General features: G+C 62.3%; 55 protein-coding genes and 2 tRNA genes (1 of these 57 cut by a window edge). 31 read left to right on the plus strand and 26 right to left on the minus strand.

All coding sequences use genetic code 11. From position 1 onward, the window contains the following. Positions 1-244: 244 nt before the first annotated feature. The 3 genes from clpA to icd form a co-directional block, all read right to left on the minus strand. Positions 245-2581, minus strand: coding sequence for an ATP-dependent Clp protease ATP-binding subunit ClpA (gene clpA, locus ACESMT_RS10920; protein ID WP_372826616.1), 2337 nt, complete (start codon positions 2579-2581; stop codon positions 245-247). 82 nt (positions 2582-2663) lie between these two features. Beyond that, complete coding sequence (gene clpS / locus ACESMT_RS10925) at positions 2664-3032, minus strand: ATP-dependent Clp protease adapter ClpS (protein WP_372826617.1); 369 nt, start codon at positions 3030-3032, stop codon at positions 2664-2666. Between the two features lie 179 nt (positions 3033-3211). Continuing rightward, positions 3212-4465, minus strand: coding sequence for an NADP-dependent isocitrate dehydrogenase (icd, locus tag ACESMT_RS10930; RefSeq protein WP_372826618.1), 1254 nt, complete (start codon positions 4463-4465; stop codon positions 3212-3214). Positions 4466-4673: 208 nt separating this feature from the next. On the opposite strand from icd, the gene ACESMT_RS10935 reads away from it, so the two are divergent. Together ACESMT_RS10935 and ACESMT_RS10940 are read left to right on the plus strand one after the other, a co-directional pair. Next, positions 4674-5015 (plus strand): cell envelope biogenesis protein TolA, encoded by a 342-nt coding sequence (locus tag ACESMT_RS10935; RefSeq protein WP_372826619.1) that lies wholly within the window; start codon positions 4674-4676, stop codon positions 5013-5015. Positions 5016-5108: 93 nt separating this feature from the next. Then, positions 5109-5594: a DUF192 domain-containing protein gene (locus tag ACESMT_RS10940; RefSeq protein WP_372826620.1), complete on the plus strand. Its 486-nt coding sequence runs from the start codon at positions 5109-5111 to the stop codon at positions 5592-5594. An 83-nt stretch (positions 5595-5677) separates the two neighbouring features. Here the strand turns inward: ACESMT_RS10940 and ACESMT_RS10945 are convergent, their stop codons facing one another. Both ACESMT_RS10945 and xseA read right to left on the minus strand, forming a co-directional pair. Beyond that, positions 5678-6259 (minus strand): Fe-Mn family superoxide dismutase, encoded by a 582-nt coding sequence (locus ACESMT_RS10945; protein ID WP_372826621.1) that lies wholly within the window; start codon positions 6257-6259, stop codon positions 5678-5680. A gap of 69 nt (positions 6260-6328) precedes the next feature. Beyond that, on the minus strand, positions 6329-7636 hold the full coding sequence (gene xseA, locus ACESMT_RS10950) for an exodeoxyribonuclease VII large subunit (RefSeq protein WP_372826623.1): 1308 nt from the start codon (positions 7634-7636) through the stop codon (positions 6329-6331). 342 nt (positions 7637-7978) lie between these two features. Here xseA and ACESMT_RS10955 point away from each other — a divergent pair, with 342 nt between their 5' ends. The 6 genes from ACESMT_RS10955 (at position 7979) to adk (ending at position 11838) form a co-directional block, all read left to right on the plus strand. Beyond that, positions 7979-8620: a MotA/TolQ/ExbB proton channel family protein gene (locus ACESMT_RS10955; RefSeq protein ID WP_372826624.1), complete on the plus strand. Its 642-nt coding sequence runs from the start codon at positions 7979-7981 to the stop codon at positions 8618-8620. Then, positions 8617-9045: an ExbD/TolR family protein gene (locus tag ACESMT_RS10960; RefSeq protein WP_372826625.1), complete on the plus strand. Its 429-nt coding sequence runs from the start codon at positions 8617-8619 to the stop codon at positions 9043-9045. The genes ACESMT_RS10955 and ACESMT_RS10960 overlap by 4 nt, the downstream gene beginning before the upstream one ends. A 2-nt stretch (positions 9046-9047) precedes the next feature. Further along, positions 9048-10127, plus strand: coding sequence for a tetraacyldisaccharide 4'-kinase (lpxK, locus tag ACESMT_RS10965; protein WP_372826626.1), 1080 nt, complete (start codon positions 9048-9050; stop codon positions 10125-10127). Continuing rightward, a complete protein-coding gene (locus ACESMT_RS10970; protein ID WP_372826627.1) occupies positions 10108-10290 on the plus strand; it encodes a Trm112 family protein in 183 nt (60 codons plus the stop codon). The genes lpxK and ACESMT_RS10970 overlap by 20 nt, the downstream gene beginning before the upstream one ends. A 19-nt stretch (positions 10291-10309) precedes the next feature. Next, entirely contained in the window at positions 10310-11071 is a 762-nt protein-coding gene (gene kdsB / locus ACESMT_RS10975) for a 3-deoxy-manno-octulosonate cytidylyltransferase (protein WP_372826628.1), read from the plus strand. Between the two features lie 110 nt (positions 11072-11181). Beyond that, entirely contained in the window at positions 11182-11838 is a 657-nt protein-coding gene (gene adk, locus ACESMT_RS10980; RefSeq protein WP_372826629.1) for an adenylate kinase, read from the plus strand. A gap of 72 nt (positions 11839-11910) precedes the next feature. On the opposite strand, the gene ACESMT_RS10985 is transcribed toward adk, so the two are convergent. Genes ACESMT_RS10985 through ACESMT_RS10995 form a run of 3 tightly spaced genes read right to left on the minus strand, consistent with a single transcriptional unit; the run spans position 11911 to position 13794 of the window. Next, positions 11911-12390, minus strand: a complete 480-nt coding sequence (locus ACESMT_RS10985; protein ID WP_372826630.1) for a DUF6152 family protein — start codon at positions 12388-12390, stop codon at positions 11911-11913. A gap of 23 nt (positions 12391-12413) precedes the next feature. Then, positions 12414-12833 (minus strand): hypothetical protein, encoded by a 420-nt coding sequence (locus tag ACESMT_RS10990; RefSeq protein ID WP_372826631.1) that lies wholly within the window; start codon positions 12831-12833, stop codon positions 12414-12416. Between the two features lies 1 nt (position 12834). Next, entirely contained in the window at positions 12835-13794 is a 960-nt protein-coding gene (locus ACESMT_RS10995) for an asparaginase (RefSeq protein WP_372826632.1), read from the minus strand. Positions 13795-13924: 130 nt separating this feature from the next. Here ACESMT_RS10995 and lexA point away from each other — a divergent pair, with 130 nt between their 5' ends. The 3 genes from lexA to ACESMT_RS11010 all read left to right on the plus strand — a co-directional run bounded on the left by lexA (position 13925) and on the right by ACESMT_RS11010 (position 16331). Further along, entirely contained in the window at positions 13925-14617 is a 693-nt protein-coding gene (gene lexA, locus ACESMT_RS11000) for a transcriptional repressor LexA (protein WP_372826633.1), read from the plus strand. Between the two features lie 176 nt (positions 14618-14793). Further along, a complete protein-coding gene (locus ACESMT_RS11005; protein WP_372826634.1) occupies positions 14794-15180 on the plus strand; it encodes a hypothetical protein in 387 nt (128 codons plus the stop codon). A 143-nt stretch (positions 15181-15323) separates the two neighbouring features. Beyond that, complete coding sequence (locus ACESMT_RS11010) at positions 15324-16331, plus strand: D-2-hydroxyacid dehydrogenase family protein (RefSeq protein ID WP_372826635.1); 1008 nt, start codon at positions 15324-15326, stop codon at positions 16329-16331. Between the two features lie 65 nt (positions 16332-16396). Here ACESMT_RS11010 and ACESMT_RS11015 read toward each other — a convergent pair whose 3' ends face one another. Continuing rightward, positions 16397-18184: a hypothetical protein gene (locus ACESMT_RS11015; RefSeq protein WP_372826636.1), complete on the minus strand. Its 1788-nt coding sequence runs from the start codon at positions 18182-18184 to the stop codon at positions 16397-16399. Positions 18185-18210: 26 nt separating this feature from the next. Between ACESMT_RS11015 and ACESMT_RS11020 the strand changes: the two genes are divergently transcribed. From ACESMT_RS11020 to ACESMT_RS11040, 5 genes are all read left to right on the plus strand, one after another. Next, positions 18211-19731 (plus strand): 3-hydroxyacyl-CoA dehydrogenase, encoded by a 1521-nt coding sequence (locus ACESMT_RS11020; protein ID WP_372826638.1) that lies wholly within the window; start codon positions 18211-18213, stop codon positions 19729-19731. 159 nt (positions 19732-19890) lie between these two features. Continuing rightward, positions 19891-20670, plus strand: coding sequence for an oxepin-CoA hydrolase, alternative type (locus ACESMT_RS11025; protein ID WP_372826639.1), 780 nt, complete (start codon positions 19891-19893; stop codon positions 20668-20670). 108 nt (positions 20671-20778) lie between these two features. Further along, the gene (locus tag ACESMT_RS11030) at positions 20779-21504 is read left to right on the plus strand and encodes a Crp/Fnr family transcriptional regulator (protein ID WP_372826640.1); all 726 of its coding nucleotides are present in this window, start codon (positions 20779-20781) and stop codon (positions 21502-21504) included. A 3-nt stretch (positions 21505-21507) separates the two neighbouring features. Further along, positions 21508-22620 carry a phosphotransferase family protein gene (locus ACESMT_RS11035; protein ID WP_372826641.1) on the plus strand — a complete coding sequence of 371 codons (1113 nt, stop codon included), beginning with the start codon at positions 21508-21510 and terminating at the stop codon, positions 22618-22620. 27 nt (positions 22621-22647) lie between these two features. After that, positions 22648-23907 (plus strand): acyl-CoA dehydrogenase family protein, encoded by a 1260-nt coding sequence (locus ACESMT_RS11040; protein ID WP_372826642.1) that lies wholly within the window; start codon positions 22648-22650, stop codon positions 23905-23907. A gap of 92 nt (positions 23908-23999) precedes the next feature. Here the strand turns inward: ACESMT_RS11040 and ACESMT_RS11045 are convergent, their stop codons facing one another. After that, positions 24000-24695 (minus strand): hypothetical protein, encoded by a 696-nt coding sequence (locus ACESMT_RS11045; RefSeq protein ID WP_372826643.1) that lies wholly within the window; start codon positions 24693-24695, stop codon positions 24000-24002. A 231-nt stretch (positions 24696-24926) separates the two neighbouring features. On the opposite strand from ACESMT_RS11045, the gene ACESMT_RS11050 reads away from it, so the two are divergent. After that, a tRNA-Pro gene (locus tag ACESMT_RS11050) sits at positions 24927-25003 on the plus strand. A gap of 72 nt (positions 25004-25075) precedes the next feature. Continuing rightward, a tRNA-Arg gene (locus tag ACESMT_RS11055) sits at positions 25076-25152 on the plus strand. A gap of 103 nt (positions 25153-25255) precedes the next feature. On the opposite strand, the gene boxB is transcribed toward ACESMT_RS11055, so the two are convergent. The 3 genes from boxB to ACESMT_RS11070 all read right to left on the minus strand — a co-directional run bounded on the left by boxB (position 25256) and on the right by ACESMT_RS11070 (position 29531). Beyond that, positions 25256-26680, minus strand: coding sequence for a benzoyl-CoA 2,3-epoxidase subunit BoxB (gene boxB, locus ACESMT_RS11060; RefSeq protein ID WP_372826644.1), 1425 nt, complete (start codon positions 26678-26680; stop codon positions 25256-25258). 140 nt (positions 26681-26820) lie between these two features. Beyond that, positions 26821-28524: a 2,3-epoxybenzoyl-CoA dihydrolase gene (boxC, locus tag ACESMT_RS11065; RefSeq protein ID WP_372826696.1), complete on the minus strand. Its 1704-nt coding sequence runs from the start codon at positions 28522-28524 to the stop codon at positions 26821-26823. Between the two features lie 101 nt (positions 28525-28625). Next, complete coding sequence (locus tag ACESMT_RS11070; protein ID WP_372826645.1) at positions 28626-29531, minus strand: helix-turn-helix transcriptional regulator; 906 nt, start codon at positions 29529-29531, stop codon at positions 28626-28628. A 141-nt stretch (positions 29532-29672) separates the two neighbouring features. Here ACESMT_RS11070 and ACESMT_RS11075 point away from each other — a divergent pair, with 141 nt between their 5' ends. From ACESMT_RS11075 to ACESMT_RS11105, 7 genes are all read left to right on the plus strand, one after another. Then, entirely contained in the window at positions 29673-30155 is a 483-nt protein-coding gene (locus ACESMT_RS11075) for a flavodoxin domain-containing protein (protein ID WP_372826646.1), read from the plus strand. Positions 30156-30248: 93 nt separating this feature from the next. Next, positions 30249-31826, plus strand: a complete 1578-nt coding sequence (locus ACESMT_RS11080; protein ID WP_372826647.1) for a benzoate-CoA ligase family protein — start codon at positions 30249-30251, stop codon at positions 31824-31826. A 191-nt stretch (positions 31827-32017) separates the two neighbouring features. Then, a complete protein-coding gene (locus ACESMT_RS11085; protein ID WP_372826648.1) occupies positions 32018-33217 on the plus strand; it encodes an ABC transporter substrate-binding protein in 1200 nt (399 codons plus the stop codon). Positions 33218-33365: 148 nt separating this feature from the next. Next, positions 33366-34229 (plus strand): branched-chain amino acid ABC transporter permease, encoded by an 864-nt coding sequence (locus ACESMT_RS11090; protein WP_372826649.1) that lies wholly within the window; start codon positions 33366-33368, stop codon positions 34227-34229. 115 nt (positions 34230-34344) lie between these two features. Then, positions 34345-35376 (plus strand): branched-chain amino acid ABC transporter permease, encoded by a 1032-nt coding sequence (locus ACESMT_RS11095; RefSeq protein WP_372826650.1) that lies wholly within the window; start codon positions 34345-34347, stop codon positions 35374-35376. Beyond that, the gene (locus ACESMT_RS11100; protein ID WP_372826651.1) at positions 35369-36196 is read left to right on the plus strand and encodes an ABC transporter ATP-binding protein; all 828 of its coding nucleotides are present in this window, start codon (positions 35369-35371) and stop codon (positions 36194-36196) included. The genes ACESMT_RS11095 and ACESMT_RS11100 overlap by 8 nt, the downstream gene beginning before the upstream one ends. 93 nt (positions 36197-36289) lie before the next feature. Next, positions 36290-37003, plus strand: a complete 714-nt coding sequence (locus tag ACESMT_RS11105; protein WP_372826652.1) for an ABC transporter ATP-binding protein — start codon at positions 36290-36292, stop codon at positions 37001-37003. 10 nt (positions 37004-37013) lie between these two features. Here ACESMT_RS11105 and ACESMT_RS11110 read toward each other — a convergent pair whose 3' ends face one another. Beyond that, entirely contained in the window at positions 37014-37853 is an 840-nt protein-coding gene (locus tag ACESMT_RS11110) for an IclR family transcriptional regulator C-terminal domain-containing protein (RefSeq protein ID WP_372826653.1), read from the minus strand. Positions 37854-37986: 133 nt separating this feature from the next. On the opposite strand from ACESMT_RS11110, the gene pobA reads away from it, so the two are divergent. Further along, positions 37987-39153 (plus strand): 4-hydroxybenzoate 3-monooxygenase, encoded by a 1167-nt coding sequence (pobA, locus tag ACESMT_RS11115; protein WP_372826654.1) that lies wholly within the window; start codon positions 37987-37989, stop codon positions 39151-39153. 21 nt (positions 39154-39174) lie between these two features. Here pobA and ACESMT_RS11120 read toward each other — a convergent pair whose 3' ends face one another. Together ACESMT_RS11120 and ACESMT_RS11125 are read right to left on the minus strand one after the other, a co-directional pair. Beyond that, positions 39175-39390, minus strand: a complete 216-nt coding sequence (locus tag ACESMT_RS11120) for a helix-turn-helix domain-containing protein (RefSeq protein ID WP_372826655.1) — start codon at positions 39388-39390, stop codon at positions 39175-39177. 10 nt (positions 39391-39400) lie between these two features. Further along, complete coding sequence (locus tag ACESMT_RS11125; protein WP_372826656.1) at positions 39401-39889, minus strand: DUF2975 domain-containing protein; 489 nt, start codon at positions 39887-39889, stop codon at positions 39401-39403. A gap of 119 nt (positions 39890-40008) precedes the next feature. Between ACESMT_RS11125 and ACESMT_RS11130 the strand changes: the two genes are divergently transcribed. Both ACESMT_RS11130 and ACESMT_RS11135 read left to right on the plus strand, forming a co-directional pair. Further along, positions 40009-40926 carry a CoA transferase gene (locus tag ACESMT_RS11130; RefSeq protein WP_372826657.1) on the plus strand — a complete coding sequence of 306 codons (918 nt, stop codon included), beginning with the start codon at positions 40009-40011 and terminating at the stop codon, positions 40924-40926. 145 nt (positions 40927-41071) lie between these two features. Beyond that, complete coding sequence (locus ACESMT_RS11135) at positions 41072-42556, plus strand: CHAD domain-containing protein (protein WP_372826658.1); 1485 nt, start codon at positions 41072-41074, stop codon at positions 42554-42556. Between the two features lie 113 nt (positions 42557-42669). Here the strand turns inward: ACESMT_RS11135 and ACESMT_RS11140 are convergent, their stop codons facing one another. The 8 genes from ACESMT_RS11140 to ACESMT_RS11175 form a co-directional block, all read right to left on the minus strand. Beyond that, positions 42670-44910: an ATP-binding protein gene (locus ACESMT_RS11140; protein WP_372826659.1), complete on the minus strand. Its 2241-nt coding sequence runs from the start codon at positions 44908-44910 to the stop codon at positions 42670-42672. A 732-nt stretch (positions 44911-45642) separates the two neighbouring features. After that, complete coding sequence (locus tag ACESMT_RS11145) at positions 45643-48039, minus strand: YgiQ family radical SAM protein (protein WP_372826660.1); 2397 nt, start codon at positions 48037-48039, stop codon at positions 45643-45645. A gap of 137 nt (positions 48040-48176) precedes the next feature. Next, a complete protein-coding gene (locus ACESMT_RS11150) occupies positions 48177-48626 on the minus strand; it encodes a MarR family winged helix-turn-helix transcriptional regulator (RefSeq protein ID WP_372826661.1) in 450 nt (149 codons plus the stop codon). Further along, the gene (locus ACESMT_RS11155; RefSeq protein WP_372826662.1) at positions 48616-48813 is read right to left on the minus strand and encodes a hypothetical protein; all 198 of its coding nucleotides are present in this window, start codon (positions 48811-48813) and stop codon (positions 48616-48618) included. The genes ACESMT_RS11150 and ACESMT_RS11155 overlap by 11 nt, the downstream gene beginning before the upstream one ends. Continuing rightward, entirely contained in the window at positions 48810-50393 is a 1584-nt protein-coding gene (locus tag ACESMT_RS11160; RefSeq protein ID WP_372826663.1) for an FAD-dependent monooxygenase, read from the minus strand. The genes ACESMT_RS11155 and ACESMT_RS11160 overlap by 4 nt, the downstream gene beginning before the upstream one ends. 119 nt (positions 50394-50512) lie before the next feature. Beyond that, a complete protein-coding gene (locus tag ACESMT_RS11165; RefSeq protein WP_372826664.1) occupies positions 50513-50806 on the minus strand; it encodes a hypothetical protein in 294 nt (97 codons plus the stop codon). Between the two features lie 59 nt (positions 50807-50865). Next, positions 50866-51069, minus strand: a complete 204-nt coding sequence (locus tag ACESMT_RS11170) for a hypothetical protein (RefSeq protein ID WP_372826665.1) — start codon at positions 51067-51069, stop codon at positions 50866-50868. Between the two features lie 172 nt (positions 51070-51241). Continuing rightward, entirely contained in the window at positions 51242-51697 is a 456-nt protein-coding gene (locus ACESMT_RS11175; RefSeq protein WP_372826666.1) for a CHRD domain-containing protein, read from the minus strand. Between the two features lie 658 nt (positions 51698-52355). Here ACESMT_RS11175 and ACESMT_RS11180 point away from each other — a divergent pair. The 3 genes from ACESMT_RS11180 (at position 52356) to ACESMT_RS11190 (ending at position 53422) form a co-directional block, all read left to right on the plus strand. Next, positions 52356-52493, plus strand: a complete 138-nt coding sequence (locus ACESMT_RS11180; RefSeq protein WP_372826667.1) for a hypothetical protein — start codon at positions 52356-52358, stop codon at positions 52491-52493. Between the two features lie 59 nt (positions 52494-52552). After that, on the plus strand, positions 52553-52831 hold the full coding sequence (locus tag ACESMT_RS11185) for a hypothetical protein (protein WP_372826668.1): 279 nt from the start codon (positions 52553-52555) through the stop codon (positions 52829-52831). Between the two features lie 171 nt (positions 52832-53002). Continuing rightward, the gene (locus ACESMT_RS11190; RefSeq protein ID WP_372826669.1) at positions 53003-53422 is read left to right on the plus strand and encodes a hypothetical protein; all 420 of its coding nucleotides are present in this window, start codon (positions 53003-53005) and stop codon (positions 53420-53422) included. 84 nt (positions 53423-53506) lie between these two features. On the opposite strand, the gene ACESMT_RS11195 is transcribed toward ACESMT_RS11190, so the two are convergent. Together ACESMT_RS11195 and ACESMT_RS11200 are read right to left on the minus strand one after the other, a co-directional pair. Continuing rightward, the gene (locus ACESMT_RS11195; RefSeq protein ID WP_372826670.1) at positions 53507-54466 is read right to left on the minus strand and encodes a PA2169 family four-helix-bundle protein; all 960 of its coding nucleotides are present in this window, start codon (positions 54464-54466) and stop codon (positions 53507-53509) included. Between the two features lie 193 nt (positions 54467-54659). After that, on the minus strand, positions 54660-55111 hold the 3' portion of the coding sequence (locus ACESMT_RS11200; protein WP_372826671.1) for a glutathione S-transferase. It continues 274 nt past the right edge of the window; 452 of the gene's 726 nt are visible here — the last part of the coding sequence; the start codon falls outside the window, past its right edge — the gene reads right to left on this strand; its stop codon occupies positions 54660-54662.

Below are 55111 nucleotides of genomic sequence, written 5' to 3' on the forward strand. Positions count from 1 at the left end.
ATAATGAAATCAGGAAAAACCCTTTGTTTGGGCCGACCGCCTTTAGCAAAAATTCAAATCGTGGACACATCAAAATCCCCTCAAGCCCGCATCAATGCTGGCTTTCCGGGCGATGCGTTCTGAATTAACCGGACACTACTGTGTTTATATAGCAAGTAAAAAAGGCGCGAACAAGCCGGCAAGCAAAAAGGCCGGTAGCGCCATGCTACCGGCCTTTCGGGCCTGCTCCAACCGCCAGGCCGTTTCAGTCAGCTGTCGCCTCTTCAGGCTCGGGTTTGGCCCGGCCTTCCTTCTTGGGCAGGGGCTGGATGTCGAGTTCGACTTCGCCGGTCTCGACGCCTTTTTCGTCCGTCGTGACCTTCATGTCCACGGTCAACCTGCCCCCGTCGATGAGGCGCCCGAACAGCAGCTCGTCGGCCAGTGCGCGGCGGATGGTGTCCTGGATCAGGCGCTGCATCGGACGGGCGCCCATCAGCGGATCGAAACCCTTCTTGCCGAGGTACTTGCGTAGCGTGTCGGTAAACGTCACGTCGACTTTCTTCTCGGCCAGTTGCGTCTCCAACTGCAGCAGGAACTTGTCCACCACGCGCAGGATGACGGTTTCGTCGAGCGCCTTGAAGCTCACGGTCGCGTCGAGGCGGTTGCGGAACTCGGGCGTGAACAGACGCTTGATGTCGGCCATCTCGTCGCCAGCTTCGCGCGGGTTGGTAAAACCAATCGTCGCCTTGTTCATGGTCTCGGCGCCAGCGTTGGTCGTCATGACAATGATCACGTTGCGGAAGTCGGCCTTGCGCCCGTTGTTGTCCGTCAGGGTGCCGTGGTCCATGACCTGGAGCAGCACGTTGAAGATGTCCGGATGCGCCTTTTCGATTTCGTCGAGCAGCAGCACGCAATGCGGCTTCTTGGTCACGGCCTCGGTCAGCAGGCCGCCCTGGTCGAAACCGACGTAGCCGGGAGGCGCACCGATCAGCCGGCTCACGGCATGGCGCTCCATGTACTCCGACATGTCAAAGCGGATCAGCTCGATGCCCATGATGTAGGCCAGCTGCTTGGCCGCTTCCGTCTTGCCGACGCCCGTGGGGCCGGAGAACAGGAAGGAGCCAATCGGCTTGTCGTCCTTGCCCAGACCGGACCGCGCCATCTTGACGGCGGAAGCCAGCACATCGAGCGCCTTGTCCTGGCCAAACACCACACTTTTCAGGTCACGTTCCAGCGTCTTGAGCTTGCCGCGGTCATCGTTGGACACGTTGGCCGGCGGAATGCGCGCGATCTTGGCGACGATCTCCTCGACCTCGGCCTTGGTGATGATTTTCTTGCGCTTGGACGGTGGCAGGATGCGCTGGGCAGCACCCGCCTCATCGATCACGTCAATCGCCTTGTCGGGCAGATGACGGTCGTTGATGTACTTGGCGCTGAGCTCGGCTGCAGCCTGCAGGGCCGCCACCGCGTACTTGACGCTGTGGTGCTCTTCAAAGCGGGACTTCAACCCCTTGAGGATGTCCACCGTTTCCTGCACCGTCGGCTCGACCACGTCCACCTTCTGGAAGCGGCGTGACAGGGCCGCATCTTTCTCGAAGATGCCGCGGTATTCTGTGAACGTCGTTGCGCCTATGCACTTGAGCTGGCCCGAGCTGAGCGCGGGCTTGAGCAGGTTGGACGCGTCCAGCGTGCCGCCCGAGGCTGCACCGGCGCCGATCAGGGTGTGGATCTCGTCAATGAACAGAATGCCGTTGGGCTTGTCCTTCAGCGCCTTGAGCACGCCCTTGAGGCGCTGCTCGAAATCGCCTCGGTACTTGGTGCCGGCAAGCAATGCGCCCATGTCCAACGAGTAAACCTGTGCTTCGCCCAGGATCTCGGGCACGTCCTTTTGCGTGATGCGCCAGGCCAGGCCCTCGGCAATCGCGGTTTTGCCCACGCCGGCTTCACCGACGAGCAGCGGGTTGTTCTTGCGGCGCCGGCAGAGAATCTGGATCACGCGCTCGACCTCGTAGTGGCGACCGATCAACGGATCGATCTTGCCTTCCTTGGCGAGCTGGTTGAGGTTTTGCGTGTACTGCTCCAGCGGCGAGGCCTTTTCGTTCTTCTCGCCGCCCTCTTCGTTCTCGGCAGCGCTCTCGCCGGCCTTGGTCGGCTCGGGCGGGTCGCTCTTCTTGATGCCGTGGGCAATGAAGTTCACCACATCCAGGCGGGTCACGCCCTGCTGGTGCAGGTAATACACGGCGTGTGAGTCCTTCTCGCCAAAAATCGCGACCAGCACGTTGGCGCCGGTGACTTCCTTCTTGCCGTTGCCGGTGGACTGCACATGCATGATGGCGCGCTGAATCACGCGCTGGAAGCCTAGCGTGGGTTGGGTGTCCACGTCGTCGCTGCCGGCCACTTGCGGTGTGTTGTCCTTGATGAAGTTGGCCAGCGACTTGCGCAGGTCATCGATATTGGCGGAGCATGCGCGCAGCACTTCGGCGGCGCTGGGGTTGTCGAGCAGTGCAAGCAACAGGTGTTCCACGGTGATGAACTCGTGGCGCTGCTGCCGGGCCTCGACAAAGGCCATGTGCAAGCTGACTTCTAGTTCCTGGGCAATCATTGCTTTTCCTTTCGGCTTGCGGCTGGGGTATCTGATGGGACCATTGTGTAACTCTTCCAGTCGATATGGGCTGTTTTTGCCATTATTCAATGGGCTCGCACACACACTGCAGGGGATGGCCATTCTTGCGCGCGGCTTCTGTCACCTGATCTACCTTGGTGGTCGCCACATCCTTGGAGAACACGCCGCACACGCCTTTGCCGTCCAGATGGATCTTCAGCATGATCTGTGTAGCCGTCTCCCGGTCCTTGCTGAAGAACTCCTGGATCACCTCGACAACAAACTCCATCGGGGTGTAGTCGTCGTTGAGCAGGACGACCTGGAACATTTGCGGCGGTTGGGTTTTCTGCGGGCGTCGCTCCAGAACGACAGAATCCCCACCGTTGGCGCCGTCCGGCTTGAAGGCTGGTGTCTTGGGCGGTGCGGGAGTCTTGGGGGGTTGGGTTGCCATGGAATTCATTCTAGCGAGCGAAATTGCCCAGCGCGGTGCATAGGGAAATTGGTGGCAGGAACGCGACATTCAAGTACGCGCAAGTGACTTTGACCCGGCCCATGAAAAAACCGCTCCAGCCTGCGCCAGGAGCGGTTTCGCTGTGCGGGCCGCCCGCTTTCGGTGCGGCGGGCTGTTCTTTACATATGGTCGATCATGACCTGACCAAAACCGGAGCAGCTGACCTGGGTCGCGCCTTCCATGAGGCGGGCGAAGTCGTAGGTGACTTTTTTGGACTCGATGGATTTTTCCATCGAGCTGATGATCAGGTCAGCAGCCTTGGTCCAGCCCATGTGGCGCAGCATCATCTCGGCGGACAGGATTTCAGAGCCCGGATTCACGTAGTCCTTGCCGGCGTATTTCGGCGCCGTGCCGTGTGTGGCTTCGAACATGGCAATGGTGTCGCTGAGGTTGGCGCCGGGGGCGATGCCGATGCCGCCAACCTGGGCCGCCAGTGCATCGGAGATATAGTCGCCATTGAGGTTCAGCGTGGCGATCACGGAGTATTCAGCCGGGCGCAGCAGAATTTGCTGCAGGAAGGCGTCGGCAATCGAGTCCTTGACCGTGATTTCCTTGCCGGTTTTCGGGTTCTTGAACTTCATCCACGGGCCACCGTCGACAAGCTCGGCACCGAACTCCTTGGACGCCAGGGCGTAAGCCCAATCGCGGAAGCCACCTTCGGTGAACTTCATGATGTTGCCCTTGTGGACAATCGTCAGGCTCGGCTTGTCGTTGTCAATCGTGTACTGGAGGGCCTTGCGCACCAGGCGCTCCGTGCCTTCGCGCGAGACCGGCTTGATGCCGATGCCCGAGGTATTGGGAAAGCGGATTTTCTTGACACCCAACTCGTCCTGCAGAAACTTGATGAGTTTTTTGGCCTTGTCGCTCTCGGCTTCGAACTCGATGCCTGCATAGATGTCTTCCGAGTTCTCGCGGAAGATCACCATGTGGGTCTTCTCGGGTTCTTTCACTGGCGAAGGCACGCCCTTGAAGTACTGGATAGGCCGCAGGCAGACGTAAAGGTCCAGTTCCTGGCGCAAGGCCACGTTCAGCGAACGGATGCCGCCGCCGACGGGCGTCGTCAGCGGGCCCTTGATGGACACCACATAGTCCTTGACCGCAGCCAGGGTTTCTTCCGGCAACCAGACGTCAGGACCATAGATCTTGGTCGACTTTTCACCGGCATAAACTTCCATCCAGTGGATTTTTTTCTTGCCGCCGTAGGCCTTGGCCACGGCTGCGTCCACCACCTTGAGCATGACCGGCGTGATGTCCGCGCCCGTGCCATCGCCCTCAATGAACGGAATGATCGGCTCGTCCGGCACATTCAGTGAATTGTCGGCATTGACGGTGATTTTCTGACCCTGGGCGGGCACTTTGATGTGCTGGTACATGTAGCGAAGTCTCCGGTAAGCGCTCGAAATAGCAGTCAGGCAAGCTGCAAGCGCGGATTAGGTCATAGCCCCTAAATTCTAGCCGCAAATGATTCTCTGAAAAGTTTTTGCAGACCGCGTGTCAACCGCTTGTGAAGCGGCCTCGTTACGGTAGGGCCTCCGAAAACCTCGGGGTACTTCTTCAATAACGTTCTCAAGGAAATTTCAAATGAATAAGATCCTCGCTGTTTTGATCGCCGGTCTCTTCTCCGCCGGTGCTTTCGCTGCTTCCCACGCGGGCGCTCCCATGGGCGCGGCTTCCAAGCCTGCTGCTGCAACCCCGGCAACGCCTGCTGTCGCAGCAACCCCTGCCATGCCAGCCGCCAAGGCTGACGCCAAGGCCATGAAAGCTGAAAAAGCCGCCGCTGCCAAGAAAGCCAAGGAAGAAAAAGCCGCTGCCGCCAAAGCTGCAAAAGCTGAAAAAGCTGCTGCCGCCAAAAAGGCCAAGGAAGAAAAAGCCGCTGCCGCCAAGAAAGCCAAAGAAGACAAAGCCGCAGCTGCCAAGAAGTAATTCTTCGCGCCGGACCAAAATGCCCGCCATGCGGGCATTTTTTATGGCCGTCGTTTATGCTGCTTTTCCAATTGACCGATCCATGGTGACCTCATGCTCCTGAAATCTGACTCCGGCCGCCGCACCGCCCGCGCCCTGTTCTTCGCGTCGGCTTTCTTGGTCACAGCCTTTGCGCCTGTGATGGCGCAGGAGGCCCCACAAATGAACCTGCCGCGGGTCAAGCTGTCGGCCGGCATGCACCAGATTGACGCGCAAGTGGCCCTTCAGCCCGAGCAGCGGCAGATCGGCCTGATGTTTCGCACGGAAATGCCCGCCAGCGAAGGCATGCTGTTTGTCTTTGACCAGGCCAGCAAACAGTGTTTCTGGATGAAAAACACCTTGATTCCCCTGACGGCGGCATTTGTGGACGACGACGGCACCATCGTGAACCTGGCCGACATGAAGCCGCAGACCACCGACTCGCACTGCTCGGACAAGCCGGTGCGTTTTGTGCTGGAGATGAATATGGGCTGGTTTGCCAAAAAGGGCTTCAAGGCGTGGAGCAAGCTCAAAGGCCCGCCGTTTAACAAGGCGCGCTGAGCCCTCGATCCGACGAGCTCCCGGGGGTCGGGGTCGTAAAAAAGCCGGCTCGAAGCCGGCTTTTTCATGGGTCGCGCCCGGTATCAGGCGAAATTGGCTTCGGCAAACGACCAGTTCACCAGGCCGGACAGAAAGGTCTCGACAAACTTGGGGCGCTGATTGCGGTAGTCGATGTAGTAGGCATGCTCCCACACATCCACCGTCATCAGCGCCTTGTCGGCGGTGGTCAGCGGTGTGCCGGCCGGGCCAGTGTTGACGATGTCCACCGAACCATCGGCCTTTTTGACCAGCCAGGTCCAGCCGGAACCAAAGTTGCCGACGGCCGACTTCACAAAGGCTTCCTTGAAAGCCGCGTAGGAGCCGAACTTGGCGTTGATGGCTGCAGCCAGCGCGCCAGAAGGCTCACCGCCGCCGGCGGGCTTCATGCAGCTCCAGAAAAAGGTGTGGTTCCAGATCTGCGCGGCATTGTTGTACACGCCGCCGCTGGATTTCTTGACGATCTCTTCGAGCGTCATGGCTTCGAACTCGGTGCCCTTTTGCAGGTTGTTCAGGTTCACGACATAGGCGTTGTGGTGCTTGCCGTGGTGGTACTCAAAGGCTTCCTGGCTGTAATGCGGTGCCAGGGCATCGTTGGGGTAAGGGAGCGCGGGCAGTTTGTGTTCCATTTATTTTCCTTGTGGGTGTTGTGACAACTTGCGATGATAAAGGCGACTATGAAAAGCCATTGTAAAAAACTAAATCAGCCGCTGCGCGGAAACGGTCAAATCGACCTCGCCGTCGGCAAGGGTAGCGCGCAGTGCCTGGCCCGGCGCGGTGTCGGCAGCTCGCGTGATGGCCGTGCCCTGCATGTCGGCCAGCCAGGCATAACCGCGCTGCAGCACCAGTTTGGGATCCAGCGGCGCCAGCCGCAACTGGGCCCGTTCCAGCCGGCGGTGCTGGGACTGCAGCGATTGCCCCAGCGCTTGCGGAAACGCCAGACCCAGTGCCTGCAGCCGGCTTTTTTCGCGCTGCAGACCGCTTTGCAGTGCATGGCGCAAGCCTTGCGCATGGCCCGCCAGACGCGCGTGCTGGCGGGTGACCAGGTGCGACGGCCGGCTCACGCGTGACGCCGCCCAGTCGAGCCGCTGGCTGCTGGCCTGCAGCTGGCGCTCCACGCCGTCTCGCAACCGGTCCTGCAAATCATCCAGCTCGCCCAGCCATGCCTTCTGCGGCTGGGCACACAGCTCGGCGGCAGCCGTCGGGGTCGGTGCACGCAGGTCGGCGCAAAAATCGGCAATCGTGAAGTCGGTTTCATGGCCGACCCCGCACACCACCGGTATCGGGGATGCCGCCAGTAAACGCGCCAGTTGCTCGTCGTTGAAGGCCCACAGGTCTTCCATTGCACCACCGCCGCGCACCAGCAGCAGGACATCGACCTCGGCACGCTCATACGACCTGCGCAAAGCCTGGCGCAGCTCCTCGGGCGCCTGCGCGCCCTGCACACTGGCGGGGTAAATCACCACGGGAATGTGCGGCGCCCGGCGCTGCAGCGCCGTCACCACATCGTGCAGGGCCGCCGCGCCCAGCGAGGTCACGACACCAATGGCTTTGGGCAGCAGGGGCAACGCCCTCTTGCGCCCGGCGCCGAACAGGCCTTCGGCTTCGAGCTGGTTCTTGAGCTGGACAAACCGCTCGAACAGCTTGCCTTGCCCGGCCTGCTGCATGGACTCGACGATCAGCTGCAGCTCACCGCGCGGCTCGTACACGCCCAGCCGGCCGCGCACCTCGACCCGCTGCCCGTCGCGCGGTGAAAAATCAAGCAGGCCCGCAGCGCGCCGGAACATCGCGCAGCGGATCTGGCCCTGCTCGTCTTTCAGTGAAAAATAACAATGGCCACTGGCCGCGCGCGAAAAGCCACTGACCTCGCCCTGCACGGCGACGGGGTTGAAACGCGCCTCCAGGCTGTCCGCAATCGCACGCAACAGCGAGCCGACCGGCCAGACACGCACGCCAGGAAGGCTACCGGGCACGCGTCGTTCGGACTCGGGGTCAAGCTCAAACACCATCAAATCCCTTGATTTGCTGCGGGTAATACTCCACAGAAGCCCATGTAGCTTGGATACAACCCGTGGTTTGCTGGGGAGATTCAGACAAGTTCGTGCAAGTCATTGATTTTTAACAAGATTATCAAGCTTACTTTTTCATCATTTTGTCACATCTCCCATTTGGCGCGGCCTGGCGGGCTGTCGCCTGCTACTTGCTCACAAAGTTATCCACATGTTCTGTGAGTTAAGTCCTACAGTCCTGCCACGTCTTTCCGGGGAAGTTGCCATACAACAACGGACGGAGAGTAGCCATCGGGGTGGGCCATAATCCACAGCAATCATCAGCTTGGAGATTTGCCTTTGTTTTCGATCATACAAGCCGCAGGCTGGCCGATCTGGCCGCTCATCGCCTGCTCGATTTTGGCGCTGGCCCTGGTTATCGAGCGGTTTTCCAGCCTGAAGACCGCCCGGATCGCACCGCCCAAACTGCTGGACGAAGCCATCACGGTCTCCCGCGGCGGCGTGCCCAGCACCGACATGGTGTCGCAACTGGCGCAGAACTCCCTGCTCGGCGAGGTACTGGCCAGCGGTTTTCGCGCCCTCAACACCAACCCGCGCATCAGTGAAGGCGACCTGCGCTCGACCCTGGAAGGTTCAGGTCGGCGCGCCGCCCACACGCTGGAGCGCTACCTGGCCGCACTGGCCACCATCGCCTCGGCAGCGCCGCTGCTGGGCCTGCTGGGCACCGTGATCGGCATGATCGAAATTTTTGGCTCCCAGGCGGGCAGCGGTGGGGTGGCCAATGCGGCCGGCGGCAACCCCGCACAACTCGCACAGGGCATTTCCATTGCGCTGTACAACACGGCGTTCGGCCTGATTGTGGCGATTCCTTCGCTGATCTTCTGGCGCTATTTCCGCGCGCGGGTCGATGGCTTCCTGCTCACCATGGAAATCGCGTCCGAGCGTTTTGTGCGGCATCTCAATACCCTGCGCAAGCCATGAATTTCCGCCGCAGCTCCCGGGATGAACCGGAGATCAACCTCATCCCGTTCATCGACGTGCTGCTGGTGGTGCTGATCTTCCTGATGTTATCGACCACCTACAGCAAGTTCACCGAACTGCAGATCAAGCTGCCGGTGGCCGACGCAGACCAGCAGCGCGACTACCCCAAGGAGGTGATCGTGGCCGTCAGCAGCGACGGCCGCTACATGGTCAGCAAGATACCTGTGGACGGGCGCAGCATCGAAGCGCTGAGCGCGGCCCTCACGGCGGCAGCCAAGGCCGGCAAGGACAGCGTGATCATCATCAGCGCCGACGCCAGCGCCACCCACCAGTCGGTCATCACGGTGATGGAGGCGGCCAGGCGCAGCGGCTTGACCCAAATCACCTTCGCGACCCAGAGCGCGGCGCAGGCCGGCGCCAGATAACCGTGAAGCGTCTGCTGCAGCGGGCCTGGCTGCGGCGCAGCGCTCTCGCCTGCGTACTGTGGCCGCCGGCGCAGCTTTTTGGTTTGCTGGTGCGGCTGCGCCTTGCCGCCTACCGGGCAGGCTTTCTCAAATCCCAACGCATCCCGGTGCCCGTGGTGGTGGTGGGCAATGTGGTGGCCGGCGGCGCTGGCAAAACCCCCACCGTCATCGCGCTGGTGCAGCACCTGCAGGCAGCGGGCCTGCGCGTTGGCGTGGTCTCACGCGGCTACGGACGCTTGGGCGAAAACTGCCTGGAAGTGTTGCCTGCGACGCCGCCCGAACAATCCGGCGACGAACCGGCCCTGATCCGCCGGGCCACCGGTGCGCCGGTGGTGGTCGCCGCCCGGCGGCTGGCTGCCGTGCACGCCCTTCTGGCGGCCCATCCGGCCACGCAGGTGATTGTTTGCGACGACGGCCTGCAGCACTACGCCCTGCAGCGCGACATCGAAATTGCGGTGTTTGACGAACGCGGTACGGGCAATGGCTGGCTGCTGCCCGCCGGCCCGCTGCGCGAGCCCTGGCCGGCCCGCCTGCAACGTGGCGCCCGACCGGGACGCGGTATAGACCTGGTGTTGCACACCGGCACTGTCGCCGCCTTTGACGGCTTTGGCTCGACCCGGCGCCTGGCCGACCATGCCGTACGCGCTGACGGCAGCCGTGTGGCGCTGAACAGTCTGGCGGGCGAACGATTGCTGGCGCTGGCCGGCATCGCCAAACCCGAGGCCTTTTTCGAGATGCTCAGGGCGCAGGGCCTGACGCTGGCGGTCACCCGCGCCCTGCCTGATCACTATGATTTTGATAGCTACCCACACCCGGCGGACAAAGGCTACACCCTGATTTGCACTGAAAAAGACGCGGTCAAGCTGTTTCCCCGGCAAGCCGGCGCGCTGGCGGTGCCGCTGGTGTTTGCGCCTGAACCAGCTTTTTTTGCAGCCTTCGACGCGCTGCTGGCGCCGCTGCTTTCAGCTTCCCCGCCTTCCCCGCCTTCCCCGCCTTCTTCTCCTTCTCCTTTACCATCGCCCCATGGACACCAAACTGCTTGAACTGCTGGTCTGCCCTGTGACCAAAGGCCCGCTCGATTACGACCGCGACAAACAGGAACTGGTTTCGCGCAGTGCGCGGCTGGCCTATCCGATTCGCGACGGCCTGCCCGTCATGCTGGAAAACGAAGCGCGGGTGCTCACCGACGAGGAGCTCGGACTGTGACGCCAGTCATGTGTTTGGCATGAGTTTTACCGTCCTCATCCCTGCCCGCCTCGCGTCTACCCGACTGCCCGACAAACCGCTGGCCGACATCGCCGGCACGCCCATGATCGTGCGGGTGGCGCAGCGCGCCTTGCTCAGCGGCGCATCGCGCGTGGTGGTCGCCACCGACAGTCCACGCATCGCCGAGACCTGCGCCAGCTTCGGCGTGACCGCGATGATGACGCAAGCCGACCACCCCAGCGGGAGCGACCGGCTCGCCGAGGCCTGCAGGTTGCTGCAACTGGGCGACGATGAGGTAGTCGTCAATGTGCAGGGGGATGAGCCGCTGATCGACCCCGGCTTGATGGGTGCCGTGGCTGACTTGCTGGCAGAGCGGCCTGACTGCGCCATGGCTACCGCCGCCCATGCGATAGGCACACTGGCGGACCTGCACAACCCGAATGTGGTCAAGGTGGTGCTGGATGCACGCAACACCGCGCTGTATTTCAGCCGCGCGCCCATTCCTGCAGCGCGTGATTTTTCCGGCGCGGCCTGGTGGCAGCAGGTGGGTAACACCCTGCCGCCGCCGCTGCGCCACGTGGGCATTTACGCCTACCGTGCCGGGTTTTTGCAGAAATTTCCTTCGCTGCCGCAGGCACCGCTGGAGCAACTGGAGGCGCTGGAGCAACTGCGCGTGCTCTGGTATGGCCACCACATTGCAGTGCACGTCACCGACCAGGCGCCAGGTCCGGGCGTCGACACGCCCGAAGACCTGGAGCGCGTGCGCCGGCTCTTCGTATAAGCCGCCCACGGGGGTACGCATGCTATCCTTGAGAACAAGAATAATGTGACGCTGGCGCCCTGCATGGGGCCGCCGCGCATCGCCAGATTTATAAAAATCCGAGGACATCCATGAGACTGATTTTGTTGGGCGCGCCGGGCGCGGGCAAGGGAACGCAGGCGACATTCATCTGCCAGAAATACGGTATCCCCCAGATTTCCACTGGCGACATGCTGCGCGCTGCCGTCAAGGCCGGCACGCCGCTGGGCCTTGAAGCCAAAAAAGTCATGGATTCCGGCGCATTGGTCAGCGACGACCTGATCATCAACCTGGTGAAAGACCGCATCGCCCAGCCTGATTGCGCCAACGGCTTTTTGTTTGACGGTTTTCCACGCACCCTGCCCCAGGCCGATGCCATGAAAGTGGCTGGCGTCAAACTCGACCATGTGCTGGAAATCGACGTGCCTTTCGAGGCCATCATCGACCGCATGAGCGGGCGCCGCTCGCACCCGGCGTCAGGCCGCACCTACCATGTCAAGTTCAACCCGCCCAAGGTGGAGGGCAAGGACGACGTCACCGGCGAGCCGCTGATCCAGCGCGAGGACGACAAGGAAGACACCGTGCGCAAGCGGCTCGAGGTCTATAGCGCGCAGACCCGCCCGCTGGTGGACTACTACTCAAGCTGGGCCAAGGCCGACCCGGCTGCCGCGCCCCGATACCGCGCCATCAGCGGCATGGGCGGTGTGGATGAAATCACCTCCCGGGCCTTCAAAGCCCTGTCGGATTGAGCCGCAGCCGGGCTGCATCCAAAAAGGCCGTCTGTTGACGGCCTTTTTTAATCGGTGCCGCTGCCAGCGCCGTCATGCCGGGCTGGACCGCAGCCCATAAGCCTTGCCGCCTGCGAACAGGTACTCGACACGCAGCACGGCGTCACCTTTTTCGCCGGTAAAAGTAAAGCCCAGCAACGCCACCACATCGCCGGCCTCGATCTCCGGCACGCCCCACGCCTGCAGGCGCGTCAGGGGCGCAAGTTCAATCTCCCATCGCCTGTCCTTGCGATTGGGCACCACTGCCCGGGCCAGCAGCGCCTTGCCATCGACCGGGGCGGTTTGGGCCGGCAAGGCGCGTTGCGCGAGGTCGTCCGGCAGCCTGAGGGCAGCGGACACCTCGAGTTCGAGCTCGGCATGCGGGTTGCGCCACTGCGACTTGAGCACCCTGCCTTCGAGATAAATCGGCCGCTCCTGGTCAAAACTGCTCCAGCCGTGGTGGGCCTGGGCCCAGGAGGCGGCGCCTGCCACAGGCAATACCAGGGAAACCCGCAGTACATCACGTCGCTTCATCATCAGCTCCTTGCTTGTTCGTCCTACACGTAAGCTATCCATCGGCCGCAGGCTAGCACCGCCAGCCAGATCAGGGTGGACACGAGCATTTGCGCCCGCGCCACGCTGTCGAGTTTTTCCAGCGAGGCCCGCCCATGAAACCACGCTGCGTTACAACCTGCGGCAAATAACAGCAACATCTTCAGGGTAAACACCCGGTTTGAAAGCAGCTCGGCCGCTTGAGAGGCAAACATCAACAAGCCCGACGCAGCCGCCAGTGAAAAACCGGCCAGGGCGATACCCAGGCTCAGGCGGGCCAACGCCTTGACCGGCAGGTCGGAGCCTGCACCGAACACCCGCAGCTCCAGCAGTGCCAGGTTACCCAGCAGTAGCGCAATGCCGGTGATGTGCACCACCTCCAGCGCCGGGTAGGCCCAGACATGCGAACGCAGCGATTCGAACACCTCAGGCGGCATCCATCAAGGCAAGCATCAGCGCCACGCGCGCCTTCACAGGGCTCAGCCCCTGCGAGTGCGGGATGACATCCCCGTGTTTTGGCAACACACGGCCCTCCAGACAACGTGTGGCGCGGACCACCCGCACACCGCTGGCTTGTGCCTGCAGCAAGGCAGCCTCCAGCGCGTGGTGCAGGGTGCCGTTGCCTGTGCCGGCCACCACCAGGCCTTGCACACCGTCGGCCACCAGGGCACGAACCCCACCCGCGCCCGCGCCCGCATGGCTCATGACGATCTCCACGCGCGGCCAGGATGCTGGATCGGGCAAGTCCGCTATATTTTTAATAGCGCTCGGCGCTTTATCCACGGAGTCTCGAGGCCAATCTCGCATCAAACGCAGGCTGCCTTCCTCGACATACCCGATCGGCCCCGCGTCGGCAGAACTGAAGGCATCGAGCCTGTAGGTGTGAACCTTCTGGACGTCCCGGGCGGAGTGAATCACGCCAGCGCAAACCGCAACCACCCCGTGGGCGCCCCCATGGGACGCCACCGCCACGGCGTCAAGCATGTTTTGCGGCCCATCCGGTGCCAGCGCGGTCGCGGGGCGCATCGCACAGGTCAGCACGACCGGCCGGTCCGGCTCCAGCACGGTCTGCAGGAACCAGGCGGTCTCCTCCAGCGTGTCGGTGCCATGGGTGATCACAATGCCCTGCACATCGGGCTGTGTCAGCCAGTGGTCAACCCGCTGCGCCAGGACACGCCACACGCCGAAATCCATGTCCTTGCTGTCGATCTGGGCGACCTGCTCGCTGATCCACTCACACGCCTGGCCCGCGACCGTCGGCAGGCCCGCCACCAGTTGATCAATGCCCACCTGCGCAGCGGTATAGCCCAGGTTGTCGGACGCATGCGCAGCCGTTCCGGCTATCGTGCCCCCGGTGCCCAAAATCACAATTTTTTTGCGCGTCATACCTGCCAACCCTTGCACTTCCTGAAAAACTGTATGAAAATACAGCCACTGGATATTAAAACAGCTCAATGACTTTAACGACTTCGGTCCTCGAGTATTTGATCCCCTGTCGCCCCCAAGGAGCCACGCCATGAGCAGTCTCACTGATTTTTCGGAAATGCCCAAACTCACTGCACGACAGCAGCAAATTCTGGAGCTGATCCAGAGCGCCATTGCCCGCACGGGCGCACCGCCCACCCGCGCAGAAATTGCCAACGAGCTGGGCTTCAAATCCGCCAACGCTGCCGAAGAGCACCTGCAGGCCCTAGCCCGCAAAGGCGTGATCGAGCTGGTCAGCGGTACCTCGCGCGGTATACGCCTGCGCAGCGACACCCTGCGGTCCATCAACGAGTCCCGCATCAAACAGTTTTCCCTGCCCTTGCAAAGCCTGGCCCAACTCGCCCTGCCTCTGGTGGGGCGGGTTGCTGCTGGCAGCCCCATTCTCGCGCAGGAGCATGTGGACCACACCTACTATTTCGAGAGCAGCCTGTTCCAGCGCAAGCCCGACTACCTGCTCAAAGTGCGCGGCATGAGCATGCGCGACGCCGGCATCATGGACGGCGACCTGCTGGCCGTGCAGCAGACCAAAGAGGCCAAAAACGGCCAGATCGTGGTCGCCCGCCTGGGCGACGAAGTCACGGTCAAACGCTTTCGGCGCAACAAACACCTGATTGAGCTGCTGCCGGAAAACCCCGATTTCAAAACCATTGTGGTCGAGCCCGGTGAGCCCTTCGAGCTGGAGGGCCTGGCCGTCGGGCTGATCCGCAACACCATGCTGATGTAGCCAACGCAGCCCTATGTGAGCCGGGCGGCTCCAGCCTTGCGCCCGCTCTCATCGCTCTCCTATTTCCGCGCAGCAGGTGGCGGGCGTTTGGTCAAAGTGATTGACCAACACCCTGGTGCAGCGGATGTTCAGTTCTTGTAATCCTGCCTGTGTTTACCTCTACTTCAGGAGTTCTCATGGGAATCGCCAGTCTTTCACGTTCACCGCTGCTGTCTGTCCTGCTCGCACCCCTGCAGGCGCTCGCTGCCTTATGGATGCCGGTTCGGCCTGCCGTCGTTGCGCCATCCTGTGCCCCGGCAGCAACATTCCGGCGCCTTGCCGCCAACGACCCCTCCGCCAGCAAGGCCACCGCATTCCACTCCCGCCCAGTACCGGCGGCAGGCCACAAGCCCTGCCAGACTGTGGCCAAAACCACGGCTCCGCGCCGCTTGAAAGTAGTGCGTGAGTTTGAGGCCGGCATCAGTCCGGCGTGCGCCGGCCGCATGGTGATCTCGGGCCGCATGGCAGATGTCTGCGCCGAACTGGACCGCATGGCCCAAAGGGAAACCGCTCAGGCCGCCTGATACCCGGCGCCGGCGCCGCATGCAGTGTCGGCTGGCAGCAGGACCGGGTCAGTCCTTCCATGCACGGATGGAGTGCTTGCGTTCCGGTACATCTAGCCGTGTCCTTATCCCGTTCCGGCGCAAGTTGCAGGCACAATATCGGCATGAATATTGTGATCCTTGACGACTACCAGGACGCGGTGCGCAAACTCGCCTGCGCCGCCAAACTCGATGCCTACCAGGCCAAGGTCTACACCAACACCGTCAAAGGCATCGGCCAGCTGTCCGTTCGGCTCAAGGACGCCGATGTGGTGGTCCTGATCAGGGAGCGTACCCATCTGCAGCGCCAGCTGCTCGAAAAACTTCCCAAGCTCAAAATGATTGCGCAGACCGGCCGCGTTGGCAGCCATGTGGACGTCGGCGCCTGCACCGAACGCGGCATCGTCGTCGCCGAAGGCGTGGGTTCACCTACGGCGCCGGCTGAACTGACCTGGGCGCTGATCATGGCGGCGGCGCGCCGCATCCCGCACTATGTGTCCCATCTCAAACACGGTGCGTGGCAACAGGCGGGACTGAAAAATGCATCCATGCCAGTCAACTTTGGGCTTGGCTCCGTGCTCAAGGGCAAGGTGCTCGGCATCTGGAGTTATGGCAAGGTGGGTCAGCTCATCGCCGGTTATGGTCGGGCCTTCGGCATGCGCGTGTTGGTCTGGGGCAGCCAGGCGTCGCGGACCCGTGCACAGGCCGACGGTTTTGAAGTGGCCTCGTCCAAAGCTGAATTTTTTCAGGAAAGCGATGTATTGACCCTGCACTTGCGACTGGGTGACGATACCCGCGGCGTGGTCACCCTTGATGACCTGTCGCGCATGAAACCCTCTTCTGTGCTGGTGAACACGTCCCGCGCTGAACTGATCGAGCCCGAGGCCCTGATCGCGGGCCTGAACCGGGGGCGGCCCGGTCTCGCGGCGGTCGACGTGTTTGAGTCAGAGCCGATTTTGCAGGGCCACGCCCTGCTGCGGCTGGAAAACTGCATCTGCACGCCGCATATCGGTTATGTGGAGCAGGAAAGTTATGAGATGTATTTCGGCTCGGCCTTTGACAACGTGGTGAACTTCATCAAGGGCACACCCACCAACATCGTCAACCCGGGGGCCTTGCAGGTGCGTCGCTAGGATCCTTTTTAACTTCGAAATCGTCGGCTGCAAATCGCTTTTCACGCCCCCCGGTCGGCAGGTTTCTAGCGGGATTTACCCAGATCGTGCGGACGAAAGCCTGTGTCGTAGTCATCGAAATCGATCAGCGAGTCGAATGCCGTGGGCTCGCCCGACGCGCGGGTCGCGGCGGGCTCTGCAGATCGACGGTTGCGGACACCGGGTGCCGTCACAGGGTGCTTGCTGGTTTGCACGAAATCGCTCAGATCGATGTCGAGCCCCAGTCGCGGCGAAGACCTCGGCTGCATCGCCAACTCAGGCCACTGGGTGTTGAAGGCGCTGTCTGCCCCCTCCGCCTCCAGGTCAATGATCTCCCGGGCCACGGCATGCAGCAGCAGCAACTCGCGATAGGCCTCCAGGTCCAGCACTTCGGCGGAGTTTCCCGGCTCCCGGAAAAGCGTGTCGTCGATAATGTCAAACACCCGCCGCTTCGGCCAGACTGCCTCGATGCGGGCCAGTACATCTTCGTAGGCCGACACATTGGTGCCGGTGGCCGCGTAGTCGTCAAATGGCGCCACCTGGGCATTGAATACCCCGTTGAAGTCGGCACGCAGGATTTCGTACTCCTCCCGATTGCCAGTCTGGTGGTAAAGATTTATCAGGTCCAGATAAACCAGTGCGCTGGTCTTGACGTTGTGGACGAGGTGCTTGCGAAGCAGGTCAATGGCCTTGTCTTGCTGCCCCAGTGAGCTGAAAAACTCAACCTGTTGCTGCAGATCGAAGATTTCCGGAATCCTCACCGTACGGGGAACAAAAGGCACGCTGACGGAGAATTTGGCGCGGTCGCGGCGCGGCAGGGGCGGAATCGGCTCCGGTAACGGACGGCTGGAGGGCGCGGGCCGACGCTTGAGGTCGCCAAACAACGATTCGTCGATGTCGAGGTCGACGCCAGAGCTGCTGGTCATGGGTGTTTCCGGCAACGTACCTGTGCCGGAGGCCACATCCCGCGCAGTCGAGCGTGGTCGCCGACGCCGAAGAAAAAACAGGCCGATGAAGGTAAAAAACAATAGGCCGGTGAGGCCGTAGACCAGTTCCTTGCTGAAACCCTGGCTTTCCGCTTTTTGAAGCTGTGCCTTGTTGTCAGCCAGCGCCGCCTGTGCCTTGAGCAGTTCTTCCCGCAACTGCCGCAATTCGCGCTCCTGAATTTTTTCCTGGTCACCCTGAGCCGGGGTCGACGCCAGCCGTTGAACTGCAGGGTCATCTCCGTTGAGCGCGGATGACCGGGGTATGGCTGCCAGGACCACGTAGCGCCGAATGGTTTTCTGCACACATCCCGCACGCAGGTGGACGGTCACCACCGGCCCCTCCACAGGCACGCCGGCGCGGATGCGTATTATTGGCTCCTGGGTTCTTGCGGATTTTTCTGCGGTTACCTGGATTTGGGACTTGTCGAGTTGCCTGTCCGCATAAAAAACACTGGCGTCCAGACACAGCGCCTTGGGATCGTCGGCGGTATCCAGCGCCATTTGCACCGAGAGATCAAGCGGCCGGCCCAGCGTGGCCGAGTGGGTGTTGGGTCCCAGCGCGACGGCCAGAGCCCCTCCCGCTGCGCACAGGCTCAACCCTCCAGCAACCAGACGGCGCGTTTGGAGAAAATGTAAAAATATTTTCACTTGGCGGATTCTGGCATAGCGGAGGCCAACAGGATGCACTGCCCGGTGGAACCCAAATACAGTTTCGACTGGCGATGCAGGGGCGTCTGAGCACATGCCCGGCGCCCGACCACCGCACCTGCAAAACAGTTTACAGCGGCTACAGGCACAAGCAAGCTTCTTGCCCGGCGCAAATGCAGGGGCCAGGCCGCCGGCCTGCATCTGGCGCTGCGTGATAATACTTTTTCATGAATCCACTTTATAAAACTGTCGGCATTGTTGGCACGGGCGCCATGGGCCGGGGCATTGCCCAACTGGCAGCCCAGGCGGGCAGCCAGGTCAGGCTGTTTGACACCCACACCGAGGCGGCCGGCACGGCACGTGAGGCACTGAGGGGCCAATGGGATAAATTGGTCGGCAAGGGTCGGCTGGACAGCGCACTCGCGGAAGAGTACACAGCCCGGCTGCTACCAGCCTCCAGCCTGAACGATCTGGCCGATTGCGACCTCATCATCGAAGCGGTTGTAGAACGTTTGGATGTAAAGAAATCACTGTTTCTTTCCCTGGAAACTGTTGTTTCGACGCAGGCCATTCTGGCCACCAATACCTCATCCCTCTCCGTCACGGCCATCGCGTCAGGGATGCAGCATCCCGGCCGGTTTGCCGGCTATCATTTTTTCAATCCGGTGCCGCTCATGAAGGTGGTCGAAGTGATTGCCGGCCTGAAGACCGACGCTGCCGCATGTGAAGCCCTCGCAGCCTACGCGCGCCAGATGGGTCATACGCCGGTCATGGCGCAGGATACCCCCGGCTTTATCGTCAACCATGCCGGGCGCGGTTACGGCACCGAGGCCTTGCGTATTGTCAGTGAAGGCATTGCTGACTTCGCCACCATAGACCGCATCCTCAAGGACCAGGCCGGCTTCAAGCTGGGGCCCTTCGAGCTGATGGACCTGACCGCCCTCGATGTGTCGCACCCCGTCATGGAGTCGGTCTACCAACAGTACTACGACGAGCCGCGATACCGCCCCAGCGTGATCACCGCACAGCGCCTGGCCGGTGGCATGCTAGGGCGTAAAACCGGAGAAGGCTTTTACCGCTACCAGGACGGCGTAGCGCAAGTCGCGCCTGAACGACCCGCCCCCGCCGTCGCTGAAATGCCGCCAGTCTGGGTCTCGCCGCGTGCCGCCAGGCGCTCCGAGTTGCTGCAGTTGCTGAAAGGTCTGGGGGCCAGCATTGAAACCGGCGCATCCCCGTCCATGAACGCCCTGGTGCTGGTGGCGCCGCTGGGCTTTGATATCACCACGGTGGCCGTGGTCGAACGGCTGGATCCCGCGCGTACGGTGGGCATCGACATGCTGATCGACGACGCAGCGAGCAGACGCCGCGTGCTGGCCACCAATCCCGCTACCCGCAGCGACATGCGCGATGCCGCGCACGCCCTGTTTGCGCGCGACGGCAAGGCCGTCAGCGTGATTAGGGACAGCGGTGGCTTTGTGACCCAGCGCGTGGTCGCCACCATCGTCAACATTGCCAGCGACATCTGCCAGCAAGGCATCTGCACTCCGAAGGACCTGGAAACCGCCGTAACCCTGGGGCTCGGTTACCCGCTGGGCCCTTTGGCCATGGGCGACCGCTACGGACCGACCAACATTCTGGAAGTTCTTTTCAACATGCAAACCGTGTATGGCGACCCGCGCTACCGCCCTTCTCCGTGGTTGCGCCGCCGCGGTGCCATCGGCCTGAGTCTGATGCACGAAGAGGAATGACACACCCCTGTCGGTCGCTCACTGCGTGTAGCGCCTTCCCCCCTCCAGGGGGCGGCGCCTGCGGCCTGGCGAAGCCAGTTCCGCGGCCCCTGCTGGCTGAAAGACGCGTAGCGGACGCAGTCTCCGCGGCTTCCATTTTTCTGTACTGGAACAACTGATATGGCAGGCGCACTGAAAAGCACCAGCGACGGCGCCACCATGGTGCTGACCCTGAGCAATCCCGATTTCCGCAACGCCCTCAGCCCGGAGATTTACGCTGCCGGCGTAGAGGCACTCAACGTTGCCGAGACCAACCCGGAGATTCGCAGCGTGGTGATTACAGGCGAAGGCGCCAATTTTTGCGCCGGTGGCCAACTGCAGCGCCTGCAGGCGAACCGCGAGCAAGCGCAGGACGTGCAGGCCCAAAGCATCAATGGCCTGCATAGCTGGATCGATTCGATACGTACCTTTCCCAAACCGGTGATCGCTGCCGTGGAAGGCGCCGCAGCCGGCGCGGGCTTTTCGCTGGCGCTGGCCTGCGACTTCATCGTCGCGGCTGACAACGCAGTTTTTGTGATGGCCTACAGCAGCGTAGCCCTGTCGCCCGACGGCGGCGGCAGCTGGGTGCTGAGCCGTTCCCTGCCGCGCGCACTCGTCAGCGAGCTGCTGATGTGCGGCGAGCGCATTGGCGCCGCGCGCCTGCAGGCATTCGGCCTGCTCAACCGCAGCGTTCCCGCAGGTGATGCACTCCACGAAGCCCTGAAGCTGGCCGACACGCTCAATGCGCGCGCCCCCAATGCGCTGGCCAGCATCAAGGAACTCATGAACGACGCGCAAGCCAACACCCTGGGTGAACAGATGGACGCCGAACGCGCGCACTTCGTGCGCAACCTGCACCATCCGAACGGCGGCGAAGGCATCGCCGCCTTTCTGGAAAAACGCACGCCCCGCTACAGCTGAGGCCGCGGCAGGAACCGGCTACAGGGACACCGAGGCGACAGGTGGAGGCCCGCTGCGCCGTCTCTGGCGCGACAATAGCCAGCTTGTGAGTCACTCAAAAGACAGGCCATGGACGATCCCATTCTTACGATACACGAAAGAGAGGCCATCAACGGTGGCCGCTGGTTTTCATCCCTATCCCCCTCACTCCGACACGACATACTTCGATGCGCTTTTGTCCAACGTTTCAAGGATGGCGAACTGATCGCCGCCCGCGGCGACCCGCCGGAGCAATGGATAGCCTGTGCAAAAGGCGCGGTACGGGTCAGCTCGACATCGATCTCGGGCAAACAGATCACGCTGACTTATGTGGAGCCCGGCATCTGGTTCGGCGATGTGGCGATTTTCGACGGCGACCGGCGAACGCACGACGCCTATGCACATGGCGAGACCACCATCCTGTGCGTGGCCAAGGCAGACTTCAAGAAAATCCTGGCTACGCATGTGGAGCTGTACGAAGCCATGCTGCGCCTGCATGCGCGCCGCATCCGACAGCTTTACGGTCTGGTGGAAGACCTCAACACCCTGCCCTTGCGCGCGCGGCTGGCCAAGCAGCTGCTGCACCTGGTGCGCAGCTACGGGGTCAGCAGCCTCAGCGACGGGCGCGAAGTGCGCATTGGTCTGCAGCTCGCACAGGAAGAACTGGCACAGCTTCTGGGCGCGTCGCGTCAGCGTGTGAACCAGGAGCTCAAGGCCATGGAACGCGAGGATGCGATACGCATCGAGCCGGGCGGCCTGGTGGTGCGCAACCGCGAAGCCCTGCTGCGCATCTCTGAAGCCGACCTTGAAAAATAATCCATGAGCAACTTCGACCACTTTCTGGGTACCCGCGAGGTCTCGGGCCAGCACGCCGTCAACATGGACGCGCTCAGTAGCTACCTCGAGCAACGCCTGCCGGGTTTTCAGGGTCCGCTGAGCGCCGAAATATTCAAGGGTGGCCAGTCGAACCCGACCTACAAACTGATCACACCGGCCCGCGCCTACGTGATGCGCGCCAAGCCTGGGCCAGTGGCCAAACTGCTGCCGTCGGCCCACGCGGTCGAGCGCGAGTTCAAGGTCATGAGCGGCCTGCAGGGCACCGATGTGCCGGTCGCAAAAATGTACTGCCTGTGCGAAGACGAAAGCGTGATTGGTCGCGCCTTTTACGTCATGGAGTTTGTCGAAGGCCGCGTCCTCTGGGACCAGGCCCTGCCTGGCATGACCAACACCCAGCGCGCAGAAATTTATGCCGAGATGAACCGCGTGATCGCCGCGCTGCACAAGGTGAAATTTGCCGAGCGCGGGCTGGCCGACTATGGCAAACCGGGCAATTATTTTGAGCGCCAGATCGGCCGCTGGAGCAAGCAGTACACCGCGTCCATCACCCAAACCATTCTCGAGATGGATGAGTTGATGGCCTGGCTGCCGGCCAACATTCCGGCCAGCGCGCGCGATGAAGCCATGGTCTCCATCGTGCACGGTGACTTCCGGCTCGACAACCTGATGTTCCACCCCACCGAACCACGCGTTCTCGCGGTGCTCGACTGGGAACTGTCCACGCTGGGCCATCCGCTGGCCGACTTCAGCTACCACTGCATGGCCTGGCATATCCCGCCTGGCGCCTTCCGTGGCATCGGCGGCCTCGACGTGGTCAGCCTGGGCATCCCGACGGAGGCCGAACACATTCGCCAGTATTGCGAGCGCACCGGTTTTGCCAGCCCCGAGCTGATCAAGGCTGACTGGAACTTCTACCTTGCCTACAACCTGTTCCGTCTCGCCGCAATTTTGCAGGGGATTGCCAAACGCGTCGAAGCCGGCACAGCGGCCAGCGCCCAGGCTGTCGCCTCGGCCAAAGGCGCGCCAGTGCTGGCACGCATGGCATGGGACTTTGCACGCAAAAGCCAGGCCGGCCAGACCGGTCCATCCCTCTAAACAGGGCAACTACTCCAGGAGCTATCAATGGAATTCAACTACACCCCCAAGGTTAAGGACATGCAGGCCCGACTGCTGGCCTTCATGGACCAGCACGTCTATCCCAACGAAGCCCGTTTTTTCAAGGAAATCGCCGACAACCGCGCCAGGGGAAACGCCTGGATTCCAACGGCCCTCATTGAAGAGCTCAAACCCAAGGCCCGCGCCGCCGGGCTGTGGAACCTTTTCCTGCCGCACTCGCCTCGTGCCCCTGAAGGGCTGTCCAATCTCGAATACGCGCCACTGTGCGAAATCATGGGCCGCGTGCCTTTTGCGCCCGAGATTTTCAATTGCTCGGCGCCTGACACCGGCAACATGGAAACCATTGCGCGTTATGGCTCTGAGGAAAACAAGGACCGCTGGCTCGAACCCCTGCTCAAGGGTGATATCCGCTCCGCCTTTCTGATGACCGAGCCCGAAGTCGCATCGTCGGACGCGACCAACATCCAGTGCCGCATCGAGCGTGACGGCGACGACTACGTGATCAACGGCCTGAAATGGTGGTCATCCGGTGCGGGCGACCCGCGCTGCGCGATTTACATCGTCATGGGCAAAACCAACCCCGACGCGGGCCGCCATGAGCAGCAGTCCATGATTCTGGTGCCGGCCAACACGCCGGGCATCGAGGTGATCCGGCCGCTCAGCGTCTTCGGCTACGACGACGCACCGCACGGCCACATGGAAGTGCGGCTGACCAACGTACGTGTGCCAGTGGGCAATCTGCTGCTGGGCGAAGGGCGCGGCTTTGAAATCGCCCAGGGCCGCCTCGGCCCCGGACGTATCCACCACTGCATGCGCAGCATCGGTATTGCCGAGCGCGCGCTGGAGTTGATGTGCAAACGCCTGAATACCCGCATTGCCTTTGGCAAGCCGGTGGCACGCCAGTCGGTCTGGCACGAGCGTATTGCCGACGCCCGCTGCATGATCGACCAGGCCAGATTGTTGACGCTGAAAGCCGCTTACATGATGGACACGGTTGGCAACAAGGTCGCCAAGGCCGAAATCGCCATGATCAAGGTGGTCGCGCCCAACATGGCCTGCCAGATCATCGACTGGGCCATCCAGGCGCACGGCGGTGGCGGCGTGTCCGATGACTTCCCGCTGGCTTATGCCTACGCTCACCAGCGCACCTTGCGACTGGCCGATGGCCCGGATGAAGTGCACCGCGCCTCGCTGGCCAAGCTTGAGCTGGCCAAACATCTGCTGATGCCCGGCGAAGTGGAGATGCCCATCACCCGCGGCAGCTGACGCGTCCGACCGCCTGGCGGCGGCAAAACGCTGTCAAAACAGGAGCTGGTGGCGTCCACCCCGCAAGGGCTGGCGCCGCTTTTTCGCCTGAACTACAGCGGGATGTCGGTTGACAGGCCAGCCAGCGCCGCATCGCAGGCGCTGGTGTAGGTGACGGCTGCATGCTGCAGCGTCGCGATGTCGCCTGGGACGTACTGCATGCGCAAATAAGCCTTGCCGCGCAACAGCATCAGGATGAAAGGGGTCTGCGCATCCGGGCCGGGCTGGGGCCAGGACAGCAGCAGCTCGGCCAGGTTGTTGTCTATCCAGGCCAGCGCGTGTTCACGGCGGTCGGCCAGTACCGCGTAGCGCTCCCAGAATTCAGGCACCAGGCTGGCCCAGCCAAACTCCTCAAACATGGCGAGCCAGCGCATTTCTTCAGGCAGGCTGGGGTCGGCGGTGGTTTGCAGTGAATCGGTGTAGATTGCATAGGCGCGTTTTTCCAGCGACTCTTTCAGAGGCCGGTTAATGATCAGCACCGCCGCATCGCCGTTAATGCCCAGCTCCGCCCGGGCGCGCAACTCGTCGCCAGGAATGTAGTCGCGCGAGGATGGCCCGCATTCAAGTTTCCAGGGCTTGCCGCGCACCTGGCCGGTCAGCAAAAAACCGTGCGCATTGTCCTGGTGAAAGTAGCTGAAGCCCTGTGTGCCTGCCCACTCGGACACGGGCGACGATGCATCCGATGTGCTTTCGGCAGGTATGGCGTCCGGCCCTCCCCGCGCAAAGACCCTCTTCAGGCGATCAAACATGGTTGCGGCATTTCTCTTGAAGTCCAGTGAACATCATAGGTTGAAAAAGAAGGCCGGGTAAGCGCAGTCTCTGGATGCGCTCCCGCCAGTTGGCACACGGAGCACCTTTTGCCGGAGGGGCCGGTTTGGCGGGTGGCGCGCGGACGGCACCCGGCCTTTGCTCCGCCGCTTCAAATAAATCAGGGCGGCCCGCCACGCCGCCAGCGCTTCGGGCTATAATCTGGGACTTGTCGGAGTGTGGCGCAGTCTGGTAGCGCACCTGGTTTGGGACCAGGGGGTCCAAGGTTCGAATCCTTGTACTCCGACCAAAGAATCATCCAAAAAGCTCACCTGTGTGGGCTTTTTTCGCATCTGCGTATACATTCGCCGTAGCCGCTTTTCTGCCCGTAGCTCAGTTGGATAGAGCATCAGCCTTCTAAGCTGAGGGTCGGGGGTTCGATCCCCTCCGGGCAGACCAAAGGTACCGCGCCGCGCGCTCAAAACGCTCATCGTCAACAGCCGTTTCGGGCGCATCAACGCCTTGCTCCCTGGCCGCAGGCCCAGTGAGCAAGCGGAAGAGCTTACAGTTTCACGTACTCGTACTCGACCGCATTCGCATTGATGCCCCGATCCGGCGGCGCAATCCAGCCGGCCATCTTGCCGGGTTCGGTCACGCGGTGCATCAGGCTGTGGATGAAGGTCTTGTCGGCGTCGTTGGGCAGCCAATTGTCTTTTTTGGCCTCGAACTCGGCCTCGCTGATCGGCTTGCCTTGCGGATCGGTAGAGACTCCGGACCAGGCGCCGACGCTGCGGCGAAAGCGCGTGTTCGGCAAGCTCAGTTCGAAGTTGATGCCTGCGCGTTTGATACCCATGTTCCAGCGCGTGACGCCGACATTGCAGTCCTTCACATATTCCAGGCGCGTGATCTCGTTCATGCCGTTGCGTGTCGAAATCGTTTCGTTCTTCAAGCCGCCCTTGCCGTCCGGCACCTGGATGGTCATTTCGCTCTCCAGCTCGACGTGATCGGCGAACTTGGCTTCATCGGGACGGCCCTTGATGCCGTTGCTGAAGTAGTTGGCGGCGTTGGACGAAGCCTCCGAGCCGAACAGGTCCAGCGACGAGGTGAACCAGAAGTTCATGAATTTCTGGATCGTCGGCAAATCGATCACACCGGCCTTGCGCAGCGTGTCCACGTTGTCGGTGTCCAACTCCTTCATCACCTCCAGCGTGCGCTTGATGACGCGGCCAATGCCGGTCTCGCCGACAAACATGTGGTGCGCTTCTTCAGTCAGCATGAAACGGGTAGTACGGGCCAGCGGGTCAAACGCGCTTTCGGCAAAAGACTTGAGCTGGAACTTGCCGTCGCGGTCGGTGAAGTAGGTGAACATGAAGAAACTGAGCCAGTTGTCCATGGGCTCGTTAAACGTCCCCAGGATGCGTGGCTTGTCGGCGTCGCCGCTGTGGCGGGTCAGCAGCTCTTCGGCTTCCTCCCGACCGTCGCGGCCAAAGTGGGCGTGCAGCAGGTAAACCATGGCCCAGAGGTGGCGGCCTTCCTCGACGTTGACCTGGAACAGGTTGCGCAGGTCGTACAAACTGGGCGCGGTGTGGCCCAGCAGGCGCTGCTGCTCGACCGACGCAGGCTCGGTGTCGCCCTGGGTCACGATCAGGCGGCGGAATGCGCTGCGGTATTCGCCGGGCACTTCCTGCCACACGTCCTGGCCCATGTGGTCGCCAAAACCGATCTTGCGGTTTTCTTCCTTGTCCGCCAGGAAAATGCCCCAGCGGTAGTCGGGCATGGGGGTGTAGCCGTAGCTGGCCCAGCCGGAGGCGTCCACGCCGACGGCGGTGCGCAGGTACACCTCTTTGGCATTGAAGTCACTCGGGCCCATTTCGTCCCACCAGCTCATGAAGGCCGGCTGCCAGTGCTCAAGCGCGCGCTGTAGCTGGCGGTTCTCGCCGAGGTTGACGTTGTTGGGGATCAGGGCTTGCAGGTCAATGGTGCTCATGGTGTTTCCTAAAAGTTCTGGGGTTTTCCGGTTCCCTCTCCCTCGGGGAGAGGGTTAGGGTGAGGGCTCTGCGACTTTAAAAGCGGGAGCGGGGAGCCCTCACCCCTGCCCTCTCCCAAAGGGAGAGGGAGTAAGACAAATCAAATACGTTTCCAGTCGAATTTCGCCTTTTTGCCGGTGCCAAAGAGCTTCAATGCGCCCTCCTCACCCACCGCATTCGGTCGAATGAAAATCCAGTTCTGCCAGGCGCTGAGCCGGCCGAACACACGTGTCTCCATGGTCTCCTTGCCGGGGAAACGCAACGAGGCTTCCATGCCGGTCATGGCGTCGGGTGACATCGAGGCGCGCTCTTCCAGCATGATGCGGATCTCGTCGTCCCAGTCGATGTCGTCGGGGGTCAGCGTGACCAGGCCTAGCTCCAGCGCCTGGTCGGCACGCAGCTTGCAGTCGCCGAGTTTTTCAAGCTGGCTGGTGGTGGCCGCGTCTTCGTAAAAACGGGTCTGCAGCCGGCTCAAGCCGTTGACGGCCGGGAACCAGCCGAAGTTGGCTGGGCTCAATTGCAGTGCGGGCGCGGCATCGGGCGAATCCGGCAGGTCCAGCATGTAGATACGGTCGCAGGCCAGCGCCAATTCGTAAAACGTACCGACGAAACACGAGCCTGCATCGACCAGCGCGATCAGCGAGCGGCTGGTCACGTCTATGCGGGCCAGTGTGCGCCGCAGCGCGCCAGTGGTTTCCTTCACCAGCCAATGCTCCTTGAGTTTGGCCAGCACCTCGTCCATACGCATCACCTGACCGGCGTCGCCCTCGGTCTTGATGACCCAGGTGCCGACTTCGAGTTCATTGGTGCGCAGGTTCAGGATGGCGTCGTCGAGTTCGCGCTGCAGCTTGAGCGGGTACCAATTGGCGCCAGCGGCTTCAATCGTTTCAGCGGTGGACTCGATCGCTGCGGCTGGCGCCTTGAGCGTGATGGTGGCGATACGCGTGGCGCGGTCCACTTGAGCGTCAACCACGCTGTAGTGGTAGCCGGCATCGTCGATTTTCGCCTTCAGCGCGCTGAGTTCAATACCTTTTGAGCCCGCAGCCCTTGTGGACTGGTCGCGGAGTGCTTCAATTTCAGTAGCAAGCAAAGCGCCGAACTGCTGCGGCTTGGCGCAGGCGTCGATCAGCTTCCAGTCTTTGGCGCGATCGGCGCGCACGCCTTCGGACGTGGTGCAGAAGATGTCGGCCAGGTCCCGCCGCACCTTGCGCTTGTCGGTCACGCGGGTCAGGCCGCCAGTGCCAGGCAACACGCCGAGCAGCGGTACCTCGGGCAGGCTCACGGTGCTGGAGCGGTCGTCCACCATCACGATGCGGTCGCAGGCCAGGGCCAGCTCGTAGCCACCACCGGCGCAGGCGCCAGTGACAGCAGCAATGGCTTTCAGGCCGTCGTGGCGCGAGGAGTCTTCCAGGCCGTTGCGGGTCTCGTTGGTGAACTTGCAGAAGTTGACCTTCCAGCCGTGGGTGGACAGGCCCAGCATGTAGATGTTGGCGCCCGAGCACCAGATCTTTTCCTTGCCGGACTCGAACACCACCACCTTGACGGCCGGGTGTTCAAAACGGATGCGGTTGATCGCGTCGTGCAGCTCGATGTCCACACCCAGGTCATAGCTGTTGAGCTTGAGCTTGTAGCCGGGCTTGATGCCGCCGTCTTCATTGATGTCGAGCTTGAGGCGCGCCACATCCGGTTCAGCGCCGTCCACGCTCAGTGTCCAGTGCTGGTATTTCGTCGGATGGGTCACAAAGCTCACGAGCTCGCGCTCCTGGCCCTCAATCACCTGTTTGAACAAAAGCGGTTCGGTCATGGCGTTCATCATGGTCTCCTGTATGTCGGTAGGTTTCGGTACTGGAGCGGTGTCGACCGCCCCAAGTCATTCCGCGTGTCGATCCCCAGCGAGCTGGGGCCCTAGCCATGCGCTCCATGACTTGTTTCCTTCGGTTGTGCCTGGGCAGGAACGGCGCGTTCCATGTCTTTCAGGCTTTGTTTCAGCGTGCGGGCCGATGTGTCAACCACAGCGTCGGCGCGCGCGTACAGCGCTTCACGGCTGGCAAGAATTCGGCGTATGTCGTCCATCGCCTCGTTCGTGGCACCGCGGGTTGTGTCAAAAGGCCGCATGTCGCCCTGTGCAACGACGCGTGCCATGTGCTCTTCGGGGCTGGCCTTGAGCCAGACGCAATAAAAGCGACTTTGCAGCAAGTCAAAGGTTTCACGCTCGCTGACAATGCTGCCGCCAGTGGTCATCACCACACCGTCGGCATGGTCCTCGGCAATACGAAACAGCGCGCGGCGCTCGTAGCGGCGGTAACCAGCCTGCCCGTGCAACAACAGAATTTCGTTCATGCTGGTGCCGGCCTCGCGCTCGATCTCGCGGTCCAGTTCGATAAAAGGCACGCCGCGCTCGGTAGCCAGCTTCAGGCCCAGGGTGGATTTACCCGCACCGCGCAGGCCAATCAGCGCAATCCGCTGCTCGCGGCCGATCGCATCACTCAGACCAAAGGTGCTGCCCAGCAAGGCATAAGCCTGGTCCAGTTGTGTGTCGTCGAGCCGGCCCAGCAAACCCTGCACCCGGGCCAGCGCTGGCCTCGGTGCGTCCTGCAGCAATTCAAGAATCGAGATATTCAGTGCGCGGGCAGCGGCTTCCAGCGAGTTGATGGAGACATTGCCCTTGCCGCTTTCGACATCGGCCAGAAACCGCTCACTCAGGCCGGAGTCGCTGGCCAGCGCCTTGCGCGTCATGCCGCGACGGGCGCGCCAGGCACGCACGCGGGCGCCCAGTTCGGCCAGCGTGACTTTTGCTTCGATTTCAGACATGACTTGCATCGGACACCACTTTTTGTGAAAAGCATTTGCGCTATATCAATATTGCAGTATACTTCACCTCAAGCAATCGTCAAGCAGTTTATTGCATCTTTTAACGTCACCCTTCGACGGGCTCAAGATGATAGGAACACCATGAAACTAAAGATCCTTGTGGGCACCATGACCAGCACAGCCGACTATGTAGCGCAAGCTATCCAGATGGATTGCGCCGACCTGGTGCCGGAGATTGACGTGCAACTGATGGACGGCCTGGACATCAGCACCTTCGACGCCATAGCCGAAGAAGATGCAATATATCTCATCTGCACCTCCACCTACGGCCAGGGCGATGTGCCGGACAACGCCCGTACGCTGTACGACTCGCTCGACAGCCAGCCGAAGTTTCTGGGCCACGTGCGTTACGGCGTGATCGCCCTGGGCGACCGCACCTACCTGCAGACCTTCTGCTTCGGCGGCAAGAAGTTTGACGAACGCCTGCAGGGCCTGGGCGCGCAGCGCATCGGTGAGGTCTGGTGCCACGACGCCAGCGCCGGCACCCTGCCCGAGACCGAAGGCACCGCCTGGTGCCGCGAGTGGCTGGCGCTGGCCTTGTCCACGGCACAAGCTGAGGCATAGGTTCATTGTGATCCCGGGCGTGACCCGGGCGCCGTGGATTGCGGATCAAGTCCGCATTGACGAGCCAAAACAAGAGCACCCGGAGACAACAAGATGAACCTGAGCCGTGCCGACCACAGCGTCAGCCCACCCCGGGTGGAGATTCCCCGCGACTACAACGCCGCGCATGACCTGCTTGAGCGCAACGCCGGCCGCACCACCAAGGTGGCCTTCGTCGACGCCCTCACCGGCGCCACCCTGAGCTACGGCGAACTGGCCGAGCAGTCGCACCGTTTTGCCAACGCCCTGCGCGCCCGGGGTTTTGTACCCGAAAGCCGCATCATGCTGGCCATGCTGGACACCCCCGAGTGGCCGGTGGCTTTTCTCGGCTGCATTCTGGCTGGCGTGGTGCCGGTCGCCGCCAACACGCTGCTGACCAGCACGGACTTCGATTTCATGCTGCGCGACTCGCGCGCGCAGGGACTGATTGTCTCCAAGGCCCTGCTGCCTGCGTTTGAACCGCTGATCGCGCAGATCCCCACGCTGCACACCGTCATCACCGCCGGTGAAGATTCATCATCAGATACGGCCCTGGCCCATATGATACGGGCTCAAGCAGCTACTAAAGTCATAGCAAATACCTGTGCCGACGACGCCTGTTTCTGGCTGTACTCCAGCGGCTCGACCGGCACCCCCAAAGGCACCGTGCACCTGCACAGCCACCTGATCCAGACCGCCGAGTTGTATGGCCGCGGCGTGTTGGGCATCCGGGAGTCTGACGTCGTCTACTCTGCCGCCAAGCTGTTTTTTGCCTACGGCCTGGGGAACGGCCTGACCTTTCCGATGAGTGTGGGTGCCACCGCCGTGTTGCTGCCGGCGCGGCCAACGCCCGCCGAGGTCTTCGGCATCCTGAAAAAACACCAGCCGACCATCTTTTACGGCGTGCCGACGCTGTATGCAGCCATGCTGGCTGACCCGGCGCGCCCGCAAAAATCCGAACTCCGGCTGCGCGTCTGCACCAGCGCTGGCGAAGCACTGCCCGCCGAAATCGGCAGAAAGTGGACCGCCCAGTACGGCTGCGACATCCTGGACGGCATCGGCTCCACCGAGATGCTTCACATCTTCCTGAGCAACCGCCCGGGCGAGGTGCGCTACGGCACCACCGGCAAGGCCGTGCCCGGTTACGCGCTGCGTATTGTCGGCGACGACGGACGTGACTGCGGCACCGGCGAGATCGGCGAGTTGCAGATCAGCGGCCCCAGCTCGGCGCTGATGTACTGGAACAGCCGCGCCAAGACCAAAGCCACCTTTGCTGGCGACTGGACGCGCAGCGGCGACAAGTACACGGTGGATCCCGACGGTTTCTACACCTACAGCGGGCGCAGCGACGACATGCTCAAGGTCGGCGGCATTTACGTCTCGCCTTTCGAAGTCGAAGCCTGCCTGATGACGCATCCCGCCGTGCTGGAAGTCGCTGTTATCGGCATGCTTGATGCCGACGAGCTGGTCAAACCCAAGGCCTGCGTGGTGCTCAAGGCGGGTCAAACGGCGTCAAGCGATGAGCTGAAGGCCCATGTGAAGCAGCATCTCGCACCCTACAAATACCCGCGCTGGATAGAGTTTGTGCCCGAGTTGCCCAAAACAGCCACCGGCAAGATCCAGCGCTTCAAGTTGCGGCAGGCGCGCAGCTGATCCGCCAGCCCGTGCCCGCAAGCTGGCAGAGATATTGCTTTACATATAAACAATTTAATCTTCAATCTCGGGTTTTTCACTAGGGTGTTTCGTACGCGACGCCGTTACTATCCAGAGAGCCCGACGCCTGCCACTTGCCTCTTGCACATCCCTCTTCCGCGTCAATCTTCCGCCTCAACCAGGAGTTTTTCATGACCTCACGCCTTCCTTCACGCCGTTTGATCCTGAGCCAGAGCGCTGCCGTCATCGGCGCCGCGTCCGCCGGCCTGCTGCTCCCCCAAACAGTGCGGGCGCAGTCCGGCAAGGTGCGCGTGGGCTTCATGCTGCCCTACACCGGCACATTTGCGCAGCTCGGCGTCGCGATTGAAAACGGCTTTCGGCTGGCCCTCGAGCAGCAAGGCGGCAAGCTCGGCGGTCGCGAAATCGAATACTTCAAGGTCGATGACGAGTCCGATCCGTCCAAGGGCGTTGAAAACGCCAGCAAGCTGGTGCAGCGCGACAAGGTCGATGTGCTGGTCGGCACCGTCCACTCGGGCGTGCAAATGGGCATCCAGAAAGTCGCGCGCGACTCCGGTGTGCTCAGCCTGATCCCGAACGCCGGTGTACATGCCGCCACCCGCAGCCTGTGCGCGCCCAACGTCTTTCGCACTTCTTTCAGCAACTCGCAGCCGACACGTGCACTCGGCAAGGCGATGTATGACCGCGGCGCCAAGACCGCCGTCTGGATCACCTGGAAATACGCGGCTGGCGATGAGGCCTTTGAAGGCTTCAAGGAAGGCTACCTCGCCGCCGGTGGAAAGATCATCAAGGAGCTGGGCCTGCCCTTTCCCAATGTCGAGTTCCAGGCGCTGCTGACTGAAATCGCCGCGCTCAACCCCGATGCCGTGGCCTGCTTCTTCGCTGGCGGCGGCGCTGCCAAGTTCATCCGCGACTACGCCGCAGCCGGCCTCAAGGGCAAGATTCCGCTTTATGGCTCAGGCTTTTTGACTGAAGGTGTGCTGGCCGCCGCTGGCCCTGCGGCCGACGGCATCATCACCACCATGCATTACAGCGACTCGCTGGACACGCCGCGCAACAAGGCCTTCCGCCTTGCCTATGCGACCGCCTACCGCAGCCAGCCCGACGTGTACGCGGTGCAGGGCTACGACACCGGTCTGCTGCTCATCCACGGTGCCAACGCCGTCAAGGGCGACTTCAATAGCAAGCCGGCTCTTTACAAGGCGATGGAATCGGCCGTGATCGACAGCCCGCGCGGCAAATGGACCATGAGCAAATCGCACAACCCGATTCAGGACATCTACCTGCGTCAGGTCGAAAACAAGGAAAACAAGGTGATCGGCGTGGCCGCCAAGGCAATGGCCGACTCGGGTGCCGGTTGCAAGATGGGTTGAAGCTCAAACCTTAACCGGACCCCCAGAACTGTCATGCCGGACTCGATCCGGCATCCATGCTGGCGCGAATGCCATGGATGCCGGGTCAGGCCCGGCATGACAGTTTCAATTTTCCACACTCAAGCACGAAGCCAATCCGCATCGACCGATGGATCTCGCCAACTTTCTCATCCAGCTGCTCAACAGCGTGCAATACGGCCTGCTGCTGTTCATGCTGGCCGCCGGGTTGACCTTGATCTTCGGCATCATGGGCGTTGTCAACCTCGCGCATGGCAGCTTTTACATGCTGGGCGCCTACCTTGCCTGGTCGCTCAGCGCGTATTTCGGCAGTTTTACGCTGGCCATCCTTGGCGGTGCGGCGCTGTCTGTGGTTTTTGGGCTGGCACTGGAGTGGCTGCTGTTTCGTCACTTCTACCACCGTGACCACCTCGACCAGGTGCTGCTGACTTTTGGCCTGATCTATATCTTTGAAGAGCTGCGCTCCATCGTCTGGGGCGACGACGTGCATGGCGTGCCGATTCCCGCATTGCTGAGCGCGTCCATCCCGCTGACAGAAAACCTGTCTTACCCCGTGTACCGCCTGTTCATGTCCGGCGTTTGCCTGGCGCTGGCGCTCGGCCTGTATCTGTTGATCTCGAAAACCCGGTTGGGCATGAAGATACGCGCCGGCGCCTTCAACCGCGACATGGCCGGGGCGCTGGGCATCAACATCAAACTGATCCACGCGGTGGTATTTGCACTCGGCGTCACACTGGCCGCCGTGGCCGGCATGATTGCGGCGCCGATTGCCAGTGTTTACCCCAACATGGGTTCGCAGGTGCTCATCATGTGTTTTGTCGTGGTCGTGATCGGCGGCATCGGTTCGGTACGCGGCGCCATGATCGCGGCCTTGCTGGTCGGGCTTGTCGATACCTTTGGCAAGGTGCTGCTGCCGCAGGTCGCCGGCATGCTGATCTACATGCTGATGGCTGCGGTTCTTTTGTGGAAGCCTGAAGGCTTGTTCAAACAATGAAAATGGTGAAGCCCCCACGCTTGCTCACGCCGTGTAGCGCACTGCCCCCCGAGGGGGCGCATTTTCCTTGGGGCGGCCCGGCGGAAAATCCCGCCCAGCCAACGGCTAGAGCCGTATGAGTTCAGCCAAAGCCAACCTCGAAGTCCTGCCGCGCGGCGTGCAGGTGGCGCTGGCGCTGGGCCTGATCGCGCTCGTCGCTTTCCCCTTCACCGGCACCGACTTCTACGTCCAGATGGTCACACGCATGATGATCATGGCGATTTTCGCGATGAGCCTCGATTTGCTGCAGGGCGTCACCGGCCTGGTCTCGCTGGGCCATGCGGCCTACTTCGGCCTGGCCGGCTATGCGCTGGCTTTTTTGATGCCGCAAGGCGAGGCCGTCAGCCTGTGGTGGACCCTGCCGCTGGCCGTGATGGCCTCGGGGCTGGCTGCACTTTTCATCGGCTTTTTTGTCGTGCGTACCCACGGCATTTATTTCATCATGGTGACCATGGCGTTTGCGCAGATGGTGTTCTTCCTGTTTTTTGACAACCGGGCGCTGGGGGGCTCCGACGGCCTGTACGTCAACTTCAAGCCCACCATCGCCTTGTTCGGCTGGACGCCCTTTGCCTGGTGGGACCTGGACAACAAGCTCACGCTGTATTACTTCACACTGGCCGTGTTGCTGCTTGTTTATGCCTTTTTGCGCCGCCTGCTCTGGAGCCCGTTCGGCCGCGCACTGGCCGGCATCCGGGTCAATGAACACCGCATGCGTGCCATGGGTTTTGGCACCTTCCGCTACAAACTCACGGCCTTCACACTGGCCGGCGCGCTGGCCGGCCTGGCTGGTTATCTGTGGGGCGTCCAGACCGGCTACATCAATCCCGAGCTCATGGGTTTTCACATGAGCGCGCACGGCATCATGATGGTGATCCTCGGCGGCATGGGCAATTTTGCAGGCGCGATTGTCGGCGCCTTCACCTTCGAATACCTGCTGCATGTGTTCAAGGACCTGCCCTACGTCGGCGATGTCCACCTGGGCAAACACTGGCAGCTCTGGATGGGCCTTTTCATTGTGCTGCTGGTGGTTTTTGCGCCGCGCGGCATCCTGGGTCTGGCCGAAAAGTTCATGAAGCGCCGGCACAAGGCAGGTGATTCCCATGAGTGAAATTCTGGGCAGCGCCGGGCCGACCCAAGGCACGAACACCCCCTTCGCGCGCAGCGCATCACACGAAGTAAAAAGTGTGGGGGTCCTGCTCTCCGCCAAAAACCTGACCAAGCGTTTTGGCGGCTTGGCGGCCGTTGACGATGTGTCGTTGGACCTTGAACGCAACCACATCCACGCTGTGATCGGCCCCAATGGCGCCGGAAAATCCACGCTGACCAACCTGCTGAGTGGCGACCTGCCGCCCACTTCGGGCTCGGTGCGGCTGGTCGGCCAGGACGTGACCGGCTGGAGCCCCGAGAAAATTTCACGTCAGGGCCTGGGCCGCAGTTACCAGAAAACCAATATTTTCCTGCCCTTCACGGTCTGGGACAACGTCCGCCTGGCCGCACAGTCGCGCCAGCCGCATGTCATGCACTGGCTCAGCCGTGCTACTGATTTTGTAGCTGTGAACGACCGCGCAACATGGGCTATCGAGCTTTCCGGGCTTAAAAACCGAAAGAACGCGATGGCCGGCACCATCAGCCACGGCGAGCAGCGCCAGCTGGAGATTGCCATGACATTGGCCACCGGGCCCCAGGTGCTGCTGCTTGATGAGCCACTGGCCGGCATGGGCGTGGCCGAGGCCGAACGCATGGTCGCCCTGCTGCTCACCCTCAAGAAAGACCACGGCATCCTGCTGGTTGAACACGACATGGACGCGGTCTTCACGCTGGCCGATCGCTTGACCGTCATGGTGGACGGCAAGGTGATTGCCTCAGGCACACCGGCGGCCGTCCGCGCCGACGCCAGCGTGCAGGCCGCTTACCTCGGCGAACATTGATGGCCCCCACGCTAGTCACTTCGTGTACTTCGCTGCCCCCCGAGGGGGCTGGCCTTGCTTGGGGCGGCCCGGCGCGGCGGCCTGGAACTTGCCATGACTGATTTACTGATAGATGCACGCGGTATCCATACCTACTACGGTGCCAGCCACATCCTGCGCGGCATCGATTTTTCGGTGGCGCGCGGCGAAACCATTGGCCTGATGGGCCGCAACGGCATGGGCAAAAGCACGCTGCTCAAAAGCATCATGGGCCTGGTCAAGCCGCGCTCAGGCAGCGTGACCATCGCCGGCCAGGCGATGCTGGGTCGTGCGCCGTACGAGGTTTCCCGCGCCGGCATCGCCTATGTGCCCGAAGGCCGCGGCATCTTCGGCAACCTCAGCGTGGTCGAAAACCTCAAGATGGCGGCGCGCGCAGGAACCCGTGGCCAGTGCGACTGGACCTACGAACGTGTGCTCGATACCTTTCCGCGCCTCACCGAACGCCTGGGCCACGGTGGCCAGCAGCTCAGCGGTGGCGAGCAGCAGATGCTGACCATTGGCCGCGCGCTGATGACCAACCCCGATGTGCTGATTCTCGACGAAGCCACCGAAGGCCTGGCGCCGCTGATCGCGCGCGAGATCTGGCGCATCTGCGGCGTGATCCGGCAGACAGGCATCAGCAGCGTGATCGTCGACAAGAACTGGAAACACGTCACGCAGATCACCGACCGCAACATCATCCTGGTCAAAGGCGAGATCGTGTTTGAAGGCAGCTCGGACGAGCTGCATGCGCGGCCGGAGCTGCTACAGCTGTATCTGGGGGTGTAAGGTCTGACGCCTACATCAGCGGCCGCAGTTCGCGCGCGGCGTCAAGCAGCAGAGGCAGCAGATCGCGCTGCATGTCCTGTGCCGACAGCCGCTGCGGCGAAGCCACCACGTTGAGTGCGGCCACCGTTTTGCCCTGCATGTTGCGCAGGGGCACGGCCAAGGCGTGTACGCCCAGCTCATGCTCTTCCACTGCCAGGCTGAAATCGTCCACACGCACCCGCTCAATCACGGCGCGAAACTGCGCGATGTCAATGACGGTGCGCGTGGTCAAGCGTGGCAGCGAGCGCCCCTTGAGCCACTGCGTGAAGGCGGTTTTGCCTTGCGCCGCCAGCAACACGCGCCCGGTGGAGGTGGCATGCGCTGGCAGGCGCGCGCCCAGATGCAGGCCGTAAGCCAGCACCCGCACGGCCCCCGACGACGAACTCTTCCACTCGTAACCGCTGCGTCCGACGATCACAACCTCGTCAGCGTCGAGCACGCCGGCTGAAAAAGATTCCTGGGTTTGTGCAGCCAGCCGGTTCAGTGTCGGCTGGATGGCACGCGGCAAACGCGCCGAAGCCAGGTAACTGCCGGAAAAGCGCAACACCTTGGCAGCCAGCCAGAAGTAGCTGCCGTCGGTTTCCAGGTAGCCCAGGTGCGCCAGCGTCAGCAGGTGGCGGCGCGCGGCGGCGCGCGTGATGCCCGCGCGCTCTGCGGCGAGCGTCGCGTTCAGGCGCTGGCGCTGCGTGTCGAAACTCTCCAGCACGGCCATGCCCTTGGCCATGCCTTCGATCATGTCGGCTTTGGCAATCGGTCTGCCCGCCTGCAGCGCGCCGGAGGTCCGGCTGGGTGGGGTTGAAATCGTGCTCATTGCGCGATCATCGCACAAGTCGCCTGTTTATCGTGCACCCCGGCGGTCCGGCATGGCGCCCCCTCTGGTCAACGACAGACAGACGACCTACGCTTGTACCCTGCAACTGAGATGACACAACAAGGAGACAAACATGCGCGTACAGGTAGCCATCGTGGGTGGCGGTCCGGCCGGGCATTTGCTCGGGCAACTGCTTTACAAGGCGGGGATCGATGCGGTGGTGCTGGAGCAGCGCAGCCAGGACTATGTGCTGGGCCGCATTCGTGCCGGCGTGCTGGAACAAGGCACGACCGACCTGCTGACCGAGATCGGCGTCGGAGCGCGACTGCAACGCGAAGGTCTGGTGCACGGTGGCGTCGGGCTCGGTTTTGCCGGCAGCCACCACCGCATTGACCTGCACGGGCTCACCGGTAAAAACGTGACCGTCTATGGCCAGACCGAAGTCACCAGGGACCTGATGGACGCCCGCTCAGGCGCCGGTCTGGGTACCGTGTACGAAGCAGAAAACGTCACCCTGCACGACTTCGACACTGCTCATCCGCGCGTGACCTACACCAAAGACGGCACAACCTTCGAGGTGCACTGCGACTTCATCGCGGGCTGCGACGGCTACCACGGCGTCAGCCGCGCCAGCGTGCCCGCCGATGCGCTGCGCACCTATGAACGTGTCTACCCTTTCGGCTGGCTCGGCGTGTTGTCAGAAACCCCGCCAGTGTCGGAAGAACTGATTTACGCCAACCACGAACGCGGCTTTGCGCTGTGCAGCATGCGCAGCCACACGCGCAGCCGCTACTACGTTCAATGTTCGCTCGACGATAAAGTCGAGAAGTGGAGCGACGACGCCTTTTGGGACGAGCTGCGCAGTCGCCTCGCCCCCGAATTCGCCGAAGCCCTGGTCACCGGCCCGTCGATTGAAAAAAGCATGGCGCCGCTGCGCAGCTTTGTCGCCGAACCGATGCGTTTTGGTCGGCTTTTTCTGGCCGGCGACGCGGCGCACATCGTGCCACCCACTGGCGCCAAGGGCCTGAATCTGGCGGTCAGCGATGTACGTTACCTGTCGCGCGCCCTGGCTGAGTTTTATGGCGGCAGCGAAGCAGGCATCAACAATTATTCCGACACTTGTTTGCGCCGCGTCTGGAAGGCGGTGCGCTTCTCGTGGTGGTTCACCTCGCTGATGCACAAGTTTCCGGACGACAGCGGCTTCGGGCCCAAGACCCAGGCGGCCGAGCTCGATTACCTGGTCCATTCGCAAGCGGCTTCAACGGCGCTGGCCGAGAACTACGTGGGCCTGCCGTTTTGAGTTGCTCGGCAATGACAGCCCTCAACCATCGCCGTCCCCTTCATACACCAGCAAATCCCCCGGCTGGCAGTCGAGAAATTCGCAAATTTTCAGCAGCGTGTCAAAGCGTACGCCCTTGACCTTGCCCTGCTTGAGCAGCGACAGGTTGGCTTCGGTGATGCCGACATACGCCGCCAGGTCCTTGGACCTGGCCTTACGCTGCGACAGCATCACGTCGCGTTTGACGATGATGGACACGAGAAAGAACTCAGACGAACTGGGCGTTTTCTTCCGCCAGCGCCACGGCCTTGGCCATCACGGCGGCGATCTGCCAGACCATGCCGGCAAACAGCAGCGTGATCAGCTCGTTACTGCCCAGGCCCAGGGCCAGCGCCTTCTGCCCGGCCGGCGCGCCAGCCGTGAGCACCACGGTGATCAGCAGGAAGACCACAAAGCCCGCCACCACCGACGCAAAAATACCGGCGGCGAAACCGCGCAGGTAATGCACCGTGCGCAGGCTGAAATACTCGGCCTGCGAGAACCCCGAAAAGCAGCGTATCGCGCAGACCAGGCCATAAGCCGCGCAGCTTACTGGCAGCATGCCAAGCAGCACTGCGGTCATACGCTGCCACAGCGCCACGTCCAGCATCGCGAGCTGCATCGCGGTCAGGCTGACACCGGCACGCAGCAACAAGCCCTCGGTCGGCGTGGCCACCAGCTGATACAGCACGGCCAGCGGCAAGGCTATGGCCAGCAAGGCGCAAGCCCAGGCGACCTTGAACCGGGACCGGCATGGCGGCAAGCGGCGACTCTGGTAAGGTCAACGCTAAAACCAGGGCCGACCGGTCGTATCGCCGAACGCAGGAGACCTTTCCCATGCCTTCCCTTGCCAACACCTCCGCCCCTTCCTTTCAGCCGTTACAGGGCGTGCGCATTCTGAGCCTGGCCCTCAACCTGCCCGGCCCTGCGGCACTGATGCGCTGCCGGCAAATGGGCGCGACCTGCGTCAAACTTGAGCCGCCCACAGGCGACCCCATGGGCCAGTACAACCCGGCGGCCTATGCCGAACTGCACAAGGGCGTGAAGGTACAAACTGCCGACCTGAAAACCGGGGACGGGCAAAAAGTGCTGCAACGCGAACTGGCCAGAACCGACGTGTTGCTCACCTCCTTCAGACCCTCCGCCATAGAAAAACTCGGTCTGGGCTGGAAAAAGTTGCACACACTGAACCACGCGCTCTCGCACGTCGCCATCGTCGGCGCGCCGGGCGCTTTGGGCGAGGAGCCCGGCCACGACCTGACCTACATGGCCGACAACGACCTGGTGAGCGGACTGGAGCTGCCGCCCACACTGTATGCCGACATGGGCGGCTCGGTGATGGCCAGCGAAGCGGTCCTGCAAGCCGTGCTGCACCAGCGCGAGGTGTATGCGGGAACTGGCGAGCCGCATCCCCAAGGCGTGTTTATCGAAGTGGCCTTGTCCAGCGCCGCCAGCTACCTCGGCCTGCCCCGCGCCTGGGGCCTGACGAAACCCGGCGCGGCCGTCGGCGGCGGCCATGCCGGTTACCGCGTCTACCCGTGCAAAGACGGCCGTGTGGCGGTTGCCGCGCTGGAGCCGCACTTTGCCGCCAGCCTGTGCGCGGCTGCTGGCGTGGAAGCGTCCGACATGAAAGCCATGTTTGCCACCTCCACGCACCAGGCAGTTGCCGCGTTTTTGCTCACGCAGACACGCCAGCAGCTTGACACGCTGGGCGCCGAGCAGGATATCCCGCTGCACACGCTATCGAATTCATAGCTGCTTGCGCCAGCCACATAAGGGCCAGAGGTCTTTTTCACTTAAATCCTTAGCCACACAGGCCCCATAAGCCGCAGGGATGTTGTTGTGCGGCGCCTCAGGGCGCGTAGGATGGAAAGCCCTTTTGCTTTCCCCACTGCACACCATGACCGAGTTCGAACTCAAGCTTGAAATCCCGCCCGCGCGGTTCAAGGCGGTGGAGGCGGCCGTGCGGCGGGGGCGCACGGCGGCGCAGCGTCTGCAGGCCCGCTACTTTGATACCGCCGAGGGTGCGCTGGCAGCGCGCGGTGTGGTCGTGCGCCTGCGCAAGGAAGGCCGGCGCTGGGTACAAACGGCCAAGGCACCGGGCGGCCGGACCCTGGAACGGCTGGAGCATAACGTTGCGCTGGCCTGGCGTGCAGCGCCGCTACTCGACCTGGCGCGTCACGCTGGCACGCCCATGGACGAGGCCATCCGCCAGGCCTTGAAGCTCAAGCCCGGCGACGCCTTCCCCGAGCTGGCGATGGTTTTTGAGACCGACATTACCCGCCTCAGCCGCTTGGTGCGCGCCCATGGCGCCATGGTCGAGATCGCGCTGGACTGCGGCCGTGTATCAGCGGGCGACCGCTCGCTGCCTGTGCATGAGCTGGAACTGGAGTTCAAACGCGGCCAGCCGGCCGGCGCGGTGATGCTGGCACGCACCTGGTGCCTCCAGCACGGGCTGTGGCTCAGCAGCGTGAGCAAGTCGATGAAGGGCCAGCGCCTGGCCCAGGGCCAGGACTTTGGCGGGGCTGTGTCCGCAGAACCGCCGCGTTTTGCACGCAAGGCCTCTGGCCGCGCGATAGCAGCCGCCGTGGTCAGCGCCTGCCTGGACCAGGTGCTGGCCAACGCCAGCGACGTGGCGGGCGGCTGCACCGGCGAAGACCATATCCACCAGCTGCGGGTGGGCCTGCGCCGCCTGCGCACCGCACTGCGCGAGCTGGGCACCCTGGCCGGCGATTGGGGCGGCCCCTGGGAAACGCCGCTGGCCACGGTCTTTCGCGCGTTGGGCATGCACCGCGACCGCGACTATCTGCTGCACAAGCTGCAAGGCCAGATCGCAGCCGCAGGCGGGCCGCCACTGGACTGGCAGGGCGCGCTGGGCACCCTGCCCGATGCCGGCGAGTCTGTGCGTTCGCCCGCGTTCCAGCAGGCGCTGCTGGGCCTGATCAGTTTTGTCCATGCGGGAGCCGCCGCACCCGACCCAGCAACGAACCTGCCGACGCCTAAAAAGGCCTTGCGCAAGCGCTTGTCCAAACTTCACAAGCAGGTGTTGGTGCAGGGCAAACAATTCATGGACCTCCCCGAGGCCGAGCAGCACGGCCTGCGCAAGCGCCTCAAGCGCCTGCGCTACCTGGCCGAGTTTTCGCAGCCGCTGTTTCACGGGCGCGAGCTCAAGGCTTACCTGGACGCGCTCAAGCCCCTGCAGCATGCGCTGGGCATTTACCACGACGAAGTCGCCGCATTGCAGGCCTGGCAAAGCTTCTCTGCTCACGACCCGCGCGCCCTGTTTGGCGCAGGCTGGCTCAGCGCCCGGCGCGAGGGCCATGTGCAGGGCTGCCAGCAGGCCTGCGAAGCCTTCGCCAAACAGGCCAGGCCGTTCTGGGATTGAGCGGCTGAATCAGCCATGCGCCCGAAGCGCTTGCAGTCCGGAGAATTGCTATTATTTCAGGAGCTACTTGCGCTTACTGAACAGGGGCTGGCGGCAGATTTGGCTTCAAGCCCTCACCCAGACGGCGCCGCAGCCCACCGCCCCAGCACACCCTCTATCGTTGCCACCAGCTCATCCGGGTCCACCGGCTTGACCAGATGGGCATCAAAGCCCGACAGCGCTGCGGCTTCCTTGTCGCGTATCTGGCCATAACCGGTCAGGGCGATCAGGGGCACGGTGCAGGTGAACGGATCGGCGCGCAACCCGCGCGCCACCGCATAACCGTCCATATCTGGCAGCCCAATGTCCATCAGCACCAGATCGGGTTTGACCGCACGCACCGCAGGCAGTGTGCTGGCACCGTCGGTCACCTCGGTCACCTGGTAGTCGAACATGCGCAGCAGCTCAGCCAGCGTGCCGCGCGCGTCGGCGTTGTCCTCTACATAAACAATTTTACGAATGACGGGTAAAGGCGCCGCCTGTTTCCGCTTGTCTGTCTGCACTGTCTGCACTGCCTGCGCTGTCTGCGCTGTCTGCTGTGCGGGAGGCACCGCAATGGCCGGCAAGCTGAAAGAAAAGGTGCTGCCCTGACCCAAGCCGCTACTTGAAGCCTGCACTTTGCCGCCATGCAAGGTCACCAGTTGCCGCACCAGCGCCAGGCCAATGCCCATTCCGCTCTGCAGCCGGTTGACCGGGGCCGGGCCCTGAAAGAAGGGTTCAAAAACGCGCTGCAGGAGATCGGAGGGCATACCAGCGCCTGGGTCGCGGACGGTCACCACCGCCGTGCCGGCGTTGGCGGCTACAAGCACCTCGATCTTGCTGGCTGCAGGCGAAAACTTCAGTGCATTGGTGATCAGGTTGTTGACGATCTGTTCAATCCTCGCCCAGTCGGCGTTGACCCATACCGGCGTGCTGTGAATGTCGATGACATAACCCTGGGCGCGATCCGTTATGCGCAGCGCATCCACACAACTGACCACACAGTCGGCCAGGTTGAGTGGACATCTTTCGAGCATGATCTTTCCCGCCATCAGGCGGCTCACGTCAAGCAGGTCGTTGACGATATGCGTCAGGTGCTTGTTCTGCCTGTTGATGATGTCCAGGTAACGATGGGCGCGGTCTTTGTCGGGGCCGGCAGTCTCCAGCAAAGCTGCGGCACCCGATATCGCGGCCAGCGGGTTTCTGAGTTCGTGGCCAAGCATGGCCAGAAACTGGTCTTTGGCATGGTTCTCAGCCTGGGCCGTCTCGCGTGCCAGCGTCTCGTTTTGCAGCAGCCGCTCACGCTCGGCTTCAGCCGCCAGCCGTGAACTGCGCTCGGTCTGGAGTAAAGCGCCCGCGTTCACCAACGCGCAATTGAGTTCCCCCAGCTCGGAAACCGGTGTGTTGGTGGGTTGGGGACTTTCACCACGCCCCAGCGCCGCAGCCGCTGAGTGCGCACTGTTGATGGCCGTAATAAACCGGCGACCGAACAACACCACCGCCCCAATCGCAACCAGTAGCGCAGCACCGATTCCCAGCAAGGACAGGTACACCGCATTGGCAGCGGCCTGTTCGACCAGGGCAACCGGCGCAGCGACCGCGATGGTCCAACCGGTCAAGGACGAGTGCATAAAGGCGTCGTAGGACTCAATCCCCTCCAGCGTCAAATGTCGAATCAGACCTTCGGGCGAAGCAAGCGCAGCAGACACCAGTTCTGGTCTGGCCTGCTTGCCCAAATACTGCTCACTCTTGTGGCTGCGCGAAATGAAATTACCGTTGCGGTCTATCACGGCAACGATCCAGGACGGCGGCAGGGCACCATGCAGCGCAGCCTTTTTCCAGTAGTCCAGCGACACCGCCTGCGCAACCACAAACGATTGTCCCCCCGCGGCAGCCGCCGGCGCATAGAGGGTGGTGAGCATTTTTCTGGAAGTCGGCCCGACAAACACTTCGGTGACAACCGGCTTCTGGCTGGCAATCACCTGGGTCACGCGCCCCAGCTCCGAGGGCGACGGTGCGGGCGTGCCATAGGGCAGCAGGGAATTGACCACCTGGGCGCCCGTCTGATCGAACAGCAAGGTCCAGACGTCCGGCAACTGGTTCAGGGCCGCCGCCTGCTTGTAGAACTTCTCAAAATCCCGGTCGTTGAGCGTTTCGGAGTTTCCCAGCACCTTGAGCGCCGACAAGGACCCATGCACGTCGCGGTCAACAGTCAGCGCAGTGGCCCGCACGGTCTCCCGCAACCCGCGCAAGGCCGACTCGCGCGCGTCGTCCCTTATTTTTTCAATCGCAAAACTCGTCGCCAGCAGCACCGGCGCAAGCACAGCGACTGTCATCAGAAAGAGTTGGGAGCGAATTCGCATATGGGTATTTTTACATGGCAATTTTTCGGCGGTACTTGCCCGGAACAACGGCTACCCGCGAACGCGAGGCGCCTGAAGCGGATGCGCTACCTGACCGGGTTTTCGTGGCCGCTGTTTCATGGGCGAAAGCTCAAGGCTTGTCCGGACGCGTTCAGCGCGCCGGGAGATACCCGTACGGGGCTGCCAGCCGAGCTGCGACCGGTTTGCCCGGCAGGCCAAACCCTTCTGGGCTTAAGGCTCTGCCGCCCGTCTCGGTACCCAGCCCAGCGTGCACACCGACCTGCAGCGCCTGTTCGACAAACTCGGCGTGCAACGCCGCGCCGGCCGGGTTTCAGTAAAAACAGCCTCTGTCCCCTTCCACACAACCTCCATCAGCTATCAAATACGTAGCAAATCAACGCAAATACACTGCAAAGGCGATGGCCGCCGACCGCCCACGTGCTGCTGTGTGCCCACCATGGTTGTGGCCATGGCCCCCGAAAACGGGAGCCGGCCGAATGAACGGCGCACTTCCTGACGCGACTTTGCGCATCAAAGCGCTGCGCCAGGCCCGGACCGCTGGATGACGGCAGGAACATGGACTGCTTTCTGGGTCGGGTAGCCAGCATTGCGTTCAAGCGACTGCCGCGCATCGTCGATGGCAAGGCCTTGCCGATGAATTACGCCCTGCTCGGAAACACCGGCATCATTGTCGCCAGGGAGTGCTCAGCGCGCCTTGCGCGCAAAGGTTTTGCCGCCCGGCTTGCCCGAGCCGTTGTCGCGCGGCGGCAGGCCGGTGTGCTGGGTCAGGATGCGGCCTTTGACCGGCGTGATGGTTTTCAACGCCACGGTTGTTGAGTTTTTCTTACGTGCACTCACGTAGCCGCCGTCGGTGAGCGGCTGGAAGGTCGGGATCAAATGGTGCTTGCCGTTGCCAATCAGATCGGCACGGCCCATGGCCTTTAGAGCCTCACGCAGCAGCGGCCAGTTGTTGGCGTCGTGGTAGCGCAAGAAGGCCTTGTGCAGGCGCCGGCGCTTGTCACCGCGCACGATGTCCACCGTCTCGCTGGTTTCCGCACTGCGCGTGATCTTGCGCAGCGGGTTTTTACCGGTATGGTACATCGTCGTGGCCGTGGCCATGGGCGAGGGGTAGAAGGTCTGCACCTGGTCGGCGCGAAATCCGTTTTTCTTGAGCCAGATCGCCAGGTTCATCATGTCTTCGTCGCTGGTGCCGGGGTGCGCGGCGATGAAGTAGGGAATCAAAAACTGCTTCTTGCCGGCTTCGAGAGAATACTTCTCGAAAAGCTGCTTGAACTTGTCATAGCTGCCAATACCGGGCTTCATCATCTTGGTCAGCGGGCCCTGCTCGGTGTGCTCAGGGGCGATCTTCAAATAACCGCCGACATGGTGCGTCACCAGCTCTTTAACGTATTCGGGCGACTGCACGGCCAGGTCGTAACGCAGGCCGGAACTGATCAGGATCTTCTTCACGCCTTTGAGCGCCCGCGCGCGGCGGTACATCTTGATCAGCGGGTTGTGGTCGGTGTTCAGGTTGGAGCAGATACCGGGATACACACAGCTCGGCTTGCGGCAGGCGGCCTCGATCTCGGGCGACTTGCAGCCGATGCGGTACATGTTGGCGGTCGGCCCACCCAGGTCAGAGATCGCGCCGGTAAAACCCTTGACGGTGTCGCGGATGGCCTCGATCTCGCGAATCACCGAATCTTCCGAGCGGCTCTGGATGATGCGGCCCTCGTGCTCGGTGATCGAGCAGAAGGTGCAGCCACCGAAACAGCCGCGCATGATGTTCACGGAAAAACGGATCATCTCCCACGCCGGGATTTTGGTCGTGCCGTCGTGGCTACCGTTTTCGTCGGCATAAGACGGGTGTGGCGAACGTGCATAGGGCAGATCGAACACGTAGTCCATCTCGGCCGTGGTCAGGGGAATCGGTGGCGGCGTAATCCACACGTCGCGTGCGGTGGCTCCCTCGCCGTGGGCCTGCACCAGCGCCCGTGCGTTGCCGGGGTTGGTCTCCAGGTGCAGCACGCGGTTGGCGTGGGCATACAGCACGGCGTCGCTTTTGACCTGTTCGTAAGACGGCAGGCGGATCACCGAGCGGTCGCGCGGCGGTACCTTGATCTTGCCCTGCATGTGGGACAGGCTGGGGTTGGGCACAAAGGTCAGGGGCTTGATGGCAGGGTTGGCCGGGGGTGCCGGGACGACTTTGGCCAGCACCGTCGAGCCTGCCGATTCCGCCTGGGCCGCAACCTCGGCCGCCTCGTCCTCGCGCGCGCAGGTCGCACCCTGCTCTTTCGCCTGCTCCGAAATCATCAGATACGGGTTGACATGCGCTTCGACGCGGCCCGGTGCGTCGACGCTGGTGGAGTCGATCTCGAACCAGCCTTGTGCCGTCTCGTCGCCGCTGCGGCGGATGAAGGCGGTGCCGCGGATGTCGGTCATTGTGGCGACCGGTTCCCTGGCTGCGAGCCGGTGGGCAATTTCGACAATCGCGCGTTCGGCGTTGCCATACAGCAGCAAGTCACACTTGGCATCAATCACGACCGACCGGCGCACCTTGTCGGACCAGTAGTCGTAATGCGCGATGCGGCGCAGCGAGCCTTCGATGCCGCCGAGAATGATGGGCACGTCTTTGTAGGCTTCGCGGCAGCGCTGCGAGTACACCAGCGCGGCGCGGTCAGGCCGCTTGCCGCCGATGTCGCCGGGTGTGTAGGCGTCGTCGCTGCGGATCTTGCGGTCCGCCGTGTAGCGGTTGATCATCGAGTCCATGTTGCCGGCAGTCACGCCAAAGAACAGGTTGGGCTTGCCCAGCGCCCTGAACGGGTCGGCGCTTTGCCAGTCGGGCTGGGCGATGATGCCGACGCGAAAACCCTGGACTTCGAGCATGCGGCCAATGACGGCCATGCCGAAACTCGGGTGGTCCACATAGGCGTCGCCGGTGACGATGATGACGTCGCAGCTGTCCCAGCCAAGCACGTCCATCTCGGCCCGGCTCATGGGCAAAAATTTCGACGTGCCGAAGCGGCTTGCCCAGTACTTGCGGTAGCTGGTCAGCGGTTTGGCGGCGCGCGCAAAAAAAGAGACGTCGATAGGGGCGTTCATGGGGGCTATGGGGGCTTTGGGGGCAACCGGTTATTTTAAGGTTTTAAGCCTTCGCGTACGCCTTGAAAGGGTACTTTCGGGCCGCTCGCGGCCTGAATCGGGCCTGAAAGCCGCGCAATGTGTGCGTAAACCGCGAATCAGCGCCTGGCCTTTCTGATCAGGCGGTCCAGCATGCCACCCAGTTGCAACTGCTCCGCAGCCGACAGACAGCCGAAAATTTCGTCATTGCGCCGTGCGATCAGCGCCATCACCCGGTTCCAGAGCGCCCGCCCGGCGGCCGTCGGTGCCAGCACCACGCCGCGACCGTCGGTATCGCTGGCGGCCTTGCTGACCAGACCGCGCTCGGCCAGTGCCTGGGCCGCGCGGCTGGCCTGGCCCTTGTTGAGGTTGGCCTTGGCCGCCAGTTCGACCACCGACAACGGCGCGAAGTTGCCAATGGCCGCCAGGCAGCGCGCCTCGCCCACGGGCAGGCCGAACTCGTCCGCATAGGCGTCGCTGCTGGACTTGTCGGTCAGTTTGTTGACCAGGTGCAGACGGTAGGTGAGGAAGCGGTCCAGCGGCGGCAGAGCGGTGGGTTTACGGGCCATTGCCCCCTCCCGCGCTGCATTGCTTCTGCGCATTGGCGATCAAGGGCAATACCTCGTCGGCGTGATCGAAGCGGCTCATCAGCGACAGGCTCAGCATGGACAGCAGCAGCGGCGCCTGCGTCTCGCCCACGGCTGCCAGCGCCTCGCACAGCGCGGTGTAACTGCGGTCCAGGTCGGCATCGGTCATACAGCGAATCCTTTCTGTTCAAGCGCGGCCAGCAGCGGCGCCGGGTCCAGCCCGCGCCAGCGGCCCATCACATAACCGTCGGGACGGACCAGCACCAGGGCCTGGGCGGCGGCATCGGGCAGGCCGTAACGGTGGCGTGCCTGGCCCAGCGTGTCGGCCTGCGGCTCTATCGCCAGCACAGCCACGCCATGCTGCGGCAGCGCACGCAGTGCATTGGGCAAGGCACCATCGGCAAACACCAGGCACAACATGTCGCGGCCGAAACATTGCGTCAGGTGCAGCGGTCCGTCGGGTCCAGCGAGCAGGGCTTCGGGCGCGGGTGCGCCGGGCGCGGCCAGTTCGTTGACCCATTCGCCAACCTGCGGCCCATTCAGCGGCGAGTCCACATAGCTGATGGGCGAGGACTGTCTCGGATTGATCAGCGGCCGCACCTTGTCGTCGCTGAGTGCCAGCCGCAGGGTCGCCTCACGCATCAGCTTGAAGGCAAAATTGGGCGGCGCCATGAACTCGGTGCTTTTGGCACCGTAGGCGATGTTTTCGCGCGCGGCATGCACACGTTCGACGGAGTAGGTGTCCAGCAGGCTGTCCTGCGCCCTGCCCTGGATGACGGCTGCCAGCTTCCAGGCCAGGTTGCCGGCATCGTCGAGCCCGGAGTTGAGGCCGCGCACGCCAAAGATGGGCACCAGGTGGGCGGCATCACCGGCAAACAACACGCGGCCATGCCGGTAGCTGTCCAGCGTCAGGCACTTGGCGTTGTAGATGGAGATCCACAGCGGCTTCCAGGGTTCGTCCTCGCCGATCATGCGCAAATGGCTTTGCACGCGCGGCAAGACGTTTTCTGGTTTGACGGCCTCGACCGGGTCCTCGTCGTCGCGGATCTGGTAGTCGATGCGCCAGATGTCGTCGGGCTGGCGGTGCATCAGGATGGTGGATCCTGGGTTGGACGGCGGGTCGAACCAGGCCAGGCGCTCGACCGCCCGTTTTGTTTTCTGCACCACATCGACGATCACATATTTACCGTCGTACTGTGTGCCCTGGAGCTGCAGGCCGAGCTGCTCGCGCACGGTGCTGCGCCCGCCGTCGCAGGCGACCACCCAGTCGGCGCGTACCGTATGCAGACCGAACGCGTCCTGCACATCGACCTCGGTGCCGCCCACTAGCGGACGCACCGCCATGACGCGGCTGGACCAGCGCACATCCATGGCGGCGCTACCGGCACGGTGTGCGAACTCTTCCACATAAAACTGCTGGATGTTGACCATGGGTGCAAACCGCTGGCTGGGCTCGCTGGGCATCTGGAAATGCAGCACCTCAGCGTCGCGCCAGTAACTGCGACCGCCCACCCAGGACAGGCCTTTGTCGACGAGCGGCCTGTCGGCACCGATCCAACCGAGGATTTCCTGGGAGCGGCGCGACATGCAGATGGCGCGGCTGCCACTGCAGTAGCTGTCATCGGCCTCGACCACCATGCAGGCGATGCCGCCACGCGACAGCAAGGCGGCCAGGGTCAGGCCGACCGGCCCGCCGCCGACGATCAGCACAGGCACCTGGGAAGGAAGCGGGGAAACAGCAGTGGTCATCGGATGGCTTTGGTTGCGCCCTCAACTATATGCCGGTCTGGTTGCGCATGCAACCAGATGGCACAGACAAAAAAAGACCCCACTCGCTGGCGGGGCCAAACGGAGGAGACCTTTGTCTGTTACTTGCGCAGGATGGCGCGGGCAGTGGCCATGTCGCGGTCGTACGCCAATTTGGCTTCGCGCCGGCAGGCCGTGCGCCCGGCGGCTGCCATGGCGGCACATTCAGAGAGCCACAACTTATGGCCGCCGCCAGCTTCCTTGATGGCGGTTGTGTACAACTGCCGCGGCGTCACATCGGCCACGGCGCCCCTTTCCAGAAGGCGCTCCTCCATGGCAACAGGTTGTGCCAATGCGGAAGAAGCTGCAACAGTCAGCAGCGTAGAAATCAATAAACTGGAAAATTTCGTTGCCATGGGGGAGGTCCTTGGTTGGTGCGATCAGGTCCGCAGTGCGTGTTGACTGGAACCGGCTTTTACTTGCGTCCCGAACTGTTGGGCATGTGCTGATGATCAAGCGGTGGTTTGTCCGGCAAGTTCTGGGACTCGATCCGCGCCTTGACGCTGGCCGAGCTGTCTGCCGCTTTTTCTGCCAGCGCCTGTTGGTCGCCACCCAGCGGCTTGGGATGTTTTGGAGCGTCCTGATGACTGGGGTTCGGGCTTCGATTGACTTGTTTCATGCCTTATTTCCTTCGGTTGGCTGCGGGGCAGCGGGTTGATGACCAGTCACCACCTTATGCCCCAACAAAGCCATCGCGCGTCAGTAGCTGCGCTTGACGTATGTAGGACACTTTGCAAGGAAAAAAAAAGCCAGGCACTATGGCCTGGCTGTTGTGTGCCGAAAGCGGCGTATCAAGGACGCACGGTCATCTGTCCACGAATTTCGCCACCAGGAAATTTGGCGGTGTGGATGTTGGCATACCACTTGCCGGCCAGCATGTCTGCTGCCTGAGCTGCAGTCAGCGTGGCCTGGCCGATCATCGGGCTGCTCATGGGGCTGGCAAAGCCCAAAGCGACGCCTGCATTGGCACCCACCATGGCCGGGCCGTGAAAGTGGCCTGCCGTCGCGGGACCGCTCAGGTTGTCATAGGAGAGCTGCCAGCGGAGAACGTTGGTCTCTTTGTTGAATTGGGCATCGACCTGACCGGTTGCGGCGCTGGCAACAGGGGGCACTTCATTGGCCGCACGCAATTGCGTCGTCAAGGCCACCAGGGGAGAGGATTTCTGCATCATGCCGCAGCCTGCGACTACCAAAACCACTGCTGTAGCTGCCAAAGCGGCACGGACAACCCGAGTGAAATTTGCCATTTTTAGCTCCGGATAATTAAAGAATATGCATCATAGAACGGAAAGCCCGATAAAACTTGCGGGACCGTCTAGGACTTTTTCCAATCCGGAAAAGCTTGTCCAAGTGTCGAATCTGCGTTCAGCCCTTGTTTGACGGCAATTTCCAGCTATTACTTTGATAGCAATTACAGGGGCAGAAGTAGTCATATCGAGGCCGTCGTCCTACGACCTCGCCGGTCAACTGCCGACACCTCAAGGCCTCTGCTTTTCAGCAAGATTATGTTTGCATGGGAATAGCCCACCAACGTAAAGGCAGGTAGAAAGGTTCAGGTCATGGTGCCGCGCGCCTTATGAGCCTTATGAAAAAGGGCCATCAGCTTCGGTCTGATTCACATTCGCGTGGCGTTGCATACGAAGACGACCAGAGTCGGCGCCGCAAAAGAAGCAAATCCAGCCGCCTTGTGGTGGAACCCGGCCTGGGAAGCGCCGAGCGCAAAACCTGATCGGACCGTGCGATGTAGGACCCTCATCACACCAGTGTGCGCCGCGCGACTACAGGCAGGCGGCCGCGCTGCCTCTGTGCGTGCAGATCAGGTCTTCGTACATTGACTGCATGGTGAGCTCGCCTGCAGCTGCAGCCACCCCATCCATCAATTGCCTCTACCCTTGGGAGCCTGACATGAAGCATGTTTTCTCCGCCCTGGCTGTGCTGCTGACTGCGGTCTTCCTCAGCGGCTGCCCGCAGTCCAAAACTCCTGATACCCCGCCCATGGTGCCGCATCCGAAGGCTGCCCCGAACCCGGCGGGACTTGTCTGAAGCGCTCCCCTGGGGCGACCCGGCCCGGAATCTGCGCTGCCCTCGCCATAGTGACCGCCATGGTGGCGATGACGGGCTGCGCGGGCCTGCGCGTCAGCGCGCCCGCCGCGACGCAGACCATTGAGATCGACGGCTTGAGCTACAGGGTCGAGCAGCTCACCGCCAGCACCTGGACCGCGACGTCCCTGCGGGCCCAGACGGAAGGTCCCCAAAAAACAGCCAGTCTGGTCCGTGCCATCGAGAAGGTATCGGCCTGCAAAGTCACCGACAGCAGCCCCGGCCAACAGGGCAAAGCGCTGAACGCACAGGTGGACTGCGGCAGCAGGCTAAAAAATTGAGCAAAAAAAGGGCTGCAGCCCCTTCGGAATGGACGCAAGTAGCTATGAAACAAGTAGCAAATAACAAAGTCTCACAGTTGGTCTGTAGCCCCCCGTAAAACTTTACCTGCTGCATATCACGGACCGACAAAGCGCACAGACACTGACTGAAACAACCACCAGGAGAATCCAATGATCATCATCAGGCCCTTCCTTAAAACCATCGTGCTGGCCAGCGTGCTCGCCGCGGCAGCCGTGCCGGCAATGGCGCAAATCACCATCAACATCGGAGTGGCCCCACCGCCGGCGCAGTACGAGACGGTTCCGGTACTGGCGCCTGCGCAGGTCTGGGCACCGGGTTATTGGGCCTGGAGCGGCGATCGGCATGTCTGGGTGCGTGGCCGCGCCATCTACAAACGCGGCGGCTACCGCTGGACGCCGGATAACTGGGTGCAGACCGGCAATGGCTACAGCCGCCAGCCGGGTTATTGGGTGCGTGATACGAACTACGTGGTTGTCAAAGAGAAAAAAGCAAAAAAATACAAGTACAAGGACGACCATGACAACAACCGCAGCAAAAAACACGGGAAGAACCACGGTCACAAGGACTGAGCTGCCTTCACCCTGAGAGCACAAAAAAAGCTGGCCTCGGCCAGCTTTTTTGTTTCGCCGCTTACGGGCGTGTTTGTGTGAGGATCAGGAAGCGGCTTTCAGCGCATCGCGCATGGCCTTGATCTGGTCGTGGTTTCTCTGCGCGCCTTGGGCCTGACGCTCCACCAGCGCACGAGTGGCGGAGGGCAGCTGACCTTTGAGCGCCTTGCGGTAGCGGGCAAGCGCCGTGTCTTCACCACGTTCGCACTCTTCCAGCATGGCCAGATCGGTGTAACCGCTGAGCTTGCCGCGCACTGAAACCCAGCCTCGGTGCAGCGCACCGCTGGTCGTGCCGCCTTCGTCGGGCTCACCGCCTAACTCGCGAACCTGCCTGGCCAGTTCGGCCGCAGCACCCCTGCACTCGTCGGCATGCCGCAGCAGCAAGGTCTTGATGTCCTGGGCCTGCACATGCTCGGCACACTCGGTGTAGCCAAACTCGCCATCGCGGCCGGACTCCAGCAGGTTGTTCAATGTATCCACCACGTCGTCGTTATCGACCACCTCGCTGGACACTGCGCTGGGAGCAAGCTGGTCATCCGCGCGTGTCCAGGCGGCACGGCTTGCCGCTTCGGCCTCTGGCCAGGACAGCGTGGAGTTCTCCCTCTTACTGTCCCAGTAAACCGACAAGTCGCTTTGCGCATCGTCAAACGTCCCGGTGTAATTGCTGCGGCCGTACAGGCCCAGGCGATAAGCTGGCGCGTAATCGTCGAAGCTGCGACCACCTTGGTAATAGGGCTCGCGGGTGTACTGATCACGCCAGTAGGCTTCTTCAGCAGTCGGGTTGATCGCCTCTGCCACAGCCTTGCCGCCGAGCCCGCCCGCCACAGCGCCGACAACAGCGCCCGCGATGGCGCCTGCTGGCCCGCCAAATGCGCCAACCGCAGCGCCGGCAGCAGCACCACCGGCGGCGGCACCCAAACCGGTGCCGACAGGATGCGCGCCAGGCGCATCGGTGATGGGGTCGAGGTTGAGGTCTTTGTCTTTCTCTCTGTAATCGAGTGCCATGGCGATGCTCCTTCAAGATGATGGTCAAGGGTGAAAGACCGGTGTCACCGCCATGCCTGACAGGCAGTTTTTAGAGGCAGCTTCTCAGGTCCGGAATTCATCCTCAATCCGCTCACCAGTGCCTGTGGTCAGGCAGGTGCATGGCCATCTGTAGGAGAACGTCCCGTGTCAGACACCAAAGAAAATCAGCGGTCTAAGCGTCGAGTTCGGGATAACGTCGAAAAATTCCATCCTCATTGAAAGCGATGCGGCGCTCGCTGCCCAGGTACGCGGCCAGTCGCCTGTGGCTGCCAAGGCCGAGGTGCAGCGCCCTCACGTGTGGCACTTTTTTCAGCGCGCGTTCCGCCGCTGTCGGAAAGGCGTACAGCAGGCCCTCGACCAGCTGGAACAGCGAGAGGTCGGCGTAGCTCAGTCGCGCGCCCACCAGATGCGTGCTGCTGGCCGGGTTGCGCGCCAGCACGGTCTCGAACCAGGCCAGGAATTTGGGAATGCGCTGTTCGCGAAAAGCTTTCGCGCGCTCGATGGCTTCTGTTTTCTGGTCTTCGTAATACAGCCCTGTTGCGATCGGGTGATGCGTCTCATGCACTTCCGCCACCACATCGGCAATCGTCAGTTGCAGCTGGTGTGTCCAGAGCCGGCTGGCCT

It is taken from the genome of Polaromonas sp. (assembly GCF_041689105.1).
In the GTDB taxonomy this organism is placed as follows: Bacteria; Pseudomonadota; Gammaproteobacteria; order Burkholderiales; family Burkholderiaceae_C; genus Polaromonas.

Excerpts from the sequence above, each read along its gene's own strand:
- clpA (WP_372826616.1), bottom strand. The coding sequence starts at position 2,581 with ATGATTGCCCAGGAACTAGAAGTCAGCTTGCACATGGCCTTTGTCGAG.
- clpS (WP_372826617.1), bottom strand. The coding sequence starts at position 3,032 with ATGGCAACCCAACCCCCCAAGACTCCCGCACCGCCCAAGACACCAGCC.
- icd (WP_372826618.1), bottom strand. The coding sequence starts at position 4,465 with ATGTACCAGCACATCAAAGTGCCCGCCCAGGGTCAGAAAATCACCGTC.
- ACESMT_RS10935 (WP_372826619.1), top strand. The coding sequence starts at position 4,674 with ATGAATAAGATCCTCGCTGTTTTGATCGCCGGTCTCTTCTCCGCCGGT.
- ACESMT_RS10940 (WP_372826620.1), top strand. The coding sequence starts at position 5,109 with ATGCTCCTGAAATCTGACTCCGGCCGCCGCACCGCCCGCGCCCTGTTC.
- ACESMT_RS10945 (WP_372826621.1), bottom strand. The coding sequence starts at position 6,259 with ATGGAACACAAACTGCCCGCGCTCCCTTACCCCAACGATGCCCTGGCA.
- ACESMT_RS10960 (WP_372826625.1), top strand. The coding sequence starts at position 8,617 with ATGAATTTCCGCCGCAGCTCCCGGGATGAACCGGAGATCAACCTCATC.
- ACESMT_RS10970 (WP_372826627.1), top strand. The coding sequence starts at position 10,108 with ATGGACACCAAACTGCTTGAACTGCTGGTCTGCCCTGTGACCAAAGGC.
- kdsB (WP_372826628.1), top strand. The coding sequence starts at position 10,310 with ATGAGTTTTACCGTCCTCATCCCTGCCCGCCTCGCGTCTACCCGACTG.
- adk (WP_372826629.1), top strand. The coding sequence starts at position 11,182 with ATGAGACTGATTTTGTTGGGCGCGCCGGGCGCGGGCAAGGGAACGCAG.
- ACESMT_RS10985 (WP_372826630.1), bottom strand. The coding sequence starts at position 12,390 with ATGAAGCGACGTGATGTACTGCGGGTTTCCCTGGTATTGCCTGTGGCA.
- ACESMT_RS10995 (WP_372826632.1), bottom strand. The coding sequence starts at position 13,794 with ATGACGCGCAAAAAAATTGTGATTTTGGGCACCGGGGGCACGATAGCC.
- lexA (WP_372826633.1), top strand. The coding sequence starts at position 13,925 with ATGAGCAGTCTCACTGATTTTTCGGAAATGCCCAAACTCACTGCACGA.
- ACESMT_RS11005 (WP_372826634.1), top strand. The coding sequence starts at position 14,794 with ATGGGAATCGCCAGTCTTTCACGTTCACCGCTGCTGTCTGTCCTGCTC.
- ACESMT_RS11010 (WP_372826635.1), top strand. The coding sequence starts at position 15,324 with ATGAATATTGTGATCCTTGACGACTACCAGGACGCGGTGCGCAAACTC.
- ACESMT_RS11015 (WP_372826636.1), bottom strand. The coding sequence starts at position 18,184 with ATGCAGGCCGGCGGCCTGGCCCCTGCATTTGCGCCGGGCAAGAAGCTT.
- ACESMT_RS11020 (WP_372826638.1), top strand. The coding sequence starts at position 18,211 with ATGAATCCACTTTATAAAACTGTCGGCATTGTTGGCACGGGCGCCATG.
- ACESMT_RS11025 (WP_372826639.1), top strand. The coding sequence starts at position 19,891 with ATGGCAGGCGCACTGAAAAGCACCAGCGACGGCGCCACCATGGTGCTG.
- ACESMT_RS11030 (WP_372826640.1), top strand. The coding sequence starts at position 20,779 with ATGGACGATCCCATTCTTACGATACACGAAAGAGAGGCCATCAACGGT.
- ACESMT_RS11035 (WP_372826641.1), top strand. The coding sequence starts at position 21,508 with ATGAGCAACTTCGACCACTTTCTGGGTACCCGCGAGGTCTCGGGCCAG.
- ACESMT_RS11040 (WP_372826642.1), top strand. The coding sequence starts at position 22,648 with ATGGAATTCAACTACACCCCCAAGGTTAAGGACATGCAGGCCCGACTG.
- ACESMT_RS11045 (WP_372826643.1), bottom strand. The coding sequence starts at position 24,695 with ATGTTTGATCGCCTGAAGAGGGTCTTTGCGCGGGGAGGGCCGGACGCC.
- boxB (WP_372826644.1), bottom strand. The coding sequence starts at position 26,680 with ATGAGCACCATTGACCTGCAAGCCCTGATCCCCAACAACGTCAACCTC.
- boxC (WP_372826696.1), bottom strand. The coding sequence starts at position 28,524 with ATGACCGAACCGCTTTTGTTCAAACAGGTGATTGAGGGCCAGGAGCGC.
- ACESMT_RS11070 (WP_372826645.1), bottom strand. The coding sequence starts at position 29,531 with ATGTCTGAAATCGAAGCAAAAGTCACGCTGGCCGAACTGGGCGCCCGC.
- ACESMT_RS11075 (WP_372826646.1), top strand. The coding sequence starts at position 29,673 with ATGAAACTAAAGATCCTTGTGGGCACCATGACCAGCACAGCCGACTAT.
- ACESMT_RS11080 (WP_372826647.1), top strand. The coding sequence starts at position 30,249 with ATGAACCTGAGCCGTGCCGACCACAGCGTCAGCCCACCCCGGGTGGAG.
- ACESMT_RS11085 (WP_372826648.1), top strand. The coding sequence starts at position 32,018 with ATGACCTCACGCCTTCCTTCACGCCGTTTGATCCTGAGCCAGAGCGCT.
- ACESMT_RS11090 (WP_372826649.1), top strand. The coding sequence starts at position 33,366 with ATGGATCTCGCCAACTTTCTCATCCAGCTGCTCAACAGCGTGCAATAC.
- ACESMT_RS11095 (WP_372826650.1), top strand. The coding sequence starts at position 34,345 with ATGAGTTCAGCCAAAGCCAACCTCGAAGTCCTGCCGCGCGGCGTGCAG.
- ACESMT_RS11100 (WP_372826651.1), top strand. The coding sequence starts at position 35,369 with ATGAGTGAAATTCTGGGCAGCGCCGGGCCGACCCAAGGCACGAACACC.
- ACESMT_RS11105 (WP_372826652.1), top strand. The coding sequence starts at position 36,290 with ATGACTGATTTACTGATAGATGCACGCGGTATCCATACCTACTACGGT.
- ACESMT_RS11110 (WP_372826653.1), bottom strand. The coding sequence starts at position 37,853 with ATGAGCACGATTTCAACCCCACCCAGCCGGACCTCCGGCGCGCTGCAG.
- pobA (WP_372826654.1), top strand. The coding sequence starts at position 37,987 with ATGCGCGTACAGGTAGCCATCGTGGGTGGCGGTCCGGCCGGGCATTTG.
- ACESMT_RS11130 (WP_372826657.1), top strand. The coding sequence starts at position 40,009 with ATGCCTTCCCTTGCCAACACCTCCGCCCCTTCCTTTCAGCCGTTACAG.
- ACESMT_RS11135 (WP_372826658.1), top strand. The coding sequence starts at position 41,072 with ATGACCGAGTTCGAACTCAAGCTTGAAATCCCGCCCGCGCGGTTCAAG.
- ACESMT_RS11140 (WP_372826659.1), bottom strand. The coding sequence starts at position 44,910 with ATGACAGTCGCTGTGCTTGCGCCGGTGCTGCTGGCGACGAGTTTTGCG.
- ACESMT_RS11145 (WP_372826660.1), bottom strand. The coding sequence starts at position 48,039 with ATGAACGCCCCTATCGACGTCTCTTTTTTTGCGCGCGCCGCCAAACCG.
- ACESMT_RS11150 (WP_372826661.1), bottom strand. The coding sequence starts at position 48,626 with ATGGCCCGTAAACCCACCGCTCTGCCGCCGCTGGACCGCTTCCTCACC.
- ACESMT_RS11155 (WP_372826662.1), bottom strand. The coding sequence starts at position 48,813 with ATGACCGATGCCGACCTGGACCGCAGTTACACCGCGCTGTGCGAGGCG.
- ACESMT_RS11160 (WP_372826663.1), bottom strand. The coding sequence starts at position 50,393 with ATGACCACTGCTGTTTCCCCGCTTCCTTCCCAGGTGCCTGTGCTGATC.
- ACESMT_RS11165 (WP_372826664.1), bottom strand. The coding sequence starts at position 50,806 with ATGGCAACGAAATTTTCCAGTTTATTGATTTCTACGCTGCTGACTGTT.
- ACESMT_RS11170 (WP_372826665.1), bottom strand. The coding sequence starts at position 51,069 with ATGAAACAAGTCAATCGAAGCCCGAACCCCAGTCATCAGGACGCTCCA.
- ACESMT_RS11175 (WP_372826666.1), bottom strand. The coding sequence starts at position 51,697 with ATGGCAAATTTCACTCGGGTTGTCCGTGCCGCTTTGGCAGCTACAGCA.
- ACESMT_RS11180 (WP_372826667.1), top strand. The coding sequence starts at position 52,356 with ATGAAGCATGTTTTCTCCGCCCTGGCTGTGCTGCTGACTGCGGTCTTC.
- ACESMT_RS11185 (WP_372826668.1), top strand. The coding sequence starts at position 52,553 with ATGGTGGCGATGACGGGCTGCGCGGGCCTGCGCGTCAGCGCGCCCGCC.
- ACESMT_RS11190 (WP_372826669.1), top strand. The coding sequence starts at position 53,003 with ATGATCATCATCAGGCCCTTCCTTAAAACCATCGTGCTGGCCAGCGTG.
- ACESMT_RS11195 (WP_372826670.1), bottom strand. The coding sequence starts at position 54,466 with ATGGCACTCGATTACAGAGAGAAAGACAAAGACCTCAACCTCGACCCC.